Annotated in this window: 44 protein-coding genes and 2 pseudogenes; 22 read left to right on the forward strand and 24 right to left on the reverse strand. The window is 64.6% G+C overall.

What is annotated here, in order from left to right; translation table 11 throughout:
- Together CH249_RS03925 and CH249_RS03930 are read right to left on the reverse strand one after the other, a co-directional pair.
- A partial coding sequence (locus tag CH249_RS03925) for a carboxyl transferase domain-containing protein (protein ID WP_303396063.1) occupies positions 1-195 on the reverse strand: 195 nt, incomplete at its 3' end.
- 42 nt (positions 196-237) lie between these two features.
- A complete protein-coding gene (locus CH249_RS03930; protein WP_045196102.1) occupies positions 238-1,380 on the reverse strand; it encodes an acyl-CoA dehydrogenase family protein in 1,143 nt (380 codons plus the stop codon).
- A gap of 94 nt (positions 1,381-1,474) precedes the next feature.
- Here CH249_RS03930 and CH249_RS03935 point away from each other — a divergent pair, with 94 nt between their 5' ends.
- From CH249_RS03935 to CH249_RS03960, 6 genes are all read left to right on the forward strand, one after another.
- Positions 1,475-2,056: a TetR/AcrR family transcriptional regulator gene (locus tag CH249_RS03935; protein WP_256988090.1), complete on the forward strand. Its 582-nt coding sequence runs from the start codon at positions 1,475-1,477 to the stop codon at positions 2,054-2,056.
- An 81-nt stretch (positions 2,057-2,137) separates the two neighbouring features.
- Positions 2,138-3,157: an LLM class flavin-dependent oxidoreductase gene (locus CH249_RS03940; protein WP_032394268.1), complete on the forward strand. Its 1,020-nt coding sequence runs from the start codon at positions 2,138-2,140 to the stop codon at positions 3,155-3,157.
- 85 nt (positions 3,158-3,242) lie between these two features.
- Complete coding sequence (locus CH249_RS03945) at positions 3,243-4,049, forward strand: transglutaminase family protein (RefSeq protein WP_094631563.1); 807 nt, start codon at positions 3,243-3,245, stop codon at positions 4,047-4,049.
- Between the two features lie 113 nt (positions 4,050-4,162).
- On the forward strand, positions 4,163-4,333 hold the full coding sequence (locus CH249_RS03950; protein WP_008718579.1) for a CsbD family protein: 171 nt from the start codon (positions 4,163-4,165) through the stop codon (positions 4,331-4,333).
- Between the two features lie 85 nt (positions 4,334-4,418).
- Complete coding sequence (locus CH249_RS03955; RefSeq protein ID WP_032394280.1) at positions 4,419-4,679, forward strand: lipopolysaccharide assembly protein LapA domain-containing protein; 261 nt, start codon at positions 4,419-4,421, stop codon at positions 4,677-4,679.
- Positions 4,676-4,903 carry a hypothetical protein gene (locus CH249_RS03960; protein ID WP_032394266.1) on the forward strand — a complete coding sequence of 76 codons (228 nt, stop codon included), beginning with the start codon at positions 4,676-4,678 and terminating at the stop codon, positions 4,901-4,903. The genes CH249_RS03955 and CH249_RS03960 overlap by 4 nt, the downstream gene beginning before the upstream one ends.
- Before the next feature lie 49 nt (positions 4,904-4,952).
- Here the strand turns inward: CH249_RS03960 and CH249_RS03965 are convergent, their stop codons facing one another.
- The 3 genes and pseudogenes from CH249_RS03965 to CH249_RS03975 all read right to left on the reverse strand — a co-directional run.
- Positions 4,953-5,258: a hypothetical protein gene (locus CH249_RS03965; RefSeq protein WP_094645483.1), complete on the reverse strand. Its 306-nt coding sequence runs from the start codon at positions 5,256-5,258 to the stop codon at positions 4,953-4,955.
- A 119-nt stretch (positions 5,259-5,377) separates the two neighbouring features.
- Positions 5,378-6,169, reverse strand: a complete 792-nt coding sequence (thiD, locus tag CH249_RS03970; protein ID WP_094683316.1) for a bifunctional hydroxymethylpyrimidine kinase/phosphomethylpyrimidine kinase — start codon at positions 6,167-6,169, stop codon at positions 5,378-5,380.
- Positions 6,170-6,234: 65 nt separating this feature from the next.
- Positions 6,235-6,426: pseudogene (locus CH249_RS03975) on the reverse strand (ANTAR domain-containing protein); the annotation flags it as partial.
- Between the two features lie 186 nt (positions 6,427-6,612).
- On the opposite strand from CH249_RS03975, the gene CH249_RS03980 reads away from it, so the two are divergent.
- The 7 genes from CH249_RS03980 to CH249_RS04010 all read left to right on the forward strand — a co-directional run bounded on the left by CH249_RS03980 (position 6,613) and on the right by CH249_RS04010 (position 12,643).
- Positions 6,613-7,050, forward strand: coding sequence for an SRPBCC family protein (locus CH249_RS03980; protein WP_045196111.1), 438 nt, complete (start codon positions 6,613-6,615; stop codon positions 7,048-7,050).
- Positions 7,047-8,366 (forward strand): APC family permease, encoded by a 1,320-nt coding sequence (locus tag CH249_RS03985; RefSeq protein WP_256988092.1) that lies wholly within the window; start codon positions 7,047-7,049, stop codon positions 8,364-8,366. The genes CH249_RS03980 and CH249_RS03985 overlap by 4 nt, the downstream gene beginning before the upstream one ends.
- Positions 8,363-9,955 carry an NAD(P)/FAD-dependent oxidoreductase gene (locus CH249_RS03990; protein ID WP_094683315.1) on the forward strand — a complete coding sequence of 531 codons (1,593 nt, stop codon included), beginning with the start codon at positions 8,363-8,365 and terminating at the stop codon, positions 9,953-9,955. The genes CH249_RS03985 and CH249_RS03990 overlap by 4 nt, the downstream gene beginning before the upstream one ends.
- A gap of 157 nt (positions 9,956-10,112) precedes the next feature.
- Positions 10,113-10,469 carry an STAS domain-containing protein gene (locus tag CH249_RS03995; RefSeq protein ID WP_032394260.1) on the forward strand — a complete coding sequence of 119 codons (357 nt, stop codon included), beginning with the start codon at positions 10,113-10,115 and terminating at the stop codon, positions 10,467-10,469.
- A 31-nt stretch (positions 10,470-10,500) separates the two neighbouring features.
- The gene (locus CH249_RS04000) at positions 10,501-10,890 is read left to right on the forward strand and encodes an STAS domain-containing protein (protein WP_032394259.1); all 390 of its coding nucleotides are present in this window, start codon (positions 10,501-10,503) and stop codon (positions 10,888-10,890) included.
- Between the two features lie 28 nt (positions 10,891-10,918).
- Positions 10,919-11,368, forward strand: a complete 450-nt coding sequence (locus CH249_RS04005) for an ATP-binding protein (protein WP_094683314.1) — start codon at positions 10,919-10,921, stop codon at positions 11,366-11,368.
- Between the two features lie 15 nt (positions 11,369-11,383).
- The gene (locus CH249_RS04010; protein ID WP_094683313.1) at positions 11,384-12,643 is read left to right on the forward strand and encodes a PP2C family protein-serine/threonine phosphatase; all 1,260 of its coding nucleotides are present in this window, start codon (positions 11,384-11,386) and stop codon (positions 12,641-12,643) included.
- Between the two features lie 22 nt (positions 12,644-12,665).
- Here CH249_RS04010 and CH249_RS04015 read toward each other — a convergent pair whose 3' ends face one another.
- Positions 12,666-13,907: a TetR/AcrR family transcriptional regulator gene (locus tag CH249_RS04015; RefSeq protein WP_094683312.1), complete on the reverse strand. Its 1,242-nt coding sequence runs from the start codon at positions 13,905-13,907 to the stop codon at positions 12,666-12,668.
- Positions 13,908-14,117: 210 nt separating this feature from the next.
- Between CH249_RS04015 and CH249_RS04020 the strand changes: the two genes are divergently transcribed.
- Complete coding sequence (locus CH249_RS04020; RefSeq protein WP_256980307.1) at positions 14,118-14,513, forward strand: LuxR C-terminal-related transcriptional regulator; 396 nt, start codon at positions 14,118-14,120, stop codon at positions 14,511-14,513.
- A 26-nt stretch (positions 14,514-14,539) separates the two neighbouring features.
- Here CH249_RS04020 and CH249_RS04025 read toward each other — a convergent pair whose 3' ends face one another.
- Positions 14,540-15,469, reverse strand: coding sequence for an MBL fold metallo-hydrolase (locus CH249_RS04025; RefSeq protein ID WP_094645492.1), 930 nt, complete (start codon positions 15,467-15,469; stop codon positions 14,540-14,542).
- Positions 15,470-15,471: 2 nt separating this feature from the next.
- A complete protein-coding gene (locus CH249_RS04030; protein WP_094683310.1) occupies positions 15,472-17,136 on the reverse strand; it encodes an FAD-binding dehydrogenase in 1,665 nt (554 codons plus the stop codon).
- A gap of 128 nt (positions 17,137-17,264) precedes the next feature.
- Here CH249_RS04030 and CH249_RS04035 point away from each other — a divergent pair, with 128 nt between their 5' ends.
- Entirely contained in the window at positions 17,265-18,467 is a 1,203-nt protein-coding gene (locus CH249_RS04035) for a helix-turn-helix domain-containing protein (protein ID WP_094683309.1), read from the forward strand.
- A 110-nt stretch (positions 18,468-18,577) separates the two neighbouring features.
- Here CH249_RS04035 and CH249_RS04040 read toward each other — a convergent pair whose 3' ends face one another.
- Positions 18,578-19,477 carry a 3-hydroxyacyl-CoA dehydrogenase gene (locus CH249_RS04040; protein ID WP_094658809.1) on the reverse strand — a complete coding sequence of 300 codons (900 nt, stop codon included), beginning with the start codon at positions 19,475-19,477 and terminating at the stop codon, positions 18,578-18,580.
- Between the two features lie 328 nt (positions 19,478-19,805).
- On the opposite strand from CH249_RS04040, the gene CH249_RS04045 reads away from it, so the two are divergent.
- A complete protein-coding gene (locus CH249_RS04045) occupies positions 19,806-20,171 on the forward strand; it encodes a DUF1330 domain-containing protein (RefSeq protein WP_094683308.1) in 366 nt (121 codons plus the stop codon).
- 58 nt (positions 20,172-20,229) lie between these two features.
- On the opposite strand, the gene CH249_RS04050 is transcribed toward CH249_RS04045, so the two are convergent.
- Both CH249_RS04050 and CH249_RS04055 read right to left on the reverse strand, forming a co-directional pair.
- A complete protein-coding gene (locus CH249_RS04050; RefSeq protein ID WP_045196121.1) occupies positions 20,230-21,054 on the reverse strand; it encodes a dienelactone hydrolase family protein in 825 nt (274 codons plus the stop codon).
- Between the two features lie 139 nt (positions 21,055-21,193).
- Positions 21,194-21,571: a hypothetical protein gene (locus CH249_RS04055; RefSeq protein ID WP_045196123.1), complete on the reverse strand. Its 378-nt coding sequence runs from the start codon at positions 21,569-21,571 to the stop codon at positions 21,194-21,196.
- A gap of 68 nt (positions 21,572-21,639) precedes the next feature.
- Here CH249_RS04055 and CH249_RS04060 point away from each other — a divergent pair, with 68 nt between their 5' ends.
- Positions 21,640-22,188, forward strand: a complete 549-nt coding sequence (locus CH249_RS04060; RefSeq protein WP_143544360.1) for a TetR/AcrR family transcriptional regulator — start codon at positions 21,640-21,642, stop codon at positions 22,186-22,188.
- Positions 22,189-22,201: 13 nt separating this feature from the next.
- Here CH249_RS04060 and CH249_RS04065 read toward each other — a convergent pair whose 3' ends face one another.
- The 3 genes and pseudogenes from CH249_RS04065 to CH249_RS04075 form a co-directional block, all read right to left on the reverse strand.
- Positions 22,202-22,996, reverse strand: a complete 795-nt coding sequence (locus CH249_RS04065) for a MerR family transcriptional regulator (RefSeq protein WP_094631547.1) — start codon at positions 22,994-22,996, stop codon at positions 22,202-22,204.
- 55 nt (positions 22,997-23,051) lie between these two features.
- Positions 23,052-24,344 carry an MFS transporter gene (locus CH249_RS04070; RefSeq protein ID WP_045196129.1) on the reverse strand — a complete coding sequence of 431 codons (1,293 nt, stop codon included), beginning with the start codon at positions 24,342-24,344 and terminating at the stop codon, positions 23,052-23,054.
- A pseudogene (locus CH249_RS04075) lies at positions 24,341-25,957 on the reverse strand (class I adenylate-forming enzyme family protein). The gene CH249_RS04070 and the pseudogene CH249_RS04075 overlap by 4 nt, the downstream one beginning before the upstream one ends.
- 152 nt (positions 25,958-26,109) lie before the next feature.
- Here CH249_RS04075 and CH249_RS04080 point away from each other — a divergent pair.
- The 3 genes from CH249_RS04080 to CH249_RS04090 all read left to right on the forward strand — a co-directional run bounded on the left by CH249_RS04080 (position 26,110) and on the right by CH249_RS04090 (position 29,052).
- Entirely contained in the window at positions 26,110-26,727 is a 618-nt protein-coding gene (locus CH249_RS04080) for a TetR/AcrR family transcriptional regulator (RefSeq protein WP_032394273.1), read from the forward strand.
- A gap of 91 nt (positions 26,728-26,818) precedes the next feature.
- Entirely contained in the window at positions 26,819-28,030 is a 1,212-nt protein-coding gene (locus tag CH249_RS04085) for an acyl-CoA dehydrogenase family protein (RefSeq protein WP_032394250.1), read from the forward strand.
- Complete coding sequence (locus CH249_RS04090) at positions 28,027-29,052, forward strand: phosphotransferase family protein (protein WP_032394249.1); 1,026 nt, start codon at positions 28,027-28,029, stop codon at positions 29,050-29,052. The genes CH249_RS04085 and CH249_RS04090 overlap by 4 nt, the downstream gene beginning before the upstream one ends.
- A 14-nt stretch (positions 29,053-29,066) precedes the next feature.
- On the opposite strand, the gene CH249_RS04095 is transcribed toward CH249_RS04090, so the two are convergent.
- Positions 29,067-29,999 (reverse strand): arabinofuranosidase, encoded by a 933-nt coding sequence (locus tag CH249_RS04095; protein WP_094645500.1) that lies wholly within the window; start codon positions 29,997-29,999, stop codon positions 29,067-29,069.
- 113 nt (positions 30,000-30,112) lie between these two features.
- Positions 30,113-31,720 carry a bifunctional diguanylate cyclase/phosphodiesterase gene (locus CH249_RS04100; protein WP_094683306.1) on the reverse strand — a complete coding sequence of 536 codons (1,608 nt, stop codon included), beginning with the start codon at positions 31,718-31,720 and terminating at the stop codon, positions 30,113-30,115.
- Positions 31,721-31,911: 191 nt separating this feature from the next.
- Between CH249_RS04100 and CH249_RS04105 the strand changes: the two genes are divergently transcribed.
- Positions 31,912-33,069 (forward strand): beta-ketoacyl synthase N-terminal-like domain-containing protein, encoded by a 1,158-nt coding sequence (locus CH249_RS04105; protein WP_045196137.1) that lies wholly within the window; start codon positions 31,912-31,914, stop codon positions 33,067-33,069.
- 69 nt (positions 33,070-33,138) lie between these two features.
- Here the strand turns inward: CH249_RS04105 and CH249_RS04110 are convergent, their stop codons facing one another.
- From CH249_RS04110 to CH249_RS04135, 6 genes are read right to left on the reverse strand one after another with little or no spacing between them, the layout of a single operon-like run.
- Positions 33,139-34,239 carry an NADH:flavin oxidoreductase/NADH oxidase gene (locus CH249_RS04110; RefSeq protein WP_094683305.1) on the reverse strand — a complete coding sequence of 367 codons (1,101 nt, stop codon included), beginning with the start codon at positions 34,237-34,239 and terminating at the stop codon, positions 33,139-33,141.
- Positions 34,236-35,219 (reverse strand): amidohydrolase family protein, encoded by a 984-nt coding sequence (locus tag CH249_RS04115; RefSeq protein ID WP_094645503.1) that lies wholly within the window; start codon positions 35,217-35,219, stop codon positions 34,236-34,238. Before CH249_RS04115 ends, CH249_RS04110 begins: the two co-directional genes overlap by 4 nt.
- A complete protein-coding gene (locus CH249_RS04120) occupies positions 35,216-35,656 on the reverse strand; it encodes a hypothetical protein (protein WP_094645504.1) in 441 nt (146 codons plus the stop codon). Before CH249_RS04120 ends, CH249_RS04115 begins: the two co-directional genes overlap by 4 nt.
- A 35-nt stretch (positions 35,657-35,691) precedes the next feature.
- Complete coding sequence (locus CH249_RS04125) at positions 35,692-36,882, reverse strand: FAD binding domain-containing protein (protein WP_094645505.1); 1,191 nt, start codon at positions 36,880-36,882, stop codon at positions 35,692-35,694.
- Positions 36,879-38,291, reverse strand: coding sequence for an MFS transporter (locus tag CH249_RS04130; protein WP_306436626.1), 1,413 nt, complete (start codon positions 38,289-38,291; stop codon positions 36,879-36,881). The genes CH249_RS04125 and CH249_RS04130 overlap by 4 nt, the downstream gene beginning before the upstream one ends.
- 34 nt (positions 38,292-38,325) lie before the next feature.
- On the reverse strand, positions 38,326-39,804 hold the full coding sequence (locus tag CH249_RS04135; protein WP_094683349.1) for an aldehyde dehydrogenase: 1,479 nt from the start codon (positions 39,802-39,804) through the stop codon (positions 38,326-38,328).
- A 146-nt stretch (positions 39,805-39,950) separates the two neighbouring features.
- Here CH249_RS04135 and CH249_RS04140 point away from each other — a divergent pair, with 146 nt between their 5' ends.
- Positions 39,951-41,783 (forward strand): GAF domain-containing protein, encoded by a 1,833-nt coding sequence (locus CH249_RS04140; RefSeq protein WP_179273127.1) that lies wholly within the window; start codon positions 39,951-39,953, stop codon positions 41,781-41,783.
- Between the two features lie 264 nt (positions 41,784-42,047).
- Here CH249_RS04140 and CH249_RS04145 read toward each other — a convergent pair whose 3' ends face one another.
- On the reverse strand, positions 42,048-42,251 hold the full coding sequence (locus CH249_RS04145; RefSeq protein ID WP_094645507.1) for a zinc-ribbon domain-containing protein: 204 nt from the start codon (positions 42,249-42,251) through the stop codon (positions 42,048-42,050).
- A gap of 96 nt (positions 42,252-42,347) precedes the next feature.
- Positions 42,348-43,272, reverse strand: a 925-nt coding sequence (locus CH249_RS04150) for a formaldehyde dehydrogenase, glutathione-independent (RefSeq protein ID WP_373454413.1), incomplete at its 5' end; no start/stop codon positions are given.

Genomic DNA, 43,272 nt, shown 5'->3' on the forward strand with positions numbered 1-43,272 from the left:
GGCGAGGGCGTCGAGTTCGACGAACGAGCCCTCGTCGAGCAGGGCGGTGATCCGCTCACGGGCGGTCAGCTTGCCTTTGGCGTGGACCTTGTCCACCGCCGCCTCACCGGACGGAATCTCCGCAACCGCGAGACGTTTACGAAGATCGGCCAATTTACCCGCAGTGGTATGGATATCGGGTTCGGTTGTGGTCATGCAGATGTCCCCTACGTTGTGTGGAATGGCAAACGGAGATCGTCAGTTCGTGGCGAGCGAGCGCGCGATCACCAGACGCTGAATCTGGTTGGTGCCCTCGAAGATCTGAGTGATCTTGGCGTCGCGCATGTATCGCTCGACGCGGAAGTCGCGGGTGTACCCGTAGCCACCGAACACCTGTACCGCGTCGGTGGTCACCTTCATGGCCGCATCGGTAGCGATCAACTTGGCCACGGAAGCGTTGCGCGAGTAGGGAAGTCCGGCGTCACGCCGACGCGCAGCATCGAGGTAGGTGGCGCGGGCCGAGTCCACTGCCGCTGCCATGTCCGCCAACACGAAACCGAGGCCCTGATGGTCGATGATCTTCTTGCCGAACGCCGTACGTTCCTGGGCGTACTTCACCGCGTCGTCGAGCGCCGCCTGCGCGATTCCCACGGCTACAGCGGCAATTCCGAGCCTGCCTGCATCGAGGGCACTGAAGGCGATCTGCAGTCCCTGCCCCTCCGCGCCGATTCGCCACTCGGTGGGTACGTGGACGTTGTCGTAGTGCGCGGCGGTCGTCGGAATCGCATGCAGTCCCATCTTCTCCTCGGGCTTGCCGAAGCTCAGGCCGTCGGTTCCGTCCGGAACGAGGAAGCACGAGATACCTTTCGACCCTTCGCCGGTACGAGCGAACAGGTTGTAGAAGTCGGCCACTCCGCCGTGTGTGATCCACGCCTTCGAACCGTTCACGGTGTAGCCACCCTCGGTCGGGGTGGCCTTGCAGCTCAGTGCGGCAGCGTCCGAGCCGGCCTGTGCTTCGGACAGTGAGTAGGCGCCGATCTGCGCCCCACCGAGCATGTCGGGGAGTTTGTCGGCCTTCTGCTGTTCGGTACCGAACGCCATCACGGGATAGCAAGCCAGACCGTGCACGCTCACTGCGACTGCAACCGCCGCCCAGCGCGACGCCAGTTCTTCGAGGACCTGGAGGTACACCTCGTACGGTTGGCCACCACCTCCCCATTCCTCCGCGTACGGCAGGCTCAACAGGCCTGCCTCGCCGAGGGTGGCGAACACTCCCTCCGGGTAGGTCTCACGCCGTTCGTGGTCGTCGACGATCGGGTCGAGGACCTTGTCTGCCACGTCCCGGGTCAGGGCGATCAGATCACGCGCTTCGGACGTGGGCAACAGACGGTCGACGGGCACGTGAAAACCTCCGGGGCTATCGAATCAGTACTGCCGGACGATCCGCAGTACTGATGCACAGTACTGCACAAGCCGATGCAGTACCATCCCTGATGTGAACGCACCCGTGACCTCGCATGCCACGGCACGCCGTTCCGAACTCTTCGACCAGCTCGTGAGCTTGTTTCTGGCAGAGGGCTTCGCACACCTGACCCTCGACACCATCGCGGCCCGGCTTCGGTGCTCCAAGTCCACGCTGTACACCCTGGCGTCGAGCAAGGATCAGCTGGTCGGCGGCGCAACGGTGCACTATTTCAAGTCCATGACCACGCATGTGGAGAACGCGGTCGCCGAGGTGGACGGCACCCGCAATCGCATCACCACCTATCTCACCGCGGTGGGGGCAGCTCTCGAGTCCGCGTCCGAACAGTTCATGACCGACCTGGCGTCACTGGAGGCGGCCCGCTCGGTATACGAACGAAACACCGCCATCGCCGCGCGCCGCGTCCAGGAGTTGATCAGCGAGGGCGTGGCCAGCGGCGAAGTGCGCGACGTGCACGCGGCCTTCGTCGGGGACGTGGCCTCCTCGGTCATGGTTCGCATTCAGACTCGCGAGGTGTTTCGACTGACCGGACTGAGCGACGGCGACGCTTACCTCGAACTGGCGAAATTGCTGACGGCGGGCATCGGCGCGTAGCCGCGGAGCAGGGAATGAATCGACCTCGGTATGCGCTGACACCCAACGAATACAGTTGATCCTTCAACGAAAGAGCGCGTGATGAAGAAGATCGGATTTCTGTCCTTCGGACACTGGTCGGCGTCCCCACAGTCGCAGACGCGGTCCGCGTCGGACGTACTGCTGCAGTCCATCGACCTCGCGGTCGCCGCCGAAGAACTGGGTGCCGACGGCGCGTACTACCGCGTCCATCACTTCGCCAACCAGCTCGCGTCACCGTTCCCACTCCTCGCCGCCGTCGGTGCCAAGACGAGCACCATCGAGATCGGAACCGGTGTCATCGACATGCGATACGAGAATCCGTTCTACATGGCCGAGGACTCGGGTTCCGCCGATCTCATCTCGGGCGGGCGGCTGCAGCTCGGAGTCAGCCGAGGATCGCCCGAACAGGTCGTCGAGGGCTACCGCTACTTCGGCTACACACCGGCCGAGGGCTCCGATCACGCCGACATGGCCCGTGAACACACCCGCATCTACCTCGATCTTCTCGAAGGCAAGGGTTTCGCACAGCCCAATCCGCGGCCGATGTTTCCCAATCCGCCCGGACTCCTGCGCCTCGAACCACACTCCCCCGGTTTGCGGCAGCGCATCTGGTGGGGTGCAGGCACCCGCGACACCGCCGAGTGGACCGCGCGACAGGGCATGAACCTGATGAGCTCGACGCTATTGAGCGAAGACACCGGAGTGCCGTTCCATCGATTGCAGGCCGAGCAGATCGAACGATTCCACAAGACGTGGAGCGACGCCGGACACGACTTCGCGCCGCGAACTTCGGTGAGTCGCAGCATTTTTCCGATCGTGAACGATCTCGATCGCGCCTACTTCGGCCGAGAGGGCAGCGGCGACGATCAGGTCGGCTACATCGACGGCGGCAAGGCCCGATTCGGCAAGACGTACGCAGGCGAGCCCGATCGACTGATCGAAGAGCTCGCCGCGGACGAAGCTATCGCAGCCGCCGATACGCTGCTGCTCACCGTCCCCAACCAGTTGGGCGTCGACTACTGCGCCCACGTCCTCGACACTGTGTTGCGCGACGTCGCTCCCGCGTTGGGGTGGCGCTGACCACTCGCAGAGTGGGAGGGGATTGGTATCGGCGGATACGGGTACTGGCAGCTCGTTCACCCGCCCTCGCCTGCCAGGAGTTCCCATGCTCAAACGCGACGTATCCGCGCGCCTCGATGTAGACATCACCGCAGCCACCACGCTCGAATTCCAGATCGCAATCGCGCCGCATCCGGGCACGACGGTCACCGAATCACTGTCCTTCGTTCTCGACGGCAACCCCATCGAGGCGAAGGAAGTGAGCGGGCCGCACGGCAACCGAATTCACGTCATGCCCGCCGACGTTGGCAACCTGCAGGTCTCGTACGACGCCACCATCTTGGGCAACACCACCCCGGCACCGGTCACCGACTACGACATGTCGCTCTACCTCCGACCGAGCCGGTACGCCGAGGCCGACAAGTTCTACGGTTTCGCCGCAACCGAATTCGGCGACTACGCGGACTCCGAGGAACTGCTGGCCAAGATCTCCGCGTGGGTCGGCGCTCGCCTGAGTTACGTTCCGGGGAGCAGTGATCCGATCGACGGTGCTGTCGACACACTGCTCGCCGGACAGGGCGTCTGCCGGGACTACTCGCACCTCGTGGTGGCCATGCTGCGGGCGGTCAACGTTCCGGCCCGCCTGGTGGCGGTGTACGCACCCGGCTGCGACCCGATGGACTTCCACGCCGTCGCCGAAGCCTTCGTGGGCGGCCAGTGGCGCGTCGTGGATGCCACCTGCCTCGCCCCGCGCTCGACGCTGGTGCGCATCTCGGTCGGTCGCGACGCCGCCGACACCGCATTCCTGGACAACCACAAGGGTGCCATCACGCTGAACAGTTCCGTGGTCACGGCAGTGGTCGACGGCGAGCTCCCCGAGGACGACATCACCGAACTGGTCTCCCTCACCTGATCTCCGTCCGGACGCCCCCCACTGTGATCTGTATCACACCGGCGTTTGCTTTCGGTGACGAAAACCGACTAAGTATCCGTTACCAACAATCACAGCCACCCGGAAGGACTCTCATGAGCTTCATCGACAAGGCCAAGAACGCCGCGGAAGACGCCATCGGCAAGGCGAAGGAAGTTGTCGGCGACGCCACCGACAACAAGGACCTCGAGGCCGAGGGCAAGAAGGATCAGGGTTCGGCAGGCGTGAAGAAGGTCGGCGAGAACATCAAGGACACCTTCAAGTAACACCGCAATCGCATCGAGTGCCGCCGATCTCGATGATCGGCGGCACTCGCCTTTCACCCCTTCCACCTCACAGAACGGATTCCTCATGACCACATCCACCGGCAACACCGAGACCACCAAGCGTCGCGGCGGATTCGCCTCGAAGTTCGCCCTCCTCGTCACGCTCGTCCTGGTCGCAGCACTGGTGATCTTCGTGCTGCAGAACACCGTGCACACCACCATCAACTTCCTGGGCTGGAACTTCGATCTCGGCCAGGGCGTCTCCTTGCTCGGTGCCGCTGTCGTCGGAGCCGTCATCACGTTGACCGCCACCGCTGCGCTCAAGGTTCGACGCGCAGTCCGATGATCCCCCTGCTCGCGCGCAAGTACCTGTACCGCTACCTCATCGTTGCGATCGGGCTTCCCGTCCTCGCTCGGTTGTTGGCCTTCGCCGGCCAGAGCCTCGAAAAGCGAACGGGCAAGGACAATGTCGTGTCCAGAGGCCTGAAGTCGGCCGGTCGATTCGCACAACGGCGGGCCGACAAGTCGCAGGGCAAGAAGGATCGTGAGTCTCTTCGCGCACACCGCTGAGCCGGTCGACCAATGCGTCGGCCGGCTGTACCGGCCCACCCGGCGACGATCAGTGTCCCGCCGGGTCGGTCAGCGACTTGCCTTCCCGAGCCTTGACACGTTTGCGCTCCAGTAGAACCAGTGCAATTCCGGCCGCGAGAAGAACCGGCGCGGCGATCGCACCGATCCACACCCATCCGGAGAACCCGTAGCCTGCGGCGGTAAGGGTGAGACCCAGGCTCACCAATGCAATTCCGATGAAGATGTATCCGGGCCAGTTTCGCGTGTCGACGATCGCCTCACCCGCGTGGCCGCGGGTCGTCCGATCGTCGTCGCGTGCGCCGGCGTCGGAATCGCTCGTGTTCTGGTGCGCCATGTGAACCTCTCGAGATGAATGAGTGACGGCCACTGACCGCAGACCGGTCCTGAGGAGCGTTCACCGCCTTCACAGCGCGGTTCCCGTAAAGCGCCGTCGACAAACATCGGGCCGATGGTTCAGTCGTGCCAACTCACTGCGGCGAACGGGGCGTGGCTCGTCAGCCGTCCGACGATGCCTGCGTGTGCGAAGTTCTTGGCGGTGGCGACCGCGTCGAGCACGTCCACGCCTTTCGCGAGCTCGGCCGTGATGGCCGCGGCGAACACGCATCCGGCACCCGATACCCGCTCCTCGCCCACCTTGGGGGCGCGCAGCACGGTCAGTTCGGAACCGTCCCAGACGACGTCTACGGCCTCGTCGCCGGGCAACCCCGCACCCCCCTTGACCACCACGTACCGCGGTCCGAGTTCGGCAATTCGCTTGGCCGCCTCGCCCAGATCGTCGACGGTGGTGATGGCGTCCATTCCGGACAATGTCTGTGCCTCGAACAGATTGGGGGTGATCACGGTGGCCAGCGGAAGAATGTCGCGCCGAAGCGCATTGTCGGTGTCGAGCGCCGCGCCCGGCTCCTGACCCTTGCAGATCAACACCGGATCGACCACCACGTGCCGCCACGGCTGCAGACGCAGTGAGCTCGCCACGGTCTCGACGGTAGCGGGTGTGCCGAGCATGCCGATCTTGACGACATTGAGATCGTGTGCGGCAGTGGCGACTTCGATCTGATCGGCGATGACCGAGCTGTCGATGGGAACGAAGCGGTGGCCCCAGTCGGACTTCGGATCGAACGAGACGATGCACGTGATTGTGCCGACTCCGTAGACCCCGAGCCGCTCGAATGTCTTGAGGTCTGCCTGCAGACCGGCTCCACCGGTGGCTTCCGAACCTGCGATCACGTACGCGATTGTCGACATGAGCTCAGTATGACAAGTGCCTTTCGACCCGAAATCAGGTGGTCGCGCACCTGGTGGGGCGAACGTCAGCTCGGCAGATCGGGCTCGGTCGGGTGTTCACGGCTGATCAGCTGCGCCGCCAACATCGATACCGGCACGTTCATTTCCTGTGACAGCGCACCGAGCATGTCGAACGCGCGGATGGCGTCGACGTCGAAGCGCTCCATGATGATCCCCTTGGCCTGACCGATTCGATCTCGCGAGGCCAGAGCGCTGCGGTGGGACATGACTTCTCCTCGATCTGCCGCACCGATTGAACCGGCCCGTTTCGGGGCATACGGCAGTGTCGGATCGTTCTACCGTGCGATCGCAGCACCCAGAGTGCCCCACTTCCAGTCCCGGAGTGTCGGCGAGCGCGGATCACGTGCTCACACAAAACGACGAGAGATTCCGGAGGCCGAATCGTGCCCACGAGCAGAGAAACCACAGCCAGCTGTGAGGACGTCTGGAGAGTCCTCGCGGACGGTTGGACGTACGCAACCTGGGTGGTCGGTGCATCCCGAATTCGCGCCGTCGACAACACCTGGCCCGCACCGGGTTCCACGATTCACCATTCCGTCGGCACCTGGCCCGCGGTGCTGAGCGACGTGACTCGTTCGGTGGGAATTCACGCCGAACGAGAGATACGACTCGAAGCGCGCGCCCTGCCGTTCGGCAAAGCGTCGATCACGGTGCGGCTACACCCGATTGCCACCGGTTGCCGCATCGAGATCATCGAGCACGCGATCACTGCGCCGTTCGCCCTGGTGCCGAATCGGATACAGCATCTGTTGGCGCATCCACGCAACGCCGAGGCGCTCCGTCGGCTCGCCCTGCTCGCAGAGCGGTCCACAGCTCCGTGAGCAAGTCCCCACTGCGACAGGCAGTCTCGGGGAAAATGCTGTTCGTCTTCATTCTCGGCGATGTGCTCGGTGCCGGAATCTACGCTCTCGTCGGCGAGATAGCGGGCGAGGTCGGCGGAGCGATCTGGCTGCCCATGCTCGTCGCCCTGCTGATGGCACTGCTGACCGCTGCGTCGTACGCAGAACTCGTCACCAAGTACCCACGAGCAGGCGGCGCAGCCGTGTTCGCGCAGCGGGCGTACAAAAAACCGCTCGTGTCGTTTCTGGTGGGATTCTCGATGCTCGCCGCAGGTGTCACCAGCGCCGCCGGCCTGGCGCTTGCCTTCTCGGGCGACTACCTGGGCGTGTTCCTCGACGTGCCAGCCGTCCCCGCCGCAGTGGTCTTCCTGCTTCTGGTCGGGCTGCTCAACGCTCGCGGGATCACCGAATCGTTGCGGGCGAACCTCGCTATGACGGTCGTCGAGGTATCGGGTCTGGTGCTGATCGTCGCCCTCGCCGGTCTCGTGCTGAGCCGGGGTAACGGCACGCCGTCCAGGGTCCTCGAATTCACCGACGCGACGACTCCGACGCTCGCGGTGCTCGGCGCGGCTCTGCTCGCGTTCTATTCGTTCGTCGGATTCGAGACGTCGGCGAACATCGCCGAAGAAGTCGAGGACGTGCGCCGGGTCTACCCACGGGCTCTTCTCGGTGCTGTCACCGTCGCCGGGGTGGTGTACGTGCTCGTCGGTCTCGCAGTGTCCACCGTCGTGCCCGCCGACACCCTGGCGCAATCGACCGGTCCGCTGCTCGAGGTCGTCGCAGCTGCCGATGCGGGCATTCCGCCGTGGGTCTTCGGCCTCGTCGCACTGGTCGCCGTGGCCAACGGCGCACTGCTGACCATGATCATGGCCTCGCGACTGACCTTCGGCATGGCTCGTGACGGTCTGCTTCCCGGCGCATTGGCCAAGGTTCTGCCGGGCCGCAGAACTCCGTGGGCAGCGATCGTGGCCACCACCGTCGTCGCGATGGTGTTGTGCAGCACCGGTTCCGTCGCTGCGCTTGCGGAGACGGTCGTGCTGCTCCTGCTGTTCGTCTTCATCAGCACCAACGTGGCGGTACTGGTGCTTCGCAGCGATCGGGCCGACTCCGGTCATTTCCGGACGCCGACCGCACTCCCCGTGCTGGCACTGATCACGTGCGCAGTTCTACTGACCCAGCAGTCCGCGGCAACGTGGCTGCGCGCCGGATTGCTCCTCGCCGTGGGAGTAGCGCTGTACTTCGTCGGTAACCTGCTGACCAACAAGACCGATACCGACCGGAGGAGTGCAGTCTCATGACCACCACCGAGGTCGACGCGATCGTGATCGGCAGTGGCCACAACGGCTTGGTTGCGGCGGCAGCGATGGCCGACGCCGGCTGGGACGTCGTGGTCCTCGAGGCTGCCGAACATCCCGGCGGCGCTGTGCGCAGCGCCGAGCTCGTTCCCGGTTTCACCAGTGACCTCTTCAGCGCCTTCTATCCGCTGGCGCTCGCCTCGCCTGCCATGACTGCACTCGACTTGGAAAGCCACGGGCTGCAGTGGTCGCACTCCCCCGCGGTGTACGGCCATGCGCGGTCACCGCAGGACACCGACGCTCCGGTCGTTCACCACGACGTCGAGACCACCGCTGCGCGTCTGTCGGAACACGACGCGCGAGACGGCCGAACCTGGCTGCGGCTCTTCGAGCAGTGGGAGCGCATTCGCGAGCCCTTCATGAATTCGCTGTTCGGACCGTTTCCACCCGTCGTCCCAGCGGCTCGACTCGTCCACACCTTGGGGGTGCCCGAGACACTGCGCTTCGCGCGATTCGCGGCCCTTCCCGCCCGGGTGATGGCTCACGAGCTCTTTCACAGCGAGGCTGCTCGCTGCCTGCTGCTGGGCAACGCCATGCACGGTGACGTCCCGACCGATGCCCCGGTGAGCGGCATGATGGGCTGGCTGCTCACGATGCTGGCTCAGGACGTCGGGTTTCCGGCCCCTGTGGGCGGATCGTCTGCGCTGACGACCGCGTTGATTCGTCGTGGTGCCGCGTCGGGTGCGGCGCTCGAGTGCGGTCAGGCGGTCGAGCACATCGAGGTACGCGGCGGCCGCGCTCGCGGGGTGCACACCGCTTCCGGAGACACGTTTCGAGCGCGTCGGGCGATCGTGGCCGACGTGTCCGCACCGGCTCTGTACGGTTCACTGCTTCCGTTCGACGCCGTGCCGCGCCGAGTGCACGACGACTTGCGCACCTTCGAGTGGGACACCCCGGTGGTCAAGGTGAACTACGCACTCGATCGTCGAATACCCTGGAACTCACCGTCTTTGGCCGACGCCGGCACCGTCCATCTCGGTGCGGACGACAACGGCCTCGTGCACTGGGCGGCAGATCTCACCACCGGAGTTCTTCCCCAGAGCCCGTTCATGCTGTTCGGCCAGATGACCACTGCCGATCGGAGCAGGTCACCGGAGGGCACGGAAAGCGCTTGGGCCTACACACATCTGCCGAGGGGCGTCGTCGACGACGCGGCCGCCGACACCGTGGCGGATCGGGTCGACGAAGTCCTCGACGCCCATGCACCGGGATTTGCCGATTCGGTCGTCGGGCGGGTCGTCCAACGACCGAGCGATCTGTACGGTGCCGATGCCAATCTGCACGGTGGTGCGGTGAACGGCGGAACCGCGCAGCTGCAGCAGCAGTTGATATTTCGACCGACGCCGGGGCTGGGGCGGGCGGAAACGCCGGTGGAAGGACTGTTTCTCGGGTCGGCATCGGCGCACCCCGGTGGAGGAGTGCACGGAGCCGCCGGCCTCAACGCTGCCCGGGCAGCGCTGGGCCAGCGAGGTGTACACGGCTGGATGAAGAAGAAAATCACCGGTTCGCTCATCGACGTGTTGACCCGGTGACGGCGTTATCGAAACGAGATCTTTCGTTACTCGTTCGAGATGTGCGGCGGAGTCTCCTGCAATCAGGCACTGGCATGGTTGAAAGCACAACAACTCAGCGTTGTGCACCGCGCGGGCAGACCGACCGGGACGAACGCTTCGGGGAAGAGGTAAAGATATGTTGACCAGCACTGCAACGATGGAACGCTCCATTCGCGACGACGAGGGCGTGTTTCGGGTCGAGACCGTAGTTCGACCGGACGGACACAACATTCTGCGAGCGTCGGGCGAACTCGACATGTCGACCAGAGCCGAGTTCGTGCACAGCCTGGACCGCCTGGCCGCCGCCTCCGATCGGGTCTGTGTCGATCTGTCGGCGGTGTCGTTCATGTACTCCGGCGTTGCCAACGCAATCATCGATGCCACCTACGTGCATCCGGGCAAGATCGCCGTGCTCGCGCCTGCACGATCGGTGCGTATGGTCCTGGAGGTACTGGGCGCAGGCGACCTGTTCGTCGACGCGTTTCGGTCGTGAGTTCGACTCGACAACAGGTAACGTCGAACCCATGCCAGACGAGCCGACCGGAGCAGCCTTCGAGATCGTGGCAGCGGACCACGACGCGACGACCGTGCTCACCGTTCGAGGCGAACTCGATCTCGACACCATACCGGAGCTGTCGGCTGCTGCGTTCCCGGCGGCAGACACAGCCCGGGCCGGACTCGTGGTGGATCTGACGGATGTGAGCTTCCTGTCGTCGAGCGCCATCACCGTACTGGTGCGAGTCTGCGATCGACTGCCCGATGCCTCGCTCATGGCGCTCGTGGCAGTCGATGGTGTCGTGGTTCGGCCCGTGCAGCTCAGCGGAATCGATCGGGTGATGGCCACTTTCACGACCGTTCCCGACGCGGTGGCTCACGTGCGGTCGGCAGCTCTCGACTCGGAAGTCGACCGATGACCGGCCGGTACCGGTTCGGACAGCGACGATGACCGAGAGCAGTCCCGGACCCACTCCACAGCGTTGGAGCCACACCGCACCGGCCGAATCGGCCGTGGCGACCGCGCTTCGACGTCGGCTGCATAACTGGATTCTCGACCTGGGAGTGAGCAACTCATTGGTGGACGACATCGTCCTCGGGGTCTACGAAGCGCTCGCGAACGTGGTCGAGCATGCCTACCACGCAGTGCCCGAGCCCGGAACGATGACGGTCACCGCCGCATACGAACATCGAACCCTGACTGTCACGATTTCCGACACCGGAACGTGGCGGCCACCGACGCCGACGACCAATCGCAGCCATGGGTTGCAACTCGCTGCCGCAGTGTCGGACGACCTCCTCGTCGATCACCGGCCGGGGTTCGGGACCATCGTGACTGCGGTGTGGACCGATCCGGTCTCGGCAAGCCGCTCCAGTTCTGCCACCCGCTCGTCATGAACGAAGGGAGTGCCCATGTCTGCCACCGCTGCTGAATTGCTCGACAGTGCACCGTGCGGGGTGTTCTCCGTCGATGTGGCCACGGCACGGATCCTCTACGCCAATGCTGCCGCCGCCCGCATCACCGCACGCAGTCGTGACGCTCTCGTGGGAACTTCGGTCACCGACCTGTTCACGATCGAGTTCGAGCCCGTACTGACGGCGCTGATCGACGTCGCGTCGAATTCACGGGCCGACTCCCCGATCGGAGCCTCCGCGAAGCTGACCGTCGCACCCGACAGGAGCGATGCAATCGCCGTGTCGATACTCGCCAACGCCCTGCGCACGCCCACAGGTCCCATGACTGTGACGATGACGCTGCACAACGAGACCGAGCGGAACGTCCGCGAAAGAGATCTGATCGACGCCCGCGACAACGCCGAGGCGGCGCAGGACAGCGCCGAGGCCGCTCTGGACAGATCACAGGATGCACTGGGCGCCTCGGAGGAAGCGCGCAAGCAGGCCGAGGCAGAGAGAACGCAAGTGCAGATTCTGGCGTCAACCCTGCAACGCACCCTGCTCCCCCCGATCCTGTCCGCTCCGGCGGGTATGAATGTGGCGGCTCACTATCACCCCGCATCCATCGACGAGGTCGGTGGCGATTTCTACGATGTGTTCCCCCTCGACAATCGGACATGGGGATTCTTTCTCGGTGACGTCAGCGGGAAGGGTGCCGGAGCCGCCGCCGTCACCTCGCTGACCCGATACACCCTGCGCGCCGCGGCGGTGTTCGACCGCGACCCGATCTCGGTACTCGAGAACCTCAACACCGTTCTGCACCACGAGTTCCACGGCGACGACCCACGTTTCTGCACAGTGGTTTTCGGCACCATCACTCCGGGCCCGGACGGTGCGGTGGTCGACCTCGCCAGCGGAGGACATCCGCCGGCACTGCGTATCGGTCACGACGCCGTCGTGGACTTCGTCGACACCACCGGTGGTCAGTTGGTCGGAGCATTGGCCGAGCCGCACTTCGCGTCGGCATCGGTGACACTGCGACCCGGCGACGTCATGGCCTTCTACACCGATGGGTTGACCGAGGCGATCGTCGGACCGGGGCGAACACGCTTCGACGACGACGGTGGCCTCGAATCTTTTGCTGCCGAAAGAGGTCCGACGACTGCACCGAAGATCGTCGACGATCTCACGTCACTTCTGGCTTCCTTCGGAGACGGTCTGCAGGACGACGTAGCACTGCTCGCCTTCGAGGTACCCCGGGTCGACGCCGACGCGTAGCTGTTCAGGCCCGCAGGCTCGCTCAACGTGCGCGTATTCCCGACAGGAACACCCGCAGGACGTAGTCGGAGACTTGTTCCGGACCTTCCTCGGACCGTGAGACGGATCTGATCACCACGTTGTTGGCGAGTATCGTCGCAAGTTCGCTTGCCGACGCCTCGGTACCGAAGTCGCCTCGACGCTGGCCACGTTCGAGGATCGGGGTGAGCGCCGAGGGCAGCGGGAGTTGCTCCCGAATGGTGGTGACAGTGCTCGGCTCGTGAAACTGCTCGAAGCTCAGTGCCAGCAGCATCCCCGAGCTCATAGAGCGGTTGCGCGCCACGAACTCCGCAAGCCGACCGACCGAACGTTCCAGAGCCGCAATGGGTTCCACCTCCAGTCGGGCGTCCGCACGACCCAGCCGGAGGACGCGCTCGAACTCGGGCGTCAGTGCGGCAACGATGATGTCGACCTTGCTCGGGAACAGGCGCTTGAGATCGGCAACGGTGAGCGAGGAAGCAGTGGCGATGTCGGCGAGGGTGACCGAGAAGTATCCGTGTGCCGCGAACAACCTCTCGGTCGCCGCGATGACGTCGGATTCGATGTCGGCCCTCGAATGATCGAAACCGTCGAGAGAAGCGGGCACGTCCGCGGGTCCCGCTGTGCGTTCACGACGATCCGAGTGAACTGGGTCCACCGCCCATTCCAGCAGCGATTCGACAGCCGTGGACGCACGAGACGTGGGCACCGTTCCCGGGCTGAGGGTCTCACGGAAAGCAAGACCGTCGAGCAGGGCGACGAGGACATTGGACAGTCCGGTCACCGTCAGCGGCGTTCTCACCGAACCCCCGATTGCACGGAGCTTGTGCCGGACGGCATCCTCGACTGCGGCGTCCATGGCATCGAATTCGGGTGCCAACGACGATCTCGCTCCGGCGTGGTCGGAGGCGATCATCGCGCCGATCATTCTCCTGCGCAGCAGACCGGAGGTCAGTTGCTCGAAGTAGGACGCGAGATCCGACGAGGCATGCTCTGCATCGCCGGGCTTCGTGTACTGCAGAGTCACGTGCGCGAGCAAGTCCTCGACGAACGCTTCCTTGCCACCACGCTCCCCGGCACGGGAGGACCCGGGGTACGCATTGTGGAAAGTCTGGTGCGACAACCCGGCTTCTTCGACGACCGAGGCGATAGACAGCGATCGTGCGAGCACCGACATATCGAGATCGGTCAGCAATCGTGAGCCCGCCCGCAGCAGTTGTTCGCGGGGTGTGGATTTCGGGCTCAACGACGACCGCCTACGGTATTCGATCCGGTGGACAGTGAACTATAACAATGGCCCCGTGAAGACCCGACTTTACAATCCGATAAACCTGGATCGACAGAAGCCTCCAATGCCGTGTTCTGTCTCGAACCCGCTGGTGTTGTTTCATATCCTCCGGCGTGGTCGGATGTCCGAAACACCCAAGTCGGACAGCAGGGGTCGGATGCAATGCGAGTGACGAGTACAGGTCTGTCGACCACGACGATTCAGGTCGCGTCCGGTACCGCGATCCATCCGGCGCAGCGATTCGCGCCGCGCCGCAGTGCATCGACCGTGCGCGCCAGGACCGTCGCAAATCCCGGTACCGAGACTCCCAGGTCACGGCAGGAAGCGACGAGGTTCGCCGATCCCGGACTCACCGCCCGCGAGATCGCGGTCCTGGGTGCGTGGTTGCGCTGCGACTCCAAACAAGAAGTGTGTGCGGTTCTGCACATCGCACTCGGCACGGTGAATACCCACCTGTCTCGAATTCGCGCGAAGTACGCCACCGTCGGTCGTGCGGCACCGACCAAAGCGTCGCTCGTGGCCCGGGCGCTGCAGGACGGCTTGGTCACCCTCGACGATCTGTGATCGTCAGCCCGCGTGCAGGGTCGGTGTCAGGCTCGTTCCGCCCACGGGTCCGCGCGTCGCCACAGGGTCGGCAATTCGAGGTCGATGTCGTCTCTCCGCGCGCAGGCGTTCAGCACATCGACGGAGGCAGACATGTCGTCGAAGACGTACGCGAGCGCTTGCAGTGGTTCGTCCAGGGACCGAAAGAAGTTGTCCCAGTGCGTCAACACCACGCGTCGGGCACCGACGGCCACGACCGTCTCCTGCCAGTACTGCTCGATGAACACGCGCGGCCGTCGACCGAGTTGCCCTATCGAGAGGTAGACCACGTCGGCACGGCGGCCTTCGAGCATGCCGGAACGAAAACCGGCGCTGCTGTGCACCAGTGCCGTACGGCCGCTGGGAACGTGTTCGATGTGCATCGACCATGCCTCCCCGCATCGGTACTCGCGCACCCGAGCCGGCTGGGTCAGTGGCCGCTCGATCCTGCCGTGCGCCCGATCCGGATACGAGTGAACCGATTCGACGAACGAGACGGCGAAGTTGCCCTGCACCGTTGTCTCGTCGTTCGCGACCACGACGATCCGGTCGTCCGGGAGCCCGGAACCCTGCCCGATGAACCCGGTCGAGGAACCGCCGACCAGAACTGCATCGGTACGCAGCGCTACCGCCGCCGAGTCGAGTGCGTGATCGTAGTGCGAGTGGGCACACAGCACCGCGTCGAGCGTGGTGATCCCCGCTCTGCGCAGGGCTGCATCGATGCGCCCCATGTCCGACCGCAGCGGTCGTACGAGGGTTTTCGGAAGCGACGGTCGCGAGAAGAAGCCGTCGGTGAGGATCGCCGATCGGCCGTCGTCGAAGAGCACGGTGCTGACACCGAGAAACGACACTGTCACCGGCGAATGGGGACCCGCCGACTCAGTGGTGGCGATCTCCGCCGGACCCGGCAGCGCGGGACGACCGATTCTGAGGGCCACCGTCACGCCTGCGCGGCGATCGCGCGTCCCGCCTGACGGCCGCCGAAGATGCACCCACCGAGGAAGGTTCCCTCCAGTGAGCGATACCCGTGCACACCGCCGCCGCCGAATCCTGCGATCTCACCGGCCGCCCACAGCCCGTCGATCGCGTGTCCGTCGCCATCGAGAACCCGGCCCTGCAGGTCGGTTTGGATGCCGCCCAACGTTTTCCGCGTGATGATATTCAGACGCACGGCAATCAACGGACCCGACTTGGGATCGAGAATCTTGTGCGGCGAGGCGGTACGCGCGATGCGTTCTCCGCGCGAACGACGCGAGTTGTGGATTGCGGAGATTTGCAGGTCCTTGGTGAACGGGTTGTCGACCTCACGGTCGCGGGCCTCGATCTGCCGCTTCAGATCGACGAAGTCGATCAGATTTTCGCCGGAGATCCTGTTCATGCCCTGGACGAGTTCGGCGAGGGTGTCGGCGACGACGAAATCCTCTCCGTTCTTCTTGAACGCCTCGACCGGTCCGCTGGCACCGGGCAGCACTCGACCGAGGACGAGCTTGAGGTTCTTTCCGGTGATGTCCGGATTCTGCTCCGATCCCGAGAGCGCGAACTCCTTCTCGATGATCTTCTGCGTCAGAACGAACCAGGAGTAGTCGAATCCACTGTCCTGGATGGCTTTCAACGTTCCGAGGGTATCGAAACCGGGAAAATTGGGCACCGGGAACCGTCGACCACGCGCGTCGAACCACATGGACGACGGGCCGGGAATGATTCTGATTCCGTGATTCTTCCAGATCGGATTCCAGTTCTTGATGCCCTCGGTGTAATGCCACATGCGGTCCTTGTTGACCAGACGTCCACCGACTTTTTCGGTGATGCCGAGCATGCGGCCGTCGACGTGTTCGGGGACTCCGGAGATCAGAGACTTCGGAGCCGTTCCCAACCGTGCCGGCCAGTTCTCCCGCACCATGTCGTGGTTGGCTCCGATGCCGCCCGCGGTGACGAGCACGGCTCCGGCACGCAGCTCGAACTCGCCCACCTCGACGCGGGTACTACCCGAACCTCGTTCCGCGGCACTGGGTTCGAGAACTACGCCGCGAACTCCCTCAACTGTGCCTGCACTGACGATGAACTCGTCGACGCGGTGACGAAAACCGAAGCGCACCAATCCCTTGTCGGCGGCCTCCCGCACGCGCCGCTCGAACGGTGCGACAACCCCGGGCCCGGTACCCCAGGTCAGGTGGAACCGCGGAACCGAATTCCCGTGTCCCTCGGCGAGGTAGCCACCACGTTCGGCCCACCCGACTATGGGTACCCACCGCACGCCCTGCGCGTGCAGCCAGGAGCGCTTCTCCCCGGCCGCGAAGTCGAGGTACGCGCGCGCCCACTGGTGTCCCCAGTAGTCCTCGCCGGCCGGATCGTCGACGCCGCGATCGAAGGTAGCGGTGCCGAGCCAGTCCTGCCACGCAAGCTCCGCGGAATCCTTGATACCCATGCGTCGCTGCTCCGGGGTGTCGACCATGAACAGACCGCCCAGGGACCAGAACGCTTGACCGCCCAGGTTCTGCTCGGGCTCCTGGTCGAGGAGGAGCACCCGTTTTCCGGCGTCGGCCAGTTCGGCGGTCGCCACCAGTCCGGCCAAGCCTGCACCCACCACGATCACGTCTGCGTCCATTGCCCCACTCTTCTGCTCGACCCGACTGTCTCCCTCGACTGTGCTGTCGTGGGTGCCGGAACTCAAGGAAATCGGCTTCGTTGACAATACGGTTCATCAGCCACCGACAAATATGAGACGATGCCGCGATGTACCGAGCCCGGGCCGCGGTGGTCGCCGAGATCGAAGCGGAACTGGTGGCTGTGGTGGCGTCGGCAGTGCAGGCCGTGCGGGATGCAATTCCGGTCTACCGCACCCTGGACGGTCCGCAGTCGGCCGATGTCGAGGCGATCGCCTACTGGTCGCTGCGTCGCCTGATGACGCTGTGGGCAGGCGGCGATCCGGCTCTCGACGGACGTGATCACAGTCGATTTCGCGCGATCGGTGCGGCTCGCGCCGCCGACGGCCGACCGTTGGCCGACGTGCTCAGAGCCTATCGAGTTGCATCGAGCGTGTTCGTTCGGCACGTGGCGACCGAGTACCTCGATGCGCTCGACCCACCGGACATCGCCGATCTCAGCCTGGGCGTGCTCGACGCCATCGACGCGATATCCGAGGAGATCATCGGCGCGTACATCGTTGCGCGCGAACAACTCACATCCAATCGGGCGCAGGCTCACGCCCTCTTGCTCGACGACCTGCTGGCGAACAGACACAACTCGCCCGGAGCGGTGGCCGATCGCGCCCGCGAACTCGACCTCGAACTGTCCGGTCACCCGAATCTACTGGTGGTGGAAATGACAAGCGCGGGCAGAGCACTGACCGATGACACCATCGAATCTCTGGTTCTCGCACTGGGACTCGCGCCGCCCGATCGCACCGCGCCGTCGACGACGCGCAGTCACCTGTGCACCCGACGCGAGCAGCGGGCGATCCTGCTGCTGCCGTCCTCGATCGGTCGAGACCGTGCCGACGGCGCGTCCCGAGCGACCGGTGTGCGTGGATGCCTCGTGGAGCTGTCGACCATTGCCGGTGTCAGCGGCGCGTGGAGGCTCGCTTCCGATGCTCTGGACACGGCACCGGAGCATGCGTTCGACGATCGTGCCGTGCTCGACACCGGCGACGGGCAGCTGCTGGCACTGTTGACCGCGCGGCCCACCGCGGACACGAGCGAGGTGGTGCGCACCGTACTCGGCTCGCTCATCGAGGCCGCGAATGCGCATATCCTCGAGGGCCTTTCGGCCTTCATCGCCACCGGCACCGCCACGGCCGCAGCGGCACAGTTGCATGTGCATCCGCAAACGCTGCGTTATCGACTGCGCCGAGCCCAGGAACTGACCGGCCGAGATCCGCGATCGGCGTGGCATCGGCTGGCGCTCGACACCGCGATTCAACTGCGGCAACTCGGTTGATCCGGCTCGGCGGCCATCGCTGCGGTGCGCGACGGGCTACGACGGGAAGCTGTCCGGCCATACCTCGACAACAGTCTCTTCCATCGGAACGAGACAGTGATCGAGCGCTTTCAGTTGATGTTCCACGACTCGACAGCATCGAGTCGCCGGCCGTCGGAATCGTACGTGTAGAAACCCTCTCCGTCCCCGAGGCCTGTCTTTCCCGCGTCTATGCCCTTTTGAAGCATATCGGCGAATTTCACTTGATCCTCGCCACCGCTTGCGCGCGCGATGTGTGCTGCGACGTTGAAGCCGACCGTGTCGTATATCTGGAACGGGCCGGCGGGCGCCCCGGTGGCTATTCGCCACACATTGTCGATGTCGGCAGGATTGGCAACACCGCCGACGTAGAGGTTGGCTCCTGCTTGCAGCAGCGGAATCAACAGACTGTTCAACACGTATCCCGGTACTTCCTTTCGGACCGGAACGGGAACGAGACCGATCTCGGAAGCGAAGTTCAGTACGGTGTCGAAGTGAGCGGGATCTGTTGCAGCAGTTGCCATCACCTCACCTGTGTTGTACCGCCACACGAGATTGGCGAAGTGCAGTGCGAGAAATTTCTCCGGCCGCCCGGTGGCCTCCGCAAAGCTGCTGGGCAGTAGCGACGACGAGTTGGTCACGAAGATAGTTCTCGGCGGGGCGGACGCGCCGATATCCGACCAGACACGTTTCTTCAGCTCGAGATCCTCCGGAACCGCTTCGATCACCAGGTCGGCGTCCGAAACGGCTTCCGCGACGCTGGTGGTGGTCGTGATGGATTCGATGGCCTCGTCGAAACGTGCCTCGTCGAAGGTCTTCAGGTCGCGCTTGTAGTATCCGCGCATCCATCCCCAGCGATCCGGCAGTTTGGCCAACAATTCGTCTGAAATATCGTATCCCACAACGGTTTTCCCATGGTACGCCGCCTGCATCATGATCTGCGAACCGAGCACTCCAGTTCCGAATACGGTCACTTTCTCAACATCGGCCATGGACGACACACTTCCCATTCATCGAGTCACTGGTTTCCCGCTCTACAAGTTCTACCGCTGACCATGGAACCACCGTCTCGGCATCGAACAGCGGATCGACTCGCTGAACGAGCGGTCGACTGTCCCGAGGACCTGTCACCCGGGCAACGAAATCGAGCGCGCTCCCATGACAACCGCCATGGCCAACTGCCCGGCGGTGTCACCGATACTGTCGGTTGCATCTGCATTCGGAGGCCCTTCGCCGCCGTCCGTGCTGGATTTTCGATGCGTGGTGCCGTCGGTGGCAATTTCCTCTCCATCGGATCGTCGGCTGACGCATACTCGATCGATGGCTGTCGATCCCCGCGGAAGAGACCTCAGGCGCTATCTGGAAGAAGACCCCGGTGGGCCTGTGGTGATGCTCAAACTGCTGCGGTTCGCCGACGGTGGCCGCGATTCGTACGCAGAGTATGCGAAAGCACTGGACGAGACGTTCCTCCCGCGCTACGGCGCGACGGTGCTGTATGCGGGCGACGGCTCGACGGCATTGGTAGCCGACGACGGTCAGGCCTGGGATGCGGTTCTGCTGGTGCAGTACCCCTCGCGCAAGGCGTTCAGCGACATGGTGGCCGATCCCGATTACCAGGCGGTGACGGCACTGCGGACCGGCGCGTTGAAGGAGGCGGTTCTACAGGCCACCGTTCCGTGGTCGTGAATTCGTGGCTCGCTGACCGAGTTGCTCGGTACTCGGCAGGGGCGAGACAGCGATCTACTCACTCTGTCGGGAGCAACCGACTACGGAACAGGTCGAGCACCTGATCCAACGCCTGCCGTGTCGGCTCCCCCGGAGCATCGATCAGTCCTTCGGTGACGACCGAATGCGGCGGTCCGAATGCTTCCGGGTTGAAGGCGGAGTCGGGCAGTTCCACCGAGACGAACGCGTCGCCGAGCTGCTCGCGCAACCATTGGAATCGCGCGGGCGGGCACATCTTGTCGCCTTCGAAACGCATCCCCAGGACCGTGAGCTCGCCTGCTGCACAACGACTCTTCACCTTGTCGAGGTCGCCGGGGGTGATGTCGATGGACCTACCGCGAGACTTCGATGCCGCGAACGGAAGTGAGGGCTGCGAGAGCACCGGTGCGATCAGTCGATCGTCCGCTGCCATCGCAAGAGCGAATCCGCCGGTGAAGCACATTCCGATGGCACCGACGCCCGGTCCGCCGCAGCGCTCGTGCTCCTGCGCTGCCAGAGCGCGCAACCACACCACGATGCGCGACGATCTGCCGGTGGCCAGGATGGTGAATTCGCGGCTGATGCATGCCGGCACCATGGCGCGGGACATGGTGGCCACGGTGCCGAGCGGTCCCAGCGGGGCGGCCAGCGGATCCTTGCCGTCGACTCCGAACAGGTGCGGAACAACGGCCGTACAGCCGATTCCGGCAACGGTTCTCGCGAAGTCCGCGACCCTCGGAGTGATGCCCGGCATTTCCGACATCACGATCACGGCCGGTCCGGTTCCGATGCGATATACCGGCGCGGTCCGCCCGTCCGCGGTGAACTCGGTTCGCTCGAAGTCGGCCAGCGTGTCATCGGTCATGGGAGTTCGCCCTTCTGTCGGATATCCACCGCGCCCAGCCGACGCATGCCGTCCAAGCTAGCCGTGCTTCACGAAATACGTCACCCCGACCGAGGGTGTACGACAGGCGGCGACCGATACCGACGCGCTGACCGGATGATCACCAGGAATCCGAGTCCGCGATGATCGTCACGCCCAGCACGACGAACAGCGTTGCGCCGGCGGCCACTCCGGCCAGACTCGCCGCAGGCGCGCCCGCACGACGTCCGATCACACTTGCCGCGACGTCGAGAACATCGATCGCGATCCCGGCCTCCACGGCTGCTCTGCGAACGTCTGCGGATGGGTGGTGCAGTGCCATTCCCAGCGCGAGATCGCGAACTCCGAACAGACGCGTCGCCACCCCCGCACTTCCGGCTTGACGCATGGGTCCGAGACCGAAGGCACGCCACGAGTGCGCTGGACTCACCCACGAGACCACTCCGGCGGTCGATCGCAGAACCGACAGTGCGAGCAATGGAGTCGAACGTGTACGCATGACGTCTCCCTTGAGTTGTAGTGGTCACTACAACTCAAGCTACCTGTAGCGGCCACTACAATCAAGGAGTGGTCAAGAGACATTCACGCGAGGAGATGCTGTCCGTGGCACTGGAGGCCGCCCTGGAAGGGGGCCTGAGCCGCTTGACCTTCGGCAGACTCGCAGCGCGCTTGAAGATCAGCGATCGCACGGTCGTCTACTACTTCCCGACGAAGGACGACCTCGTCACGTCTGTGCTGTCGGTAGTCGGAGATCGATTGCAAACCGTGTTGGCCGCGGCGTTCTCGACGCCGATGAGGGATCACCGCGCGCTGGTCGCGACGGCGTGGCCGGTTGTGGCACAGCCTGAGTACGATCCGCTGTTCGGTCTGTACTTCGAGGCGATCGGACAAGCAACAGCAGGACTCGAGCCCTACAGATCTGTGGCCTCGCACTTGGTCGAGGGCTGGATCGAATGGCTCGGGGGCTTCGTGGTCGGCGACGCGCACCATCGACGAACGGAAGCGGCAGCTGCCGTGGCGATGCTCGACGGCCTTCTGCTCATGCGTCTTCTGGGAAGCAGTGACCTCGCCGATACTGCATCGACCTCATTGCTCGATCACCGACGAATCCGCTGAGGGGCAAACGGATTCAGGACGCCACCGGTTCCGAGATCGGCGTCTGGAAGGACCACAGGTGACCCTCGAGATCACGAACGCCGTACTCCCTGACGCCGTAGGGCATGTCGGTGGGCGCGTAGTCGATTGCTGCGCCGGTTGCGGACACCCGTCCATGATGGGTGTCCACGTCGTCGATCAGGACAGCGAGCGAGGCGGTGACCATGCCGTTGGTCAGGGGCGACACCATCCGATGTTCAGGAGCCTCGCGGTGCAACCAGACAACACCGTCACCGGCGTGAACCTCGCCGTGGACTGCTCGGTCGCCGTCGTATTCGATCGGTCCCGGTGCGAGTCCCAGCACGTCGACGAGGTAGGAATGGGCTGCCGCGATGTCTCGATAGACGAGCAAAGTGGTACGCCTGGTCACCGCCGGCTCGTCGGTCGACAGGCCCGACAGCAGGTCCAACAGGGCGTCGTCTCCCGGCTGAGCGCCCTGCAGAAGCCGGTCCTCGACTGCCCGAACCCGTTCGCGCACCCGGGCTAGCTGTGTCATCCGGTGGTCCAGGTCGGTCAGATGCTGCCGCGTCAGGTGCTGGAGGTCCATCGCTTCCGGATCGACATCGGCAAGCGGTGTACCCAATTCTCGGAGCAACCGAATTCGGTACAGCCGATCGAGGTCTCCCCCGCCGTACCGACGCCTGCCCCCGCCGTCTCGGTCGGGGGCGAGCAAACCCAGTTCCTCGTAGTACCGCAACGTACGTTCGGTGACGCCGGTTCGACGCGCGACGTCACCGATTCCCCAGGTGATCGGACCGTTGTTGTTCATGAATCAGACGGTAGAACCTCACGTCACGTCAGGAGCAAGCTCGACCGAAGTCGGTTCAGACATCTTCGAGTCGAATTCCCTTGGTTTCCTTCATGAAGAAGCACGCGACACCGGTCATCGCGGCCAGGAACATGATGTACACGCCGAACACCCAGCCCAGATCGAGGCCGAGGAAGAGTTGGTTGAGATAGGGCGCAGTTCCGCCGAATACCGCCACCGAGAACGAATAGGCGAATCCGATTGCCTGCGTGCGGAGTCGGGTGGGAAAGCTCTCCGACAGTGTCGACGACAGGATCGAAGCCGGAACGGCGATGACGAGCAGTGCAACCGTCGACGGGAGCAGCAACGTCCACCACTGCGTCGAGATCATCATCGTCAGCGGGATCTGCAGAACGAACATCAGCACGGCGAAGGCGGCCAGCATCGGCCGACGACCGATCGAATCCGAGAGACGACCGAAGAACGGCAGCGACACCAACGCGATCAACTGAGCGATGACCAGCATCCAGTACGCGGTGTCGGGGTTCATCCCACGCTGCGTGATGGCGAACGTCGAGACGTAGGAGGTCCAGGTGTAGTGCGCCGCCGTGATTCCCGACGTCATTCCGATCATCAACACGATCGCCTTCACGACGGTCTTGCGTGCGATCGGGGCCTGCTTCACCTTGTTCTGTTCCGAATCGAAGACGTCGCTCTCGTCCATGTTCTTGCGCAGGTACAGAGCGAACAGCGCCAGGAGTGCACCCAGCAGGAACGGGATGCGCCAACCCCATTGACCGACAGCAGATTCGGACAGGGTCGAGGTGATGACGCCACCGACCGTGTATGCCAGTGCCGAGCCACCGAAGATCGCGACGAACGCGACGCTTCCCCACATGCCTCGACGGTTCGGTGGCGCGATCTCGCCGACGTAGGAGTAGGCCGTCGCCGACTCGCCGCCGTGCGCGAAACCCTGCATGACGCGGGCGAGCAGCAGCAGTACCGATGCCCAGGCCCCGATCGCTCCGTAGGTGGGCATGATGCCGATCAGCAGGCTTCCGGCGGCCATCATCAGCATGGTGGTGACGAGAACGAACTTGCGCCCCTTCTTGTCTGCGATCCGGCCGAACACGATGCCGCCGAGCGGCCGCATCAGGAATCCGACGGCGAACACCGCCAACGTCGACAGCAGGGCCGAGACCGGATCGCTCTGGCTGAACATCGCCGCGGCGATGAACGGCGCGAACACTGCGTAGGCGCTCCACTCGTACCATTCGAGTACGTTGCCGATCGTGCTGGCGAACAACGACTTCTTCCGCGAGGAGATGTCCGGTGTCGAGCGGGTGTCGCGGGGTGATCCGACGGTCATGGGGTGCCACTTTCGCTCGAGTGAGTCTGTGCTGAAACAGGTTTGAGTGCTGCGCGACGAATCTTCCCGGTCTGCGTCTTGGGCAGCTCGTCGATGATGTGGATTTCTTTCGGACGTTTGTAGGCAGCTAGCCGATCGCGCGCGAAGGCCATCAGCTCGTCCGTGGTCACGGCCGGACCACTGCGGACCGACACGTACGCGACCACCGATTCCCCTTGATAGGTGTCGGGACGACCGACCACGGCTGCCTCGAACACCATCGGGTGTTCGTAGAGGGCGTCCTCGACTTCTCGGGGCCAGACCTTGTATCCGGAGACGTTGATCTGGTCCTTGAGTCGGTCGACGAGATAGACCCAGCCCTGTTCGTCGACGATCGCTACGTCCCCGGTGTGCAGGCGACCTTCGGGCATCGTCGACGCCGACGCCTCCGGGTTCTGCCAGTACCCCGAGACCACCTGCGGCCCGGACACTTCCAACTCGCCGGCTACTCCCGTTTCGGTGGGTAGCCCGGTGGGATCGAGTGTGCGCAACCGCACGCGAGGGAGGGGCAGTCCGACGGACAACGATCCACTCGACGCGTCCACCGGTGCCCGGAGTCCTGGCGGTACCGCGATCACGCCTGCGGTGGTCTCGGTCATTCCGTACGCGTTGTGGATGTAGCACCCGAACTTCGCCTCGAACGCGGAGACGGTGGCCGGCGGAATGGGTGCGCCGCCGGAGTACAGCGCCTTGACGGAGGCGAAATGTCTGCGGTCCGCGCCGGGGCTCTCGGAGATCGCGTTGAACACGGTGATGGATCCGATGGTGTAGGTGACTCGATGCTCGACGAAAGCGTCCAGTGTGACGCCTGCGTGGAAGCGGTGAGCGAACACGAGCACGCAGTCGCGCACCAGAGCCACAGCAGCATCGAGCATGGCCCCGGTGATGTGGAACAGGGGCGCGACGGCGAAGACGACGTCGCCGTCCTCCGTACCCGCACGCTCACCGAAGTCCGAGGCCGTCGCGAACGCGTTGGCGTGCGAGATCCGGGCCCCCTTGGGCGGCCCCGTGGTTCCGGAGGTGTATGCCAACAGCGCAAGATCGTCCGGCTGCGGTGCGGTGTCCTCCGGCATTCGACCGCGGTAGGCCTCGACGAGGCCGAGCATGTCGTTCTCGGGTGTGGGCGTGACCCGCGTCGTCGCGGCGAACACTCGCGGATCGTTGCGAGTCTGCAGATCCAGTCCGCTGGTGCTCACGAAGAACCGAATCGTACTGCCTTGCAACGAGGTTTCGAGCTAGCCGAGATCCGACTCGTCGCACACGAGCGCTACGGGCTCCGCGTCGTCGAGCAGGTGTCGCAGTTCTCGGTTGCGGTACATCGGATTCAGGATCAGAGCTACGGCACCGATCTTCCACAGCGCCAAGAACGTCAGTGCGTAGTGCGGAACGTTCTGCAGGTAGATGCCGACGCGGTCACCGGGATTCACTCCGCGGTCCGCGAACGCGGCAGCGAGAGCGTCGGAGGCCTCGTCGACCTCGCGGGCGGTGAGAACGGCATCGAAGTACGCCAATGCAGGCCGGTCGGGCGACCGGAACACCCGGGCGCGCCAGGCATCGAGGATGGTGAGGGGCATCGAGGACTCTTTCCATCGAACGTTGGCCTGACCGAGATCGACCGACCGAACACTCGCTCGGTCGATACTCGGTAGTGTTACGGATCACAACAGAAGTGTCAACCGGGTGCTTCCGGGACCACACCCGCCGCCCGGCCATCTACGGTGGGCGCATGACCGCGACATCCACCTGGCGAACGTACGAGGGCTCGAACCTCTCCCCTGCCTTGTCGTCGGCGTTGAAGACGTTCGTGGAACAGGGCTACCACGGAACATCGGTGCGGCAGATCGCAGCAGAAGCCGGACTGTCGGTTCCCGGGCTCTACCACCACTTTCCGTCGAAGCAGGCTCTTCTGGTGGGCATCATGGACGCGGCGATGGACGAGCTGTTGGAGCGAACTCGATCGGCAGAGGCCGGTGCCGGTACGTCGCCGAGTGACCGTTTCGACGCCGTCGTCGAATCGCTACTGCTGTTCCACATTCACAGGCGCGACGCCGCATTCGTGTGCTCGACGGAAATCCGCAGCCTGGATCCCGGGAACCGCTCCGCCTACATTGCCAAACGGGACGAGGAGCAACGACTGCTCGACGCGATCGTCGCCGCCGGTGTCGATGCGGGCCTGTTCGACACACCGCACCCGAGGGACGCCAGTCGAGCCGTGACGACGATGTGTGTCGGCGTAGCGACGTGGTATCGACCGGACGGGCCGTCGACTCCGAGCGAGCTGGTGGCGGTCTATCTCGACATCGCCCGTCGCACGGTGGGTGCCACGACCGGCGGGCACCGATAGCTACCCGGGGATCCTTGACCCGACCGACCGATTGTGCCAATCTTCCAGTGACCGAGCGAGTGTTCGGTCGGTATCGGAATGGGAGCGCATCGTGGCCATCGATCTGACGTACGACCCCGACATCGAGAAGCTGATCGATCGGACACGCACGTTCACCCGCAATCATGTGCTTCCCATCGAAGACCGATTCCTGGGCAACGTCGCCGACGCCGGAGGTGACGATCTACGCATCGAGATGCAGGCGGCCGCCAAGGACGCAGGCGTGTTCGCGCCGCACGCGCCGGTCGAGTACGGCGGCCACGGGCTGTCGATGAGCGACCGGGCACCGGTGTTCGAGGAAGCCGGATACTCGCTGTTCGGTCCGATCGCCCTCAACCTCGGAGCCCCCGACGAAGGCAACGTGCACATGCTCGCTCACATCGCGTCGGCAGCGCAGAAAGAGCAGTTTCTCGCTCCGCTCGCGCGCGGCGACGTGCGGTCGGCTTTCGCGATGACCGAACCCGCGCCGGGTGCCGGTTCCGATCCCGCGGCACTCACCACCGCCGCCGAGCGAGTCGAGGGTGGCTGGAAGATCAACGGGCACAAGTGGTTCATCACCGGAGCCGACGGCGCAGGCTTCTTCATCATCATGGCCCGCACCTCGGGCGCGCCCGGCGATCGCGGCGGGGCCACGATGTTCCTGGCACCCGCCGACACCGCGGGAATCAGGGTCGGCCGACACATCGGTACTTTGGACAAAGCGATGATCGGCGGTCACTGCGAGGTGTTCTTCGAGAACGCGTTCGTGCCCGACGAGAACGTGCTCGGTGCCGTCGACGAGGGATTCGCGTACGCCCAGGTTCGATTGGGCCCTGCCCGGATGACGCACGTGATGCGCTGGCTCGGAGCCTCCCGCCGTGCGCACGACATCGCCGTCGCGCAGGTTGCCCGGCGCGAGGGATTCGGCGGAAAGCTCGGAGACCTCGGCATGGTGCAGAAGATGGTCGCGGACAACGAGATCGACATCGCGGCCACCAGGGCGCTGCTGACGGTGGCGTGCTTCGAGTTGGATCGAGGTGGGCACGCGGCCAACGAGACGTCGATCGCGAAGACGTTCGCTGCCGAGGCCATCTTCCGTATCGTCGACCGCAGTATCCAGATGTGCGGCGGTCTCGGGGTTTCCGACGATCTTCCGTTGGCCAGGCTCTCCCGCGAAGTACGCCCGTTCCGGGTCTACGACGGCCCGTCCGAGGTACACCGGTGGGCCATCGCCAAGCGGACGATCGGTGCTGCCAAGCGCGCAGCGCGGGAGGCACAGGCGTGAGCGAACTGCCCGGTATGAATCTCGTTGCGCTGGAGAGGTTTCTTCGAGAACACGGAATCGACGTCGACGGCGCATTGTCGGTCGAGATGATCAGCGGCGGTCGGTCCAATCTCACCTACCGGGCGTACGACGACACCTCGACCTGGGTCGTCCGTCGACCTCCAACCAGTGGGCTGACGCCCTCCGCGCACGACATGGCCCGGGAATGGGCCGTCACCGAGGCGCTGGCGGGCACCGATGTACCGGTCGCTCGAACCGTCGCGTTCGACCGAGACGGTTCCACGTTGGGTGCGCCCATGACCGTCGTGGAGTTCGTCCCCGGCCGAGTGGTCCGCACGCGGGAAGATCTCGACGATCTGACGGACGAGCAGGTCACTGCCAACGCCGCGGAGCTGGTTCGAGTTCTCGCGCGACTGCATGCGGTGGATCCGGACGCCGTCGGCCTGGGTACCTTCGGCCGACCCGACGGTTTCGTCGCGCGGCAGGTCGCCACGTGGGCTCGGCAGTGGGACCGAGTCAAGACTCGCGACCTGCCCGATGTCGACCGATTGCATCGCGCGCTCGAAGCGGCGGTACCGGCGGGATCTGCGTCGTCCATCGTGCACGGCGACTATCGTGTCGACAACACCATTCTCGACGCCGATGACGTCGGTTCCGTTGCTGCGGTGGTGGACTGGGAGATGTCGACGCTCGGTGATCCCCTGACCGACGTCGCACTGATGTGCATCTACCGCCAACCGGTCTTCGATGCGGTCCTCGGCGCAGACGCTGCATGGACGAGCGATCGATACCCGTCCGCGGCGGACCTCGCACAACACTACGCAGTGGAATCCGGTCGAGAACTTCATGATTGGGGCTTCTACCTCGCCCTGGCCAATTTCAAGCTCGGAGTGATCGGTGAGGGAATCACCCACCGCGCGCTGTCGGGCTCCGACACCGGGGCCGGTGCAGGCAATGCCGCGGAGGCCACCGGGGAGTTCATCGCGGCCGGGCTACGGGCACTCGCAGGAGCCACCGACTGACGCGAAAACCACTGTCAGGCGGGCTCTCTCATCACACCGACGTGACGGACGGTGTCCGACACACCCGGGAGTTCCCGAGGCTCGGACCAGGTGTTCAACCCGTCGGTGCTGTCGGAGTAGAAGTACTTTCGGTTGGTGTAGTCGTCGTAGTACAACCGCCATGTACCGTCGGGTAATTCGATGACGGTCGGACCTTCTTTCAGTGGCCCGAAATCGCGGCTGGGGACGAGGGTGTACGGACCGATCGACGACGGCGCCGTCCAGTGTTCGATGACCTTGTGGGTCTCGTTCTTGGTGAACGCGTGATAGGTCGGCCCCACTTTCACCACAGTGGTGTCGATGTGGTCGGCTCCGATGCCGACGAACGGAACCGGAAAGCTCCACATCCTCAGGCCCGGATCCAGGGCCGTCATCAGATACGGCACGAACCCACCGCCGGTGGACAGCGACACGATGACGCTGACACGGTCTCCCTCGACGAACCACTCCGGTGCCCACGCCTTCGTGGTGAACGGAGACAACGACGGTCCGTCCGAGAAGCCGGCCGATCCGCTGAACCCGGATGGGCTGGCCGAGCCGGTACCGGCTCCGGTGCCCGGGAGGAAAGCGCAGCAGAACGGAATCGGGAAGTTCTGCAGGAACGTCCAGTTCACGCGGTCACTGCTGCGCGCGAAGCCGATGTTCGCACCGCCGCCGGTCGTGTACGTCACGTAGTACATACCGTCGGTGTGCCGGAATATGCTCGCGTCACGCACGACTCCGGACGGGGGTCGGTACGCCGCTGTCTGCAGCGCTGTGAAATCGGTGCCGTCGCCGGATTCGTAGACATCCATGTCTCGATCGCTGTCGTTACCGAACGCCACCATCGTGTAGCGCCACACAGAGGGCGCAGCGGCACCGGTTCCTGCAGCAGAGAACAGCAACCCGGCGACCGCCAGGATCACCATGGGTACGACGAGAAGGAACCTGCGCGCGGTCGATATCACCGACGAAGTATGTCCGAGTCGCACGCACCATGCGTACCTTCGGTAACAGAAACAACAGATTGCTACCGATGTTGTTATGAATGCGAAATGTACTGCGTGATCGGCTTGGCCTGGTACATCTCGTGATCGGCATCGTCGAGTATGTCCAGGGCACTTCGGGTGTCGTCGCGGTCGACGGTCACGCCGCCGATGCTCGCAGTCACCGTCAACACCCGCCCCGCGACCGTGATCGGTGTGGCGAGTTCGGCGCGTACGTCGTCGGCCTCGGTCCCCACACAGTGCGAAACGACGGCCACGAACTCGTCGCCTCCGATACGCCCCACGAAGGCCTCGGCCGGAAGGGCTCGCGTCAGACGGTCTGCGACCACACCCAGAACGGCGTCGCCGACGGTGTGACCGTACAGATCGTTGATGGTCTTGAAGTTGTCGAGGTCGATGAACAGCACGGCCATCGAGTCCTCGCGATCGGACTCGGCCAACTGCTCGTCCAGACGAGCCAGGATCAACGGCCTGTTCGGCAGGCCGGTCAGGTCGTCGTGTGTGGCCGCATGCTCGAGCTTCATGCTCATCCGATAGGTGTCGGTGATGTCGACGAACGTCGCGACGACCGAGGGGGTCGGGTCGGATGCGTTGAGCATCGTCGCCGTCAAGGACAACCAGAAGTGTCGGCCGTCCCGGCGCCGTTCGATTCCGATCACGGCCTGGCAGGGTTGTCCGGTCTTGCTGGTGACGGCGACAGGATGCTCGTGCGGCTCGATCGGCCCCTCGTCGGTGCCGTACACGCGAAACGGAAGGACCGACGCCTGTCCTGCCGTCGCCATTCCGACCTGAATGTCGAGAATCGTCTTCGCTGCGAGGTTCGCCGATTCGATGCGGCCGGAGTGATCGAGGACCACCACCCCCGCCTCCAGCGATTCCACGACGGCGGTGAAGTGTTCCTCGACTCTGCGCACCGCGCTCTGGTCGGCACAGACCAACACGTAACCGTCGGGCATCTGGGCTGCGGAGACCATCACGGCCAGCGCCGATCCGTCCGCGTGCCGATGCGACTCGCACAGCCGACCACCGAGACCGAGAATGGCCGCCGGATCGCACGGCACCCCCACCGCATGCGAGACGCTACGCCCGAGTACGTCCGCGGCCGGTCGTCCGTAGACCGACTCGGCGGCGGGATTCCAACTCGACACCAGACCGTCGGCGGATACCCCGATGATGGCGTCGCTGACGTGCTCGACCAGTGCAGCTTGCTTCTGCAGCGCCCTCTGCGCAGCCTTGTGCTCGGTGAGATCCCGAAGTATCACCTGGTACGCCGGCTCGCCGTTCCAGACCGTGCGAACCGACACCGCTTCCATTGTCAGGACCGTCCCGTCCAGGGCCAGTACCGTCGCCTCCGACGCTGCACTGGCGGCGCCGTGCCTGTCGAGGGCGGCGATCCGTTCGAGCATGGGCCCAACGGACTCGGGGGCGATGAACGCCGTGATCGGGCGGCCGATGACGTCGGCGGCACTCCGGGCACGGAGATACTTCAGTCCGGCGGGGTTGAGGTAGACCATCACGCCTCGTCGGTGGACTCCGATCGCATCCGGTGAATGTTCGACGAGAACCCGATATCGATCCGCCAGTCCTGGCGACGCGGCACGTGAATCAGGGTCGCCGACGCTGTTGCGCTCCCCTGATTCCATGCTCGGTCCTCGCGTTCGTAGACGGACGGTCAACACCCGATTGAACCACCTACCGAGGCACCTCTGGAGTGTACCGCCCGATTCGGGCGCTATGCCTCTTTCTCGGCTGGACCCGGTGCCGGTTTACCGGGCTAAATCGAGGAGTGAGCCGAATCCGGTTCGCGTACCTCGAAAAGAAATGGATTTCGACGATGAGCTCTCATGGCATCGACATCACCGGGATCGGCGCACTGTCCGGCTACGGCTGGGGCGCATCCGCACTGTGGGACGGCCTCTTCACCGGCAAGGCGGCGGCCACCCTGCACCACGACCAGACCAGACCCGGGCACAATCCGGTGTGGCTCGCGAAAGTTCCCGACGGCGGGGACGAGAACGACGGATCGAGTCGATTCGGGCGTGCACTTCGCGGGGCCGCACGCGAAGCCGTCGAAGATGCGTTGGCGCGTGGCTGGCAGCCGGGTCGACGGGTGGGTCTGATCCATGCCGTCGTCCTGGGTGAAGTGGACGAGTGGCGCAACTTCTATCTGCGCGACGGCGGAGAACGCCGTGTTCGGGACTACCTGACGCTGATGCCGTCTACCCCGGTGTCGCTGTTGATGCAGGAATACGGCTTTCACGGCCCGGCGATGAACGTCTCGGCGATGTGCGCGTCGGGCAACGCCGGTCTGCTCACCGCCAAGATGTGGCTCGATACGGCATTCGTCGACGACGTGGTGTTCGTCGCCACGGATCTGTCCCTGACTCCGGAGAACATCGACCACTTCGTCAAGCTCGGCGTCGGTGTCGTGGACGTGGAGCCGCAGGAAGGCTGCCGGCCGTTCCAAGAAGGTAGCCGCGGTTTCGGAATGGGCGAGGCCGCAACGGCATTCGTACTGTCGACGCGCAGTTCGGCGTCGTACGCACGGGTGCTGGGCGGTTCGATGACACATGACGCGTTTCACGCCACCTCGATCGACCCTGCGCTCACCCAGGTGCGGGACTGCTTCGAGCAGGCCTTGGCCGACGCCGACGTCACTGCCGAGCAGGTGCGGTATCTCAACGCCCACGGACCCGGCACCGCGCAGTGCGATGCAGCGGAAACCACCATGTTGGAGACGGTGCTGGACTCCCACGCGCAGGTGTATTCGGTGAAGCCGTTGACCGGACATTGCCAAGGCGCGGCGTCGGCGATCGAAACCATCTCTGCGGTGATGGGATTCGAGCGTGGACTCGTGCCCGCAGCCCCGCAGGTATCCGATGCGCACCCGTTGCTGCTCGACGGTTTCACCGCTGCGGAGCCCGGCTTGACCGTCAAATCGTCCCTGGGAATGGGCGGACACAACTCGGTGGTGGTGCTGGCACCGGCGTGAGTGGTGCTCGAGAGTCCGGCCGCCCGTACGGTCACGGGCGGTCGGACACCCGAACCATTCGATTCGGGCTCAGCTCCGAATACTCGATGCCGCCGATGTTCGGGCGAATGCACGAGAATAGTTGGGCGGGAACCGGAGTGGCTCGCCGAGCGCACGCGCCGCGTGCTGCGCCCAGTTCGGGTTGCGCAAGATCTCCCGTGCCAGGAACACCGCGTCGGCATCACCCGAGTCGACGATTCGTTCGGCCTGGTCCGGCTCGGTGATCAAGCCCACTGCAGCGGTCGGTATTCCGGCACGGCGACGCACCTCGGCTGCGAAACGTACCTGGTATCCCGGTTCCACCGGGATACGTGCGTCGGGAACGATGCCGCCGGTGGAGACGTCGAACAGGTCCACTCCGTGGTCGGACAGTGTCGAGGCGAGCGCGACGGTGTCGTCGAGCGTCCAGCCCGGCCGTGGGTCGTGGGTGTCACCGGCGAGCCAGTCCGTGGCCGAGACGCGGAAGAACAACGGCCGGTCCTCGGGCCATTGCCGTCGGACCGCGTCGACGACCTCGACGGCGAATCGCATCCGGTTGGCGAGGGTCCCGCCGTACTCGTCGGTGCGGTAGTTGGCAGCCGGTGACAGGAACTGGTGGATCAGATAGCCGTGTGCGCCATGGATTTCCAGGACGTCGAAGCCGGCGTCGCGCGCCAGTCCCGCGCTCGACGCGAAAGCCCGCACCACCTCGGCGATCTCGTCGACGGACAGAGCAACGGGCGGCGGCGAGTCACCGAACGCCACGGCCGACGGTGCCACCGTCTGCCACGTCCGGTCCGGCTCCGTCGACCACGGCCGGCCGGTGGACGCCTTGCGCCCGCCGTGCACCAGTTGAATTCCGGCAGCGGTGCCCTGACCGTGCAGGAAGTCGATGATGCGACGGTGCGATTCGGCTTGGTCGTCGTTCCACAATCCGAGATCGAAGTCGCTGGCTCGTCCGTCCGGCATGACCGATGTGGCTTCCACCATGGCCAACCCCACCCCACCGAGCGCGCGAGCGGCGAAGTGCTGGAAGTGCCAGTCCGTCGCCACACCCGTTGCGTCGGAGGCGAACTGCATCATCGGTGACATCCAGACACGATTCCGGATCGTCGACGCGCGCAGCGTCAACGGCTCGAACAGTGCGCTCATCCCGACACCTCCGACAGAATCTCGAGGCCGAGGAAGTCTCGCCCGGCGTCGGCCAGTGCCGCTCGGTCGAGCCCGGCGTCGTCGACGAACGGTGCGACGTCGGACTCGGCCATGTCGAACGGGTAGTCCGTACCGCACAGGACCTTGTTCTCGCCCGCGTGGACACGCAGGAGCTCGAGCGCTGCGTGATCGTGCGTCACCGTGTCGAAGTAGGCCGCGCGAAACAACTCTCGTGGCGAGGCCGTGCTGCCCGCCCGAACGTCGGGACGTGCGTCCCAGGCGTGCGCCCATCGACCCAACAGATCGGGCGCACATCCGCCGCCGTGCACGAAACAGATCCGCAGATCGGGCAACTCTTCCAGGACACCACCGAGAATGCTCGACGCCACCGCCGTGGCCGTCTCCACCGGGTTGCCGACCAGGTTGGCAAGGTAGTACTTCGACCACTCGGGCCGGGGCAACTGCATCGGGTGGACCAGAACGGCCAACCGATGCGCCGAGGCCGATCGTAGGACCGAGCGCAGCACACCGACGTCGAGTGACCCGCCGCGGAGAACCGGTGGAACGGCAACGCCGACAAGCGTTCCGCGCCGGGCGATGTCTCGGATCTGTCGGTCGGCTGCATCCGCGTCGTCCAACCGCACCGACCCGAGGCCGGCCAGGCGTCCGGCCGAGTCCGTCACGACGCGGGCGAGTGCGTCGTTGAACGCGTCGGTGTACTCCCCCGCCGGAACCTCGGCGTCGACCGCGAACGCGAAGGGCGGGGCAGACAACGCGCGGAGACCGATGCCGGAGGCGTCCATGTCCGCGACGATCGCATCGACATCGCTCATCGCCTCCGTCCGGATGGACAACGGCACGTCGCCCAGGAAAAGATGACCGTCCCGATCGCGCATGGCACCGAACGGAGAGTTCGGTGGTAGACCGAACAGCTCGGTGGGGAGCCAGTGGGCGTGGACGTCGACCAGATCGGTGCTCACGACGCCGCCAGTGGCAGTGGGTCGTTGGCCGAGTCGAGGTGTTCGACGGTGGTGAACACCAGGTCGGAGGAGCCGACGTTCTCGATGTCGTGCAGAAGGTATTCGCCTGCACCGAAGCGGAAGTGGCGGGTTTCGCCCGCGGAGTAGGAGACGTCGCGGGTAGTTCCGTCGAAGGTGTGTTGGCGGGAGGTGCCGGCGTTCACCGCGGTCCAGAAGTAGTCCAGAACGTGGCGGTGGGCATGCCACCGCTCACCCGGTGCCAAGCGGATCTCCCATACCCGGACGCGATCGTTCTCGCTGAGGAGCCTCGATCCCACCTCGCCGTCGTGGGCGTGGGCGTCGAACTCCGCTCGGAGATCGTCGGACCATCCCTCGAAGTTCTCGCCGACGAGTTTTCCCGCCAGTGGTAGATCGCTGAGAAAGCTGTTCGTGGTCATCGTGTTTCCTCTCGTGGTGTCTCGGCGTCGTGTCTCTAGCGACCGGGCCCGTACAAACCGAATCTCAGGTCCTTGTCACCCGGGGTCCAGGTGTTGGTGAACTGCGAACGTTCCCCCATCGCCTTGACGCGCGCCAACAGGTTGCTGCTCAGTTCCAGCTGGCCGGGTTCCCATTTCTCCAGCGCTTCGGCGATGTTGCCGACCGACGACGTGAGCGCGTCGCTCAAGGCCCAGGCGTCTGCCGCGGCTTTGGCGGTTCCTGCGGCTGCGTGCGGGCGAGCTCCGCACGCGGCGTCTCCGATGAGGGCAACGCGTCCGCTGGCCATCTTCGTCGCTCGTGAGTCCCAGACCACCTGAATGAACGGCGCTTCGGTCGAGGTGACCACCTCTGCGGCCGCCGGGGCGAGCAAACGCGTCGCAGCGTCGCGCATTTCGTCGATGTAGCGGTCCTGTACCTGGTGCGGATGAACCGACACTTTGCCCTGGAAACCTCGCTTGTCGGTGAGCATCTCGTTCAGGTCCGGACCCTCCGCGACGTTGCGATACCAGACGTAGTTCATCAGGCGGTCCCCGACGGCCGTGCCCCGTTCGCCGGGGATCGGGTACATGGTGATCTGCGAGTTCGGGACGATGTTGTAGGTGATCGAATTGTGCAGCAGCTCGGCGGTTTCGGGGGTGAGCACTGCCTCGTCCACGGTTCCGCGCCACCCGATGTAGCCCGAGTAGGTCAGCTCCACGTCGGGATCGATGCGAGCCCGGTTCGCCGACGTCACGCCGTCGGCAACGACGACGAGGTCTGCCGTCTCGACGCGACCGCTGACGAATCGGACGGTCACGGAGTCCGCGTCTTGGTCGAAGCCGCAAGCGAATTCGCCGAGGTGGTAGTGATCGCGTCCGAAGTCGGCGAGCAGCGCGCGGTAGAACGTTCCCCACGATGTGTGCGACCACGAGCGGGCGTCCCGATCGACGACACGATTACCGGCCTCGATGTACTGGACCCAATCCGTCGTCGTGCTGACGTCCTCGGGGCGTTGCGAGCTGCGCTCGCGGAACCACCGGAGGGTGTCGGGCTGCAGCACGATGCCGCCGCCTCGACCGTCGAGGTCCGACGGTGTGCGTTCGTAGACGTCGACCTCGAACCCGAGGTCTCGGAGGAGGAGTGCGGAGGTCAATCCACCGATGGACCCTCCGATGACGACTGCTCGTGATCCTGCGTAGACGCTCATGCCGACGTTCCTTTCACTGCGGAAGGTGCCGGCGTGGTGTCGGCGGTGTGTGGGTGTACTGCATCGGTGGGAGAGGGCGCGTCGGTGGGCAGCGCTGCGTCCTTGGTCTCCGGGGCGAACGCCAGCCCGACGAGGGCGATCACGCCGGTGGACGCGAGTACCGCGGTGGCGATGCCGAGGTTGCCGCCGAACCACGACGTGGCGATGACGCCGGCCACGAGCGGCCCCGCGGCGGTGATGTAGCGACCGATGCTGTTGGCCAACGCGATTCCGCTGGCTCTCATACTCGGGGAGAACATCTCCGGGCCGTAGACGAAGTTGCCGGACAGTGCCCCGAAGAGCCCGAACCCGACGATGGGGATGACGATCAGGTACGTGGTGTACGAATGCTGGAAGGGGAACAGATAGGCGATGCTCACTCCGGAGATCACGAAGCTGACGAGAAAGGCCTTGCGTCGGCCGATCGCGTCGGCGAGGAACCCCCACGTGGCGTACCCGAGAATGCCGCCGGCGTTGAAGAGCATGGACGAGATGGCCACTCGATGATTCGCGATCTCGGTGGAGAGCGATTCGGCGCCGGCCATGGTGCGAATGATCTGCGGGTACCAGGTGGACACACTCCAGAAGGCGAGCAACGATCCGGTGGCAAGGGCGGTGCAGATCAGGGTGGCACGCAGATTCGGTGGAGAAAGCAGGCGGCGGAGAACGAACTGATCCTCCGGTCGCTCGATGCCCTTGTCCTTGCGTTGCTTTCGCCTTGCGATGACAGTCTTGATCTCCTCGGGCTCCGGGACGTAGCGGCGAAGGAACCAGACCAGGAACGCGGGGACGACGGCGAGGACCAGCATGAAGCGCCAGCCCTGGCTGCTGAGCATGCTGTACGCGAGTGCGGCGATGAAGAATCCGCCTGCGTACCCGGACATCATCACGCCACAGGCACGAGCGCGGTACTTGTTACGCCACACCTCGGCGACCAGGGCGGCACCCACGGGAGCTTCCACTCCCGATCCGAGACCGGCGATGAATCGGAGAATTCCGAGCTGCCACCAGGTGTCCGCGAACGCTGCCAGGGCGGTGAACAGTGCATAGGTGAGGATGCCGATCGACAGCACGCGCACTCGTCCGAAATAGTCGGCGAGGACTCCGAAAAGGATTCCGCCGGTTGCCCATCCCGCCAGGAAGAGTGCGACGGTCATGCCGCCGTAGAGTCCGATGTGCGCCGCGTCGACGTCGATCCCCGAGTTCGGAAGCAGGTCGGTCATGGCCGGTCCGAGCACCAGGGCGTAGAGGCTGCCTGCGAAACCGTCGAGAGCCCAGCCCATGGTGGTGCCGAACAGCACCAGCCATTGCACTCGAGTTATCTGTTGGCGCCAGCCGGGTTCGGCCGCGCTCGTTCGGTTCGTTGTCACGATGAAGTCCTTGGGTTTCGAGGGAAGGGGATGATCAGTTCAGGCGACCGGGCTCGTCGGAGCCGTACCAGTCGACGTCGTCGTCGGCGGTCCGCACCACGATGGTCTTGATCCAGGTGAAGTCGTCGAACGACTCTGTGCCGGCGTCTTTTCCGGCACCGGACTCCTTGACGCCACCCCACGGAAGGGACGGTTCGAGTCGGTGGTGGTCGTTGACCCAGACCATTCCGGACTCGATCGCTTCGGCGACGCGGTGAGCGCGTCCGATGTCGCGGGTCCAGACGCCGGCACCGAGTCCGAAGCGGTTGTCGTTGGCCATCTCGATCGCGTCCTCCTCGGTGTCGAAGGGGACGACGACGGCCACGGGCCCGAAGATTTCCTCCTGCGAGACGCGCATGGAGTTGGTGGCGTCGGCCAGCACGGTCGGCTGCACGAAGAATCCGTCGTTCAGCTCTCCGGAAAGTTCGGGAACACTGCCGCCCGCAGCGATCCGGGCACCTTCGCCGCGTCCGATCTCGATGTACTCGAGCACCTTTCGGCGTTGACGGTCGCTGATCATCGGGCCCATCTGAGTGGACGCATCGGCCGGGTCGCCGAGGCGAATCTTCTCGGCCCGCGCGACGAGTGCGGTGACGAACTCGTCGTACCGTCCACGCTGGACGAGGAATCGTGCGCCGGCAACGCAGGATTGACCGGAAGCCACGAATGCGGCGAAGGCAGCGCCCTCGGCTGCGCGGGTGGGGTCGTAGTCGTCGAAGACGATGACGGGCGTCTTGCCGCCGAGCTCGGCGGTGATACGGGCGAATCGCTTCGACGTGGCACCCGCGGCCGAACGTCCGGCCTCGGTACCGCCGGTCAGGGTGATCTTGGCGATGTCCTCGTGCTCGGTGAGCCTGACGCCTGCGTCCCTGCCACCGGTGACCACGTTGATCACACCTTCGGGGATGCCGGAATCGGTCACGATGCGAGCGATGGCGAGGGTCGTCAGCGGCGTGAGTTCGGACGGCTTGACCACCACAGTGTTTCCGGTCGCCAGAGCGGCCGACAGACTGCGAGCCAAAATCATGGCGGGGTGATTGAAGGGGGTGATGATGCCGCAGACACCGAGAGGTGCCCGCTTCTGGTAGGTAAGGTACGGCCCGTCGCTGGGCAGCACCGCATCACGCTGCGCGGCAAGCAGTCCCGCGTTGTAGCGGAACCATTCCGGCACTCGGGAGAGTTGAGCACGCGTCTCGGTGATCGGTCGACCGTTGTTCTGGGTCTCCAGTGTGTACAGCGTGTCGCTCGCCGCTTCCAACGCGTCGGCCGCACGCAGGAGCGCCTTGGCTCGTGCCGTCCGGCTCATCCGCGGCCACGGTCCCGACTCGAACGCTGCTTTGGCGACCGCCACCGCATTGTCGACATCGACGCCGACACCGTCGGGCACGGTTGCGATCGAGGATCCCGTAGCCGGGTTGACGATGGTGAGTTCGCGGCCGCTTTCGGCCGGAACACTTTTGCCTGCGATGTACATCGAGTGCTTGGTCATGTGAGTCTCGTTTCGTCTGTGCTGCTGCCGTCTGCGTCTATTGTGCGATCCACATCACAGCGTGACTATGTGTGTGCAAACATAAAAGAACGACTGCAATGTGCATCGGCCCATCGAGAAGCAGGACACACATGCCGACCGACCCCATTCACACGTCCAGTGCGCCTACCGCCTCCCTCGGCGTTCGAGAGCTTCCGGAATTACGCCGGTGGCTCGCGAGCGTTCAGCGGATCACCAAGACCGTGGCTACCGGTCGTCCGCTGACGGAAGTGCTGGATCTGATCGCCGACACCGCCGCCGAACTGATGGGATACGAGTTCTGCGGAGTTCTCATTCCGGACCCGACACGGCGAACGCTCGTGATCGAAGGGTCCAGCGGGCTGTCCGCTCACTACATAGCGCAGGTCAACGCCGACCGGCCGGTGCGCCTGGATCAAGCCGAGACAGTCGAGGCACCGTCGAGTACAGCGTTCCGGACCGGATCGCCGGTGGCGATCTCGGACATCGAAGCGACACCGCAGTTCGCCCCATGGGGTGGAGTGGCACGCGAGCAGGGCTACCGCTCCATGATCTCGGTGCCGCTGATGGAATCCGAGGGTGTGGCCATCGGAACTCTCAACTGCTACCGGCGATCCATCTATGACTTCGCCGGAGAAGAGATCGCCCTGCTCACCATGTTGGCCGACCATGCCGCAATCGCACTCACGACCTCACGCTTGCGGTCCGAGGAATCGAAGCGGATGGACGAGTTGGTGGTCCTCAACGACGAGCTCCACCAGCAGCGAGACCTGCTACAGAAATCGGAGGACATCCACCGCAGACTCACCGAGATCACGCTGCGTGGCGGCGGGGTTCCTGGCATCACGACGGCACTGTCGATACTGATCTCCCGCGCGATTCTGATCGAGGACACGCACGGGGCGGTACTCGGCCGGTCCAGCCGAACCGAGCCGTTCCCCGACGATCGAGTCCGAACGACGTCCGACAACCTCGATGGCAGCGAATTTCGTTGCCACTCGGTCCGTCTCGCCGAGATGGAGGTGGCGCGAATTTGGATTGCGCCGGGACGGTCCCCACTGTCGTCCATCGAAGAACGCGCAGTGGAACACGCCGCTCTGGTCACGTCACTGGAACTTCTGCGCACCAGAACAGCGGACGAAGTGAGGTGGAGGTTGCACGGGGATCTTCTGAGCGATCTGCTCAGCGGCGAGACCGAAGCGATGGGCACCGTTGTCGAACGTGCCGGCCGACTGGGCCATGACCTGACACTCGATCATCGGATGGTCGTCGTCGCGCTGAGCGGAATCGACCGGGCACTCGTCGACACGGCCCTTCAACGGGCGATCGGCCGAATCGACGATTGGGCCGAGACCATGACGCCCCAGCCGTTGTCCGCGGTGCACCACGATCGCATCGTCGTGTTGGTACCCGACATCGGGCTCACTCGGCGGGCGCGGGACGACATCGCCGAGAAGATCCGAGGACTCGCATCTCCCACCACTCCGAAAGCGGCTGCGACGTCGATAGAAATCGGAGTAGGGTCCGGCCTCGCGGACTACGCCCTCGCACACCGGTCCGCGGTGGGAGCGCTCGAGATGCTCGCGTTGACCCGCAGAACGGGTGCCTCGCTGTCGCTGGACGATCTCGGACTGGTCGGATTGCTGCTCCAGCTGGACGATACCGAGCAGCTCTTGCGTTACACGGACCGAGTACTCGGACCTGTCCGAAGGCATGACAGTGCACGTGGAACCGATCTGATGGGAACGTTGCGGGCATACCTCGCGTGCGGACTGCTGTCCGGCGATACCGCTCGCGCACTGCACATCCACCCCAACACGGTCGGTCAGAGACTCCGCCGAATTCAGACGTTGACGGGAATGGATCTGGCACGCCCCGACCACGCGATGGAGATCGCAGTGGCCCTGACGGTCGGCGACGTCGGCGAGTCCTCGCGTACGGGCTGAGCACTCGAGACGGGTACGAGCAGCAGATGTGGCCCTATGATGTGACACAGGACACTCGTGGAATGAGGTAGGGCGATGTGGAACTACATCTCTGGATTGCTGCGAATCGGTTCGCACGCCATCGTGTTGGAGCCGTCGAACCGCCCTCAGCTGTGCGCAATTTCGGGTTGGGCCGTCGCTCATGGAGCCAGAAAGGAATGCCTGCATCCTGTTCGGTTCACCGACTGAGCCTGCAGTTCGCGCAGCAGTGTCGAGGAACGGCCTTCAGATCGAGGCCGTTGCACCGCAGATTCCGCATTCCTCGAACTCGACCCGCTTCCACCGAGCAACGGGGACGAAGAACAGCGTGAATTGCTGGTATTGCTTCATGCGCGCCCACTGCGTGGTGTTGTGGCACCGCGGGCAGGTCCGCGTCGAGCCTGGGCCGACGTGTTTGCGCTTGCTGCCGAAACCGAAGAGTAGGAACATCACCCCAGCATAGGTGTCACGGACATCTGCCGAACTCGGCGCAGCACGGTCACCGTCGCGTTCTTCTCGACTGTGACCGTGCCGGCAGGGTTGGTGTCAGCTCGCGATCATGCCGTGTGGATCGATGACGAATTTCTGGGCGACTCCGCTGTCGAATTCGCGGTAGCCCCGCGGTGCGTCGTCGAGGGTGATGACCGTCGCGTTCACCGCCTTCGCGATCGAAACACGTTCCTTCAGAATCGCATTCATCAACTCGCGGTGGTAGCTCATCACCGGGCACTGCCCGGTGGCGAACGACAGCGACTTGGCCCAACCGGTGCCGAGGCTGAGCGACAGAGCTCCGCGCTGAGCAGCCTCGTCCACGCCGCCGGGATCGCCGGTCACGTACAACCCCGGGATGCCGATGCCGCCGCCTGCCGTGGTGATGTCCATGAGCGAGTTGAGAACCGTGGCCGGGGCCTCCTTCGACGAATCTCCACCGTGACCGCGGGCCTCGAAGCCCACCGCATCCACCGCGGCGTCGACCTCAGGCACGCCGAGAATCTGTTCGATCTGATCCTGCGGTGCACCCTTGCCCACGTCGACGGTCTCACAGCCGAACGTTCGCGCCTGGGCCAACCGGTCGGCGTTCATGTCGCCCACGATCACCACCGACGCTCCCAGCAACTGCGCACCGACCGCAGCAGCGAGGCCGACCGGTCCCGCGCCCGCGATGTACACCGTCGCACCGGGTTTGACTCCTGCGGTGACCGCTCCGTGGAAGCCGGTGGGGAAGATGTCCGAGAGCATGGTCAGGTCGAGAATCTTCTCAAGAGCCTGATCACGATCGGGGAACTTCAGCAGGTTGAAGTCTGCGTACGGTGCCATGACGTACTCGGCTTGTCCGCCCACCCCCCCCCCCCCTTTGTCGTAGCCGCAGGGCGAGGCCAGGTGATCGGGGTTGGCTGTGTGACAGAATTCGGTCTTGTTGCTCCTTCTGTTTTTGCACCCCCCCGCGGGGGAGTTTGACAGGGATGTGCGA

The organism is Rhodococcus sp. 05-2255-3B1 (genome assembly GCF_002258545.1).
In the GTDB taxonomy this organism is placed as follows: Bacteria; Actinomycetota; Actinomycetes; order Mycobacteriales; family Mycobacteriaceae; genus Rhodococcoides.

Bases quoted from the DNA above. Each gene is read 5' to 3' on its own strand.
- CH249_RS04005 (WP_094683314.1), top strand. From the start codon at position 10,919: ATGACCGAGAGCAGTCCCGGACCCACTCCACAGCGTTGGAGCCACACC.
- CH249_RS04055 (WP_045196123.1), bottom strand. From the start codon at position 21,571: ATGCGTACACGTTCGACTCCATTGCTCGCACTGTCGGTTCTGCGATCG.
- CH249_RS03960 (WP_032394266.1), top strand. From the start codon at position 4,676: ATGATCCCCCTGCTCGCGCGCAAGTACCTGTACCGCTACCTCATCGTT.
- CH249_RS04125 (WP_094645505.1), bottom strand. From the start codon at position 36,882: ATGAGCGTCTACGCAGGATCACGAGCAGTCGTCATCGGAGGGTCCATC.
- CH249_RS03995 (WP_032394260.1), top strand. From the start codon at position 10,113: ATGTTGACCAGCACTGCAACGATGGAACGCTCCATTCGCGACGACGAG.
- CH249_RS03940 (WP_032394268.1), top strand. From the start codon at position 2,138: ATGAAGAAGATCGGATTTCTGTCCTTCGGACACTGGTCGGCGTCCCCA.
- CH249_RS04120 (WP_094645504.1), bottom strand. From the start codon at position 35,656: ATGACCACGAACAGCTTTCTCAGCGATCTACCACTGGCGGGAAAACTC.
- CH249_RS04010 (WP_094683313.1), top strand. From the start codon at position 11,384: ATGTCTGCCACCGCTGCTGAATTGCTCGACAGTGCACCGTGCGGGGTG.
- CH249_RS04095 (WP_094645500.1), bottom strand. From the start codon at position 29,999: ATGGTGATCCTGGCGGTCGCCGGGTTGCTGTTCTCTGCTGCAGGAACC.
- CH249_RS04000 (WP_032394259.1), top strand. From the start codon at position 10,501: ATGCCAGACGAGCCGACCGGAGCAGCCTTCGAGATCGTGGCAGCGGAC.
- CH249_RS04110 (WP_094683305.1), bottom strand. From the start codon at position 34,239: ATGAGCGCACTGTTCGAGCCGTTGACGCTGCGCGCGTCGACGATCCGG.
- CH249_RS04105 (WP_045196137.1), top strand. From the start codon at position 31,912: ATGAGCTCTCATGGCATCGACATCACCGGGATCGGCGCACTGTCCGGC.
- CH249_RS04035 (WP_094683309.1), top strand. From the start codon at position 17,265: ATGTACCGAGCCCGGGCCGCGGTGGTCGCCGAGATCGAAGCGGAACTG.
- CH249_RS04145 (WP_094645507.1), bottom strand. From the start codon at position 42,251: ATGTTCCTACTCTTCGGTTTCGGCAGCAAGCGCAAACACGTCGGCCCA.
- CH249_RS04045 (WP_094683308.1), top strand. From the start codon at position 19,806: ATGGCTGTCGATCCCCGCGGAAGAGACCTCAGGCGCTATCTGGAAGAA.
- CH249_RS03965 (WP_094645483.1), bottom strand. From the start codon at position 5,258: ATGGCGCACCAGAACACGAGCGATTCCGACGCCGGCGCACGCGACGAC.
- CH249_RS04100 (WP_094683306.1), bottom strand. From the start codon at position 31,720: ATGGAATCAGGGGAGCGCAACAGCGTCGGCGACCCTGATTCACGTGCC.
- CH249_RS04050 (WP_045196121.1), bottom strand. From the start codon at position 21,054: ATGACCGATGACACGCTGGCCGACTTCGAGCGAACCGAGTTCACCGCG.
- CH249_RS03955 (WP_032394280.1), top strand. From the start codon at position 4,419: ATGACCACATCCACCGGCAACACCGAGACCACCAAGCGTCGCGGCGGA.
- thiD (WP_094683316.1), bottom strand. From the start codon at position 6,169: ATGTCGACAATCGCGTACGTGATCGCAGGTTCGGAAGCCACCGGTGGA.
- CH249_RS04040 (WP_094658809.1), bottom strand. From the start codon at position 19,477: ATGGCCGATGTTGAGAAAGTGACCGTATTCGGAACTGGAGTGCTCGGT.
- CH249_RS04070 (WP_045196129.1), bottom strand. From the start codon at position 24,344: ATGACCGTCGGATCACCCCGCGACACCCGCTCGACACCGGACATCTCC.
- CH249_RS03950 (WP_008718579.1), top strand. From the start codon at position 4,163: ATGAGCTTCATCGACAAGGCCAAGAACGCCGCGGAAGACGCCATCGGC.
- CH249_RS04080 (WP_032394273.1), top strand. From the start codon at position 26,110: ATGACCGCGACATCCACCTGGCGAACGTACGAGGGCTCGAACCTCTCC.
- CH249_RS04140 (WP_179273127.1), top strand. From the start codon at position 39,951: ATGCCGACCGACCCCATTCACACGTCCAGTGCGCCTACCGCCTCCCTC.
- CH249_RS04065 (WP_094631547.1), bottom strand. From the start codon at position 22,996: ATGAACAACAACGGTCCGATCACCTGGGGAATCGGTGACGTCGCGCGT.
- CH249_RS03945 (WP_094631563.1), top strand. From the start codon at position 3,243: ATGCTCAAACGCGACGTATCCGCGCGCCTCGATGTAGACATCACCGCA.
- CH249_RS04135 (WP_094683349.1), bottom strand. From the start codon at position 39,804: ATGTACATCGCAGGCAAAAGTGTTCCGGCCGAAAGCGGCCGCGAACTC.
- CH249_RS04030 (WP_094683310.1), bottom strand. From the start codon at position 17,136: ATGGACGCAGACGTGATCGTGGTGGGTGCAGGCTTGGCCGGACTGGTG.
- CH249_RS03990 (WP_094683315.1), top strand. From the start codon at position 8,363: ATGACCACCACCGAGGTCGACGCGATCGTGATCGGCAGTGGCCACAAC.